The organism is Winogradskyella ouciana (assembly GCF_965284585.1).
GTDB lineage: Bacteria > Bacteroidota > Bacteroidia > Flavobacteriales > Flavobacteriaceae > Winogradskyella > Winogradskyella ouciana.
The window spans coordinates 2,076,173-2,133,843 of the sequence record NZ_OZ260095.1 but is presented as its reverse complement, the minus strand read 5'-3'; the positions used below and the strand labels follow the sequence as shown (position 1 = coordinate 2,133,843).

General features: G+C 34.3%; 59 protein-coding genes and 1 tRNA gene (2 of these 60 running past the window's edge). 29 read left to right on the top strand and 31 right to left on the bottom strand.

The genetic code is table 11. The features are described 5' to 3' along the window. The 6 genes from ACQ65V_RS09430 to ACQ65V_RS09405 all read right to left on the bottom strand — a co-directional run. Nucleotides 1–766: the 5' portion of a DUF6268 family outer membrane beta-barrel protein gene (locus tag ACQ65V_RS09430; protein WP_430467703.1), read on the bottom strand. 122 nt of this gene lie to the left of the window's left edge; only the first 766 of its 888 coding nucleotides appear in the window; it begins with the start codon at nt 764–766; its stop codon lies off the left edge, out of view. Nucleotides 767–772: 6 nt separating this feature from the next. Next, a complete protein-coding gene (locus ACQ65V_RS09425; RefSeq protein ID WP_430467702.1) occupies nt 773–1,648 on the bottom strand; it encodes a mechanosensitive ion channel family protein in 876 nt (291 codons plus the stop codon). Nucleotides 1,649–1,651: 3 nt separating this feature from the next. Continuing rightward, nucleotides 1,652–2,965, bottom strand: a complete 1,314-nt coding sequence (locus ACQ65V_RS09420) for an ABC transporter permease (protein WP_430467701.1) — start codon at nt 2,963–2,965, stop codon at nt 1,652–1,654. A 3-nt stretch (nt 2,966–2,968) separates the two neighbouring features. Next, entirely contained in the window at nt 2,969–3,895 is a 927-nt protein-coding gene (locus ACQ65V_RS09415; protein WP_155090310.1) for an ABC transporter ATP-binding protein, read from the bottom strand. Between the two features lie 271 nt (nt 3,896–4,166). Next, nucleotides 4,167–5,282, bottom strand: coding sequence for a molecular chaperone DnaJ (gene dnaJ, locus ACQ65V_RS09410; RefSeq protein ID WP_273291927.1), 1,116 nt, complete (start codon nt 5,280–5,282; stop codon nt 4,167–4,169). Nucleotides 5,283–5,315: 33 nt separating this feature from the next. Then, entirely contained in the window at nt 5,316–5,867 is a 552-nt protein-coding gene (locus ACQ65V_RS09405; RefSeq protein ID WP_155090309.1) for a nucleotide exchange factor GrpE, read from the bottom strand. A gap of 165 nt (nt 5,868–6,032) precedes the next feature. Here ACQ65V_RS09405 and ACQ65V_RS09400 point away from each other — a divergent pair, with 165 nt between their 5' ends. Then, a complete protein-coding gene (locus ACQ65V_RS09400; protein ID WP_430467700.1) occupies nt 6,033–6,686 on the top strand; it encodes a YceI family protein in 654 nt (217 codons plus the stop codon). Nucleotides 6,687–6,857: 171 nt separating this feature from the next. On the opposite strand, the gene ACQ65V_RS09395 is transcribed toward ACQ65V_RS09400, so the two are convergent. After that, nucleotides 6,858–7,370 (bottom strand): fasciclin domain-containing protein, encoded by a 513-nt coding sequence (locus tag ACQ65V_RS09395; protein ID WP_430467699.1) that lies wholly within the window; start codon nt 7,368–7,370, stop codon nt 6,858–6,860. Nucleotides 7,371–7,499: 129 nt separating this feature from the next. Here ACQ65V_RS09395 and ACQ65V_RS09390 point away from each other — a divergent pair, with 129 nt between their 5' ends. Then, nucleotides 7,500–8,054 (top strand): RNA polymerase sigma factor, encoded by a 555-nt coding sequence (locus ACQ65V_RS09390; RefSeq protein WP_430467698.1) that lies wholly within the window; start codon nt 7,500–7,502, stop codon nt 8,052–8,054. Continuing rightward, a complete protein-coding gene (locus tag ACQ65V_RS09385) occupies nt 8,054–8,839 on the top strand; it encodes an anti-sigma factor (protein ID WP_430467697.1) in 786 nt (261 codons plus the stop codon). Before ACQ65V_RS09390 ends, ACQ65V_RS09385 begins: the two co-directional genes overlap by 1 nt. Nucleotide 8,840: 1 nt before the next feature. Here the strand turns inward: ACQ65V_RS09385 and ACQ65V_RS09380 are convergent, their stop codons facing one another. The 3 genes from ACQ65V_RS09380 to ACQ65V_RS09370 all read right to left on the bottom strand — a co-directional run bounded on the left by ACQ65V_RS09380 (nt 8,841) and on the right by ACQ65V_RS09370 (nt 11,078). Next, nucleotides 8,841–9,746 carry a TIGR01777 family oxidoreductase gene (locus ACQ65V_RS09380; protein WP_430467696.1) on the bottom strand — a complete coding sequence of 302 codons (906 nt, stop codon included), beginning with the start codon at nt 9,744–9,746 and terminating at the stop codon, nt 8,841–8,843. A gap of 123 nt (nt 9,747–9,869) precedes the next feature. Beyond that, on the bottom strand, nt 9,870–10,571 hold the full coding sequence (gene mnmD, locus ACQ65V_RS09375) for a tRNA (5-methylaminomethyl-2-thiouridine)(34)-methyltransferase MnmD (protein WP_430467695.1): 702 nt from the start codon (nt 10,569–10,571) through the stop codon (nt 9,870–9,872). Beyond that, nucleotides 10,572–11,078 carry a DUF4920 domain-containing protein gene (locus ACQ65V_RS09370; protein ID WP_430467694.1) on the bottom strand — a complete coding sequence of 169 codons (507 nt, stop codon included), beginning with the start codon at nt 11,076–11,078 and terminating at the stop codon, nt 10,572–10,574. It lies immediately after the preceding gene. 118 nt (nt 11,079–11,196) lie between these two features. On the opposite strand from ACQ65V_RS09370, the gene ACQ65V_RS09365 reads away from it, so the two are divergent. Next, a complete protein-coding gene (locus tag ACQ65V_RS09365; RefSeq protein ID WP_430467693.1) occupies nt 11,197–12,267 on the top strand; it encodes a branched-chain amino acid aminotransferase in 1,071 nt (356 codons plus the stop codon). Nucleotides 12,268–12,301: 34 nt separating this feature from the next. Here the strand turns inward: ACQ65V_RS09365 and ACQ65V_RS09360 are convergent, their stop codons facing one another. Beyond that, the gene (locus tag ACQ65V_RS09360; protein WP_273291872.1) at nt 12,302–12,688 is read right to left on the bottom strand and encodes a nucleoside triphosphate pyrophosphohydrolase family protein; all 387 of its coding nucleotides are present in this window, start codon (nt 12,686–12,688) and stop codon (nt 12,302–12,304) included. A 109-nt stretch (nt 12,689–12,797) separates the two neighbouring features. On the opposite strand from ACQ65V_RS09360, the gene ACQ65V_RS09355 reads away from it, so the two are divergent. The 8 genes from ACQ65V_RS09355 to ACQ65V_RS09320 all read left to right on the top strand — a co-directional run bounded on the left by ACQ65V_RS09355 (nt 12,798) and on the right by ACQ65V_RS09320 (nt 20,789). After that, complete coding sequence (locus tag ACQ65V_RS09355; protein WP_155090299.1) at nt 12,798–12,983, top strand: hypothetical protein; 186 nt, start codon at nt 12,798–12,800, stop codon at nt 12,981–12,983. A 440-nt stretch (nt 12,984–13,423) separates the two neighbouring features. Further along, nucleotides 13,424–14,041: a hypothetical protein gene (locus ACQ65V_RS09350; protein WP_412561376.1), complete on the top strand. Its 618-nt coding sequence runs from the start codon at nt 13,424–13,426 to the stop codon at nt 14,039–14,041. Nucleotides 14,042–14,049: 8 nt separating this feature from the next. Beyond that, a complete protein-coding gene (locus ACQ65V_RS09345; protein ID WP_430467692.1) occupies nt 14,050–15,885 on the top strand; it encodes a sensor histidine kinase in 1,836 nt (611 codons plus the stop codon). Next, a complete protein-coding gene (locus ACQ65V_RS09340) occupies nt 15,882–16,502 on the top strand; it encodes a response regulator (protein ID WP_430467691.1) in 621 nt (206 codons plus the stop codon). The genes ACQ65V_RS09345 and ACQ65V_RS09340 overlap by 4 nt, the downstream gene beginning before the upstream one ends. A 105-nt stretch (nt 16,503–16,607) precedes the next feature. After that, nucleotides 16,608–18,260 carry a C1 family peptidase gene (locus ACQ65V_RS09335; protein ID WP_430467690.1) on the top strand — a complete coding sequence of 551 codons (1,653 nt, stop codon included), beginning with the start codon at nt 16,608–16,610 and terminating at the stop codon, nt 18,258–18,260. A gap of 4 nt (nt 18,261–18,264) precedes the next feature. Continuing rightward, nucleotides 18,265–19,143, top strand: coding sequence for a hypothetical protein (locus tag ACQ65V_RS09330; protein ID WP_430467689.1), 879 nt, complete (start codon nt 18,265–18,267; stop codon nt 19,141–19,143). Nucleotides 19,144–19,145: 2 nt separating this feature from the next. Continuing rightward, nucleotides 19,146–19,934, top strand: a complete 789-nt coding sequence (locus tag ACQ65V_RS09325; protein WP_430467688.1) for a prolipoprotein diacylglyceryl transferase — start codon at nt 19,146–19,148, stop codon at nt 19,932–19,934. A gap of 60 nt (nt 19,935–19,994) precedes the next feature. Next, nucleotides 19,995–20,789 carry a hypothetical protein gene (locus tag ACQ65V_RS09320; protein ID WP_412561381.1) on the top strand — a complete coding sequence of 265 codons (795 nt, stop codon included), beginning with the start codon at nt 19,995–19,997 and terminating at the stop codon, nt 20,787–20,789. A 74-nt stretch (nt 20,790–20,863) separates the two neighbouring features. Here the strand turns inward: ACQ65V_RS09320 and ACQ65V_RS09315 are convergent, their stop codons facing one another. Continuing rightward, nucleotides 20,864–22,897, bottom strand: coding sequence for a dipeptidyl-peptidase 3 family protein (locus ACQ65V_RS09315; protein ID WP_430467687.1), 2,034 nt, complete (start codon nt 22,895–22,897; stop codon nt 20,864–20,866). Between the two features lie 96 nt (nt 22,898–22,993). Here ACQ65V_RS09315 and ACQ65V_RS09310 point away from each other — a divergent pair, with 96 nt between their 5' ends. Together ACQ65V_RS09310 and crcB are read left to right on the top strand one after the other, a co-directional pair. After that, entirely contained in the window at nt 22,994–24,010 is a 1,017-nt protein-coding gene (locus tag ACQ65V_RS09310) for an SRPBCC family protein (RefSeq protein WP_430467686.1), read from the top strand. Continuing rightward, nucleotides 24,011–24,376 (top strand): fluoride efflux transporter CrcB, encoded by a 366-nt coding sequence (gene crcB / locus ACQ65V_RS09305; RefSeq protein WP_430467685.1) that lies wholly within the window; start codon nt 24,011–24,013, stop codon nt 24,374–24,376. Nucleotides 24,377–24,441: 65 nt separating this feature from the next. On the opposite strand, the gene ACQ65V_RS09300 is transcribed toward crcB, so the two are convergent. Continuing rightward, entirely contained in the window at nt 24,442–25,041 is a 600-nt protein-coding gene (locus tag ACQ65V_RS09300; RefSeq protein ID WP_430467684.1) for a DUF1684 domain-containing protein, read from the bottom strand. Nucleotides 25,042–25,274: 233 nt separating this feature from the next. Between ACQ65V_RS09300 and ACQ65V_RS09295 the strand changes: the two genes are divergently transcribed. The 3 genes from ACQ65V_RS09295 to ACQ65V_RS09285 are packed head-to-tail and all read left to right on the top strand — an operon-like array spanning nt 25,275 to nt 27,653. Then, nucleotides 25,275–26,486, top strand: a complete 1,212-nt coding sequence (locus ACQ65V_RS09295) for an MFS transporter (protein ID WP_430467683.1) — start codon at nt 25,275–25,277, stop codon at nt 26,484–26,486. Then, nucleotides 26,487–26,864: a VOC family protein gene (locus tag ACQ65V_RS09290; protein ID WP_430467682.1), complete on the top strand. Its 378-nt coding sequence runs from the start codon at nt 26,487–26,489 to the stop codon at nt 26,862–26,864. Between the two features lie 42 nt (nt 26,865–26,906). Next, the gene (locus tag ACQ65V_RS09285) at nt 26,907–27,653 is read left to right on the top strand and encodes a DJ-1/PfpI family protein (RefSeq protein WP_430467681.1); all 747 of its coding nucleotides are present in this window, start codon (nt 26,907–26,909) and stop codon (nt 27,651–27,653) included. Nucleotides 27,654–27,671: 18 nt separating this feature from the next. On the opposite strand, the gene ACQ65V_RS09280 is transcribed toward ACQ65V_RS09285, so the two are convergent. Further along, a complete protein-coding gene (locus ACQ65V_RS09280) occupies nt 27,672–28,115 on the bottom strand; it encodes an Lrp/AsnC family transcriptional regulator (protein WP_430467680.1) in 444 nt (147 codons plus the stop codon). Between the two features lie 116 nt (nt 28,116–28,231). Between ACQ65V_RS09280 and ACQ65V_RS09275 the strand changes: the two genes are divergently transcribed. Continuing rightward, a complete protein-coding gene (locus ACQ65V_RS09275; RefSeq protein ID WP_155090289.1) occupies nt 28,232–28,627 on the top strand; it encodes a hypothetical protein in 396 nt (131 codons plus the stop codon). Nucleotides 28,628–28,629: 2 nt separating this feature from the next. Here the strand turns inward: ACQ65V_RS09275 and ACQ65V_RS09270 are convergent, their stop codons facing one another. From ACQ65V_RS09270 to ACQ65V_RS09255, 4 genes are all read right to left on the bottom strand, one after another. Beyond that, nucleotides 28,630–29,241, bottom strand: a complete 612-nt coding sequence (locus ACQ65V_RS09270; protein ID WP_430467679.1) for a DEAD/DEAH box helicase — start codon at nt 29,239–29,241, stop codon at nt 28,630–28,632. 340 nt (nt 29,242–29,581) lie between these two features. Beyond that, nucleotides 29,582–30,124, bottom strand: a complete 543-nt coding sequence (locus ACQ65V_RS09265; RefSeq protein ID WP_430467678.1) for a hypothetical protein — start codon at nt 30,122–30,124, stop codon at nt 29,582–29,584. 3 nt (nt 30,125–30,127) lie between these two features. Next, on the bottom strand, nt 30,128–31,480 hold the full coding sequence (locus ACQ65V_RS09260; RefSeq protein WP_430467677.1) for an AAA family ATPase: 1,353 nt from the start codon (nt 31,478–31,480) through the stop codon (nt 30,128–30,130). A gap of 33 nt (nt 31,481–31,513) precedes the next feature. After that, entirely contained in the window at nt 31,514–34,933 is a 3,420-nt protein-coding gene (locus ACQ65V_RS09255) for a methylmalonyl-CoA mutase family protein (RefSeq protein WP_430467676.1), read from the bottom strand. Between the two features lie 144 nt (nt 34,934–35,077). On the opposite strand from ACQ65V_RS09255, the gene purU reads away from it, so the two are divergent. Beyond that, nucleotides 35,078–35,932 (top strand): formyltetrahydrofolate deformylase, encoded by an 855-nt coding sequence (purU, locus tag ACQ65V_RS09250; RefSeq protein ID WP_273290931.1) that lies wholly within the window; start codon nt 35,078–35,080, stop codon nt 35,930–35,932. A gap of 2 nt (nt 35,933–35,934) precedes the next feature. Here the strand turns inward: purU and ACQ65V_RS09245 are convergent, their stop codons facing one another. Next, nucleotides 35,935–36,903, bottom strand: coding sequence for an MBL fold metallo-hydrolase (locus tag ACQ65V_RS09245; protein WP_430467675.1), 969 nt, complete (start codon nt 36,901–36,903; stop codon nt 35,935–35,937). A gap of 39 nt (nt 36,904–36,942) precedes the next feature. Between ACQ65V_RS09245 and ACQ65V_RS09240 the strand changes: the two genes are divergently transcribed. Further along, on the top strand, nt 36,943–37,647 hold the full coding sequence (locus tag ACQ65V_RS09240) for a DUF4197 domain-containing protein (RefSeq protein WP_430467674.1): 705 nt from the start codon (nt 36,943–36,945) through the stop codon (nt 37,645–37,647). Nucleotides 37,648–37,728: 81 nt separating this feature from the next. Further along, nucleotides 37,729–37,926 (top strand): Lacal_2735 family protein, encoded by a 198-nt coding sequence (locus tag ACQ65V_RS09235; RefSeq protein WP_162306997.1) that lies wholly within the window; start codon nt 37,729–37,731, stop codon nt 37,924–37,926. On the opposite strand, the gene ACQ65V_RS09230 is transcribed toward ACQ65V_RS09235, so the two are convergent. The 9 genes from ACQ65V_RS09230 to ACQ65V_RS09190 form a co-directional block, all read right to left on the bottom strand. Further along, entirely contained in the window at nt 37,923–38,429 is a 507-nt protein-coding gene (locus ACQ65V_RS09230; RefSeq protein WP_430467673.1) for a hypothetical protein, read from the bottom strand. The two genes, ACQ65V_RS09235 and ACQ65V_RS09230, sit on opposite strands and share 4 nt — an antisense overlap. A gap of 174 nt (nt 38,430–38,603) precedes the next feature. Further along, a complete protein-coding gene (locus ACQ65V_RS09225) occupies nt 38,604–39,392 on the bottom strand; it encodes an ABC transporter substrate-binding protein (protein WP_430467672.1) in 789 nt (262 codons plus the stop codon). Between the two features lie 108 nt (nt 39,393–39,500). Continuing rightward, complete coding sequence (pyrF, locus tag ACQ65V_RS09220; RefSeq protein ID WP_430467671.1) at nt 39,501–40,325, bottom strand: orotidine-5'-phosphate decarboxylase; 825 nt, start codon at nt 40,323–40,325, stop codon at nt 39,501–39,503. 32 nt (nt 40,326–40,357) lie between these two features. Further along, the gene (gene prfA, locus ACQ65V_RS09215) at nt 40,358–41,434 is read right to left on the bottom strand and encodes a peptide chain release factor 1 (protein WP_155090279.1); all 1,077 of its coding nucleotides are present in this window, start codon (nt 41,432–41,434) and stop codon (nt 40,358–40,360) included. Between the two features lie 399 nt (nt 41,435–41,833). After that, nucleotides 41,834–42,841 (bottom strand): DUF3078 domain-containing protein, encoded by a 1,008-nt coding sequence (locus tag ACQ65V_RS09210; RefSeq protein WP_430467670.1) that lies wholly within the window; start codon nt 42,839–42,841, stop codon nt 41,834–41,836. A 14-nt stretch (nt 42,842–42,855) separates the two neighbouring features. Beyond that, nucleotides 42,856–44,034, bottom strand: coding sequence for an AIR synthase related protein (locus ACQ65V_RS09205; protein WP_430467669.1), 1,179 nt, complete (start codon nt 44,032–44,034; stop codon nt 42,856–42,858). A gap of 46 nt (nt 44,035–44,080) precedes the next feature. Continuing rightward, complete coding sequence (locus ACQ65V_RS09200) at nt 44,081–44,755, bottom strand: Curli production assembly/transport component CsgG (protein WP_430467668.1); 675 nt, start codon at nt 44,753–44,755, stop codon at nt 44,081–44,083. Nucleotides 44,756–44,941: 186 nt separating this feature from the next. After that, nucleotides 44,942–45,079: a hypothetical protein gene (locus ACQ65V_RS09195; RefSeq protein ID WP_155090275.1), complete on the bottom strand. Its 138-nt coding sequence runs from the start codon at nt 45,077–45,079 to the stop codon at nt 44,942–44,944. A 225-nt stretch (nt 45,080–45,304) separates the two neighbouring features. Continuing rightward, the gene (locus ACQ65V_RS09190) at nt 45,305–47,491 is read right to left on the bottom strand and encodes a glutamine synthetase III (RefSeq protein ID WP_430467667.1); all 2,187 of its coding nucleotides are present in this window, start codon (nt 47,489–47,491) and stop codon (nt 45,305–45,307) included. 175 nt (nt 47,492–47,666) lie between these two features. On the opposite strand from ACQ65V_RS09190, the gene ACQ65V_RS09185 reads away from it, so the two are divergent. Next, nucleotides 47,667–48,683 (top strand): glutamine synthetase beta-grasp domain-containing protein, encoded by a 1,017-nt coding sequence (locus ACQ65V_RS09185; protein WP_155090273.1) that lies wholly within the window; start codon nt 47,667–47,669, stop codon nt 48,681–48,683. Between the two features lie 54 nt (nt 48,684–48,737). Here the strand turns inward: ACQ65V_RS09185 and ACQ65V_RS09180 are convergent, their stop codons facing one another. After that, on the bottom strand, nt 48,738–49,688 hold the full coding sequence (locus tag ACQ65V_RS09180; protein WP_155090272.1) for a calcium/sodium antiporter: 951 nt from the start codon (nt 49,686–49,688) through the stop codon (nt 48,738–48,740). A gap of 165 nt (nt 49,689–49,853) precedes the next feature. Here ACQ65V_RS09180 and ACQ65V_RS09175 point away from each other — a divergent pair, with 165 nt between their 5' ends. Then, nucleotides 49,854–50,213, top strand: a complete 360-nt coding sequence (locus ACQ65V_RS09175) for a BlaI/MecI/CopY family transcriptional regulator (protein ID WP_155090271.1) — start codon at nt 49,854–49,856, stop codon at nt 50,211–50,213. 5 nt (nt 50,214–50,218) lie between these two features. Further along, complete coding sequence (locus ACQ65V_RS09170) at nt 50,219–52,168, top strand: M56 family metallopeptidase (protein WP_162306996.1); 1,950 nt, start codon at nt 50,219–50,221, stop codon at nt 52,166–52,168. 84 nt (nt 52,169–52,252) lie between these two features. Here ACQ65V_RS09170 and ACQ65V_RS09165 read toward each other — a convergent pair whose 3' ends face one another. Beyond that, nucleotides 52,253–54,208 (bottom strand): endonuclease, encoded by a 1,956-nt coding sequence (locus tag ACQ65V_RS09165; protein ID WP_430467666.1) that lies wholly within the window; start codon nt 54,206–54,208, stop codon nt 52,253–52,255. Nucleotides 54,209–54,817: 609 nt separating this feature from the next. On the opposite strand from ACQ65V_RS09165, the gene ACQ65V_RS09160 reads away from it, so the two are divergent. Further along, on the top strand, nt 54,818–54,991 hold the full coding sequence (locus ACQ65V_RS09160; RefSeq protein WP_273290959.1) for an SsrA-binding protein: 174 nt from the start codon (nt 54,818–54,820) through the stop codon (nt 54,989–54,991). Nucleotides 54,992–55,288: 297 nt separating this feature from the next. Here ACQ65V_RS09160 and ACQ65V_RS09155 read toward each other — a convergent pair. Next, nucleotides 55,289–55,362: transfer RNA gene (locus ACQ65V_RS09155), tRNA-Arg, on the bottom strand. A gap of 85 nt (nt 55,363–55,447) precedes the next feature. Here ACQ65V_RS09155 and ACQ65V_RS09150 point away from each other — a divergent pair. The 4 genes in view from ACQ65V_RS09150 to ACQ65V_RS09135 are tightly spaced (at most 57 nt apart) and all read left to right on the top strand, a layout consistent with a single transcriptional unit that may run on beyond the window. Beyond that, nucleotides 55,448–56,083: a Crp/Fnr family transcriptional regulator gene (locus ACQ65V_RS09150; RefSeq protein WP_430467665.1), complete on the top strand. Its 636-nt coding sequence runs from the start codon at nt 55,448–55,450 to the stop codon at nt 56,081–56,083. A gap of 57 nt (nt 56,084–56,140) precedes the next feature. Beyond that, nucleotides 56,141–56,698 carry a YeeE/YedE family protein gene (locus ACQ65V_RS09145; protein WP_430467664.1) on the top strand — a complete coding sequence of 186 codons (558 nt, stop codon included), beginning with the start codon at nt 56,141–56,143 and terminating at the stop codon, nt 56,696–56,698. 1 nt (nt 56,699) lies between these two features. Further along, entirely contained in the window at nt 56,700–57,116 is a 417-nt protein-coding gene (locus tag ACQ65V_RS09140) for a DUF6691 family protein (protein WP_430467663.1), read from the top strand. Continuing rightward, on the top strand, nt 57,117–57,671 hold the 5' portion of the coding sequence (locus tag ACQ65V_RS09135) for a sulfite exporter TauE/SafE family protein (RefSeq protein WP_430467662.1). Its footprint extends 249 nt past the window's final position; 555 of the gene's 804 nt are visible here — the first part of the coding sequence; it begins with the start codon at nt 57,117–57,119; its stop codon lies beyond the right edge, outside the window.

Here is a 57,671-nt window from a genome sequence, read left to right as displayed (position 1 = left end):
CATAAGCTACCAAATGCTTTGTAAATAAATACTCATAACCCGCACCACCAACAATTACGGATAACGATACATTATCAACTTGCTTGCCATTTATAACAGAGGGCTCTTGCAAGTGTGCAAAATAACCATCTAAACTTATAAATGATTGCAAGGTGTTTTTTTGGTCTAAAAACCATTTGATATTGGATTTTGGTACACCAATAGAAAATGACCATTTTTCGCTTGGTTTTCTGTAATAACTTACAAATGGCAAAGGAAACGGTAAACCAGTTGTGGTATTATAGGTAAGGCCTAAAATTAATCTGTAAGGTCGTTTTAGACTTTCATCCTTTGATCGATCTATAATAGCAAAAGCGCCTCCATTTAGAAAAAAGTCATCACCACTAATTTTTTGGGTTAAGGTTGAAGCTATTCTCGGATTTAAACGAAAACCAAGTCTCCATGTTTCACTGGTCTTGAATGTATACCCTAAATTAAGGTCAATAATATTTATAGTTTTTAAAAGCGATCTATCAAAAGGATAGTTATCTTGTAAGTTAAGTATTACCCTATTATACTCACCTCCAACTATGAAATAAGTATCTTCTTTTAATTCTATAGGATAGTTGAGCGACAGCCTTAACCTTGTATATTGATCATCTGAGCCGCTTTTTGGTATAAAAGAATACTCTAAACGCGCTAAATCATCGAGTTGGGCTTGAACAAACTGAGCATAAAACAAAGTTATAATAAGTATTATGCAACATTTTGAAAAGCGTAAAGTCATTTTTTTCTATTTTTCAATAATATGAATATCGCGTTGTGGGAAAGGGATCGTAACATTGTTTTCTCTAAACAATCTATCAATTTCAAAACGAATATCACTCTTAGGAAACTGTGCTTTAAAACTATCTGCTAGTGTAAAAACAAGTTTGAAATTTAAAGAACTATCCCCAAAATTAGTGAACAATACCGTTGGTTCTGGCTCGCTAATAACATCCTCATGAGTACTTGCTGCTTGCAACAATAACTTTTTAACTAGTTGCACATCGCTGCCATAGGCAACGCCTACTTCTACACTTTCTCTGGTTGTAGCTCCGTTCTGTGTCCAATTATATAGCGAGTTAGTTAAATATAAGTGATTTGGAATTACCAAGACTTTATTGTCAATAGTAACCGCTCTCGTCGTTCTTAGTTTTATTTCCTCTACTCTCCCAACCTTATCTTCAATTTCTATGATGTCACCAACATGTACCGATTGATCTATTAAAATAAATACTCCAGATATTATATCCTGAAATAAGGTTTGTAGTGCCAAACCCACACCGATTAGTAAAGCTGCGGAAGCTGCAAATACTGCTGTAACATTTATTCCAACGGAATGTAAAGTGATGAGCAGAATAATAACGTAAATCAACCATCTAAAATAACCATAGACGACATTGAATTTACTTTTATCGTCTTCAGGAAGGTTTCTTGTAATTACTCTTAAAATGATTCTTAATATGATTGTTGTAATGAATATTGCCGTAATGACAATTAAGACATCTAAAATTGAAATACTTATATCTTTCCCAATATCTATATGCCTTCCTAAGAATTCCTTAGTAGATTCCCATGCTGAACTTTCAGTAATCGTCTCTTCTATTTTACTTAAATCCTGAACCATAGATTAATATTTCAACCACTTAAAGAGCTCCTTGTAAGTCGGTTTTTTACCATACATTAGAATACCTACGCGATAAATTTTAGCTGCAAACCATACCGCAAACATAAACGTCCCTATTAAAAGTATTAATGATAATCCCTGTTGCCATAAGGGCACACCAAACGGAATACGCATTAGCATAACAACTGGTGATGTTAATGGAATAAATGAAAATACAGTAGAAACCGTTCCATGCGGATCTTCTATAACCGTAAACACGCCAACATAAACCGCCAAAATCAACGGCATAAGAATTGGCAACATAAACTGCTGAGTATCTGTTTCATTATCTACTGCTGCACCAATGGCTGCATACAAGGAACTATATAATAAGTAACCTCCTACGAAGAAAAATATAAAAGCAAAAACCAAATTTAAAATTGGCAAATTGGTAATTTCAATAAAAATGTTCTCTGCTATTGCTTGTGCTCCCTCAGCTTCCATAGCTTGGGTTACCATTTCTTGCTGTGGTGTTTGCAATTGGGCTAAATCTATTCCTAAAATTGCCGATACCACTACCATTAACACACCTCCTAAAACAACCCAAATGGCGAATTGTGTAATACCTGCCAGTGAAGTACCTATTATTTTACCCAACATCAGTTGTACAGGTTTTACTGAAGATATGATAACCTCTATAATCCTACTGGTTTTTTCTTCAATAACGCTTCGCATGATCATATTACCATAGATAATGATGAACATAAACAATAAATAACCTGCAACACCACCAAAAATCAACTTTACTACGTTACCTTCTTTAGACGTTTTTTCTCCATCAAAACTTTCTTGAGATATATCTAAGTTAATTGTTGAAGCTTCAATTTGGGCAAGGCTCACTCCCTCTTTCTTAAGTTTCATTTCTTGAATGCGTTTCTCTATTTTACGCTCCAAACTAGACATAATTGATAAAGAAGGGGATTCTTCAGAGTAAAATTTCACGTTATTAGAAATAGCATCTATTGAATCTATTTTAGCAATATGTAATAAGCCATAGTCCTCTTTTTCCTTAACTAAAGCAATAGCATCGCCTAGATTTAATTCATTTAAGCTCGTATAGGTTGTGTTTTCAGTATTTTGAAACACATCGTTAAACAATCCTGTTTCATCCAATACCGAAATGGTACGTTGTTTATCATTGTTTAACTGAGATAAATATGCCACAACTGCAATCAGGGCAATCATTATCAATGGGCTTAAAAACGTCATTACAATAAATGATCTGTTCTTAACCTTGGTTAAATATTCGCGCTTTATAATGAGTGGTAAGTGGTTCATTATTTAGTTGTTTTTTACAGTTTGAATAAAAATGTCATTGGCAGATGGAATTACCTCAACAAAATGATGCACTTCTGCCTTTGAGGTTAAAAATGACAACAAATCGTTGGACGATGCCGACTCATTTATTTTTATATTCAACTTAATATCGTCATGCAGATTTTTAAAAGTTGCTGGTAGCACCTCAAACCTATCTTTAATTTCGTTTAAAACAGCAGTGCTGTTGTTGGATTGTAAACCGACTTCAAAAGTGTTGGTTTTATATTGGCCTTTGATGTCATTTAACTTTCCATCCAATATTTTATTTGATTTATGAAGCAGCGCAATGTGGTCACACAGTTCTTCAACGGATTCCATACGATGTGTAGAGAAAATCACCGTTGCACCTTCATCACGCAATTGTAAGATTTCATCTTTAATCAGGTTGGCATTTATAGGATCAAAACCTGAAAATGGTTCATCAAAAATCAACAGTTTTGGTTTATGCAAAACAGTAACAATAAACTGTATTTTTTGGGCTTGACCTTTACTTAATTCTTGAATCTTTTTATTCCACCAATCTCCAATTTCCAATTTTTCAAACCAATATTTCAATCTACTTTTAGCTTCAGCTTTTGACATGCCTTTTAGTTGAGCCAAATACAACGCTTGCTCACCAACCTTCATGGATTTGTACAGCCCGCGTTCTTCTGGCAAATAGCCAATATCCTTAATGTGTTCTGGTTTTAAAGGTTGTCCGTCTAATAGAACAGAGCCTTCATCTGGCATGGTGATTTGATTAATGATACGTATAAGAGTGGTTTTACCTGCTCCGTTTGGGCCAAGTAATCCAAAGATGCTTCCCTTTGGCACAGCAATGGATACCTGATTTAGTGCTTTAAAATTCCCAAAGTTTTTTGACACGGAATCAGCAACTAATAAATCATTCATATAGAACTTAATTTTTTAGATAGGGTTTAAGGCTCGTAAAGATATTAAATGTATGAATTTTTACAGTAATTAAGTAAGACTATTTATATTACAAATAAATATTTCCTTAACTCTAAAGAAAAATAAAACAAGGAAGAAATACTATAAAAAACAAAACCCACCCTTATGGTTAGATAAGGATGGGAAAAAATTGCTATGAAAAAGAAAAATTACCGCTAATTAGTATTAGCGATATATCAAAGATAGTATTTTTTATGAATTATACACTTTTTTATGAAAACATATCTTTAACCTTCTCAAAAAAAGATTTATCAGAGCTCTCTGGCTTAGGTTCAAAATGTTCATCTTCTCGCATGCTTTCAAAAAATTCCTTTTGGGTTTTGCTCAAAGTCTTTGGTGTCCAAACATTTACATGTACCAACAAATCTCCTTTACCGTAACCATTTATACTTGGAATCCCTTTCCCTCTCAATCTTAGAATTTTTCCAGACTGCACTCCTGCTTCTATCTTAATTCTTACTTTACCTGTTACGGTATCTATTTCTTTTGAAGTTCCTAATACTGCATCTGGTAAACTTACATACATATCATAATGTAAATTGTCTCCTTCACGCTTTAAGGTAGGATGTTCCTCTTCTTGTATTACCACCAACATATCACCAGCAATTCCATTTCCTGGCGCATCATTTCCCTTTCCCGTTACTTTTAATTGCATACCATCCACAACACCTGCAGGTATTTTTACCGAAACGGTTTCTTCTGCAACTTTTAACCCTTGGGCATCAGCATCAGATGGTTTTTTATCAATAGTTTGCCCTGCACCACCACATGTTTGACATGTTGAAGCGGTTTGCATTCTACCTAAAATAGTATTCGTTACACGTGTTACTTGGCCAGAACCATTACAAGTTCCACAAGTTTTATATGTGGTTCCTTCAGCTTGTACTTTACGCTTTACTTTTATTTTTTTCTCAACGCCATTAGCCACTTCTTCTAAAGACAACTTTACTCTAATTCTTAGGTTGCTTCCTTTAACAACACGCTGCCTTCCGCCTCCGCCGAAGCCACTAAATCCGCCTCCGCCAAAAGCACCACCAAAAATATCACCAAATTGGCTGAAGATGTCATCCATATTCATACCACCTCCACCAAAGCCACCATTATTATCAAATGCTTGGTGACCGAATTGGTCGTAACGTGCTCTTTTATCAGCATTGCTCAAAACCTCATAGGCTTCAGCTGCTTTTTTAAATTTATCTTCCGCTTCAGTATCCCCTGGATTTTTATCTGGATGATACTTTAAAGCCATCTTACGATAGGCTTTTTTAATTTCAGCGTCAGATGCATTTTTACTTATTCCTAAAACGTCGTAATAATCTTCTTTCATGTGTATTGCCCGAGACATCGGGAATTTTTTTTATTATTGTCCAATAACCACTTTTGGAAAACGAATAACCTTATCTCCCAGTTTATATCCTCGTTCTACTACATCAATTATTTTACCTTTTAAATCATCACTTGGTGCAGGTATTTGTGTTACTGCCTCGTGGTCATCGGCATTAAAGACGTCGCCTTTATTCACTTCGATTTTAGATAAGCCTTTTTGCTCTAATGTTGTCAAAAGCTTATTGTAGATTAACAACACGCCCTTGCGCAATTCCTCAGCTTCCTTATCTTCCTCAATATGCAATAAAGCACGTTCAAAATCATCTAATATAGGAAGCATAGACAGCATTACGCTTTCACTCGCTGTTTTAAATAGCTCAATTCGTTCCTTGTTTGTGCGTTTTTTATAATTTTCGAACTCAGCAAAGAGACGCATAAACTTGTCTTTCTCAGTTGCTAATTGATCTTGAAGTTGTTCCTCTACAGATACTTTTTCTTTTTCCTCTTTTATGGCTTCAGCGGTTGCTGTTGCTGCATCCTCTACTTGAGGCTCGTCAGCCTTTTTATTTTTATCTTTTTTACTCATTTTGAGTTTAAATTTTTTAATCTGAATTAAATCTTCGATTTAGGTCTGCAAAAGTACTGCCATTATTATGATAATGTCAAAATGTCATTAACATTTTTTTATAAGTACATAGCCTATCTATTTTGTAATTTTACATTCTTAAAACAAAAACAAAAAAACACTAACATGAAAACAAACTTTTTAAAAATTATTACCGTAATAGCATTAGTAGCATTTTCAAGCTGTAAAGACAAAGCGAAAGAAGCAGAAACTACAGAAGCAGAAGACGCAGCTGTAGCCGAAGCATCTGCTGTAACTTATAAAGCTATTGCTGATGAATCGACCATAGAATGGAAAGGGTTTAAGCCAACTGGCACACATACAGGAACAATCTCAATTGCTGAAGGTTCTGTAAGCGTAAATGATGGTAATATTGAAAGCGGTAGTTTTGCTATTGACATGAATAGCATTACAGTTACAGATATCCCAGTAGAGAAAGAAGGTAATGCAAAATTGACAGGTCATCTTAAGAGTGCCGATTTCTTTGACGTAGAAGCCTATCCGAAAGCAAAATTTGAAGTTACAGGTTTAGAAACTGTGGACGGTAAAACAATGCTTTCTGGTAATTTAACTATGAAAGAAACTACGAACAATATTAGCATTCCAGTTACCACTTCTATGGATGGTGACACGATGAAGTTAACAAGTGAAACTTTTACAATTGATCGTTCTAAGTGGAATGTAAAATATGGATCAAAATCTTTTTTTGATGATCTAGGCGATAGCTTCATTAATGATGATATTGAGTTAAAAGTTAACTTAGTAGCTAAGAAGGCTTAAGTAAAAGAAAAAGTTAGAATAAAAAAAAAGCACTTACAAAATGTAAGTGCTTTTCCTTTTCATAGCAATTTTATCTCTAAAATTGCGTCGCTATTAATCAATTATAACCAACCAAATAGTGATTAATAACCTTTTAAGTAGTAATGCCTAACTAACATTAACACTAAACCATTATTCTGGCATTACCACAGTGTCAATTACGTGAATCACGCCATTACTTCCCTCTACATCTGTCGCTGTGATTTCACTGTAATTCCCGTTTTGATCTTTTAACCAGATCTTACCGTCTTTTTGCATTACGGTTAATTTTTGCCCAGCTAAAGTTTCTATTTCAACTTTCCCGTTTCCTTTTTTTAATGCAGCAACAACATCACTAGCCATTAATTTTCCTGATACAACATGGTACGTTAAAATCTTAGATAACATTTCCTTGTTCTCTGACTTAAGTAAACTTTTTAATGTTGCTTCGTCTATTTTAGCGAAAGCATCATTTGTTGGTGCGAATACTGTAAAAGGACCATCGCCTTGTAATGCTTCCACTAAATCTGCCGCTTTTAATGCTGTTACTAAGGTTGAGAAATTTTCATTACCCACTGCTGCATCTACAATTGTTTTTTGGGCTGTAGCCGTTTGTGAGAATGCTAATGCTACTACTGTTGATAATACAAATACTAATTTTTTCATGTTTTTTAATTTTTTGGTTAAACTATTTAATGCACTTATTTTATTTTTGAAGTGCTTTCATTTATATTTACACAGGCTTCTTGGTCATAGATGAGCAAGACCTCACTTTTGTGAAATCTTTAACATTAAATGCAAAACGACACTAGACTTATTCAACAATTAAAAAATAAGGATGAAGGTGCGTTATCATTACTCTACGACAAATATTCTGGTGCTATTTACAGTATTATTCTAAAAATGATACGAGATGAGGGTAAAGCTCAAAATTTATTACAAGACACTTTTATGACGGTTTGGGACAAGGCCGAAAACTATGACGCTACCAAGGGTCGTTTTTACACTTGGGTATATCGTATTGCCAAAAACAAAACGTTAAATGTTCTAAGAAAGAATGATCCGCTCATCCAAACTGATGATTTTAGTGTATATAAAAATAAAGAAGAAGCTATTAGTATAGATAGTGAGTATTTAGAACTCAAGGGTGCGATTACCAGTCTCGAAGCTCATCATAAGGAGGCAATAGAATTAGTCTACTTTAAAGGACTGACTCATAGAGAGGCTCACAAAGAAATGAATGTGCCTTTGGGCACCTTTAAATCTTATGTTAGGCAAGCCTTAAAAGAGCTGAGAACCACTTATTCCAAGGCAATAATTGTTCTTTTACTAATACTAAATGTGTTGTGATGATGGATAAGAAAACGATATTAGAAAATGGATTACTAGAGCAATATTTGCTCGGAGAACTCGATGTTAAAGAAAGCGAACAGATTGAGCGTATCTTATCTTCAGATACTGAATTAAAAGTATATTTTGATCAACTCGAGGAAGACTTTGAAACCCTCGGTTTGGAAAATACTATTACGCCACCTGCCTTGATAAAATCTAATCTTCTAAATGCTATAAATTCAGCCTCAAATGACACTAAGATTGTTGAATTGAAACCTAATAGTAGCTCAAAATTTTATTTGGGAATTGCCGCAAGCATTGCCGCGTTATTTATGATTGGAAGTTTTTGGATGTATAATCAGCTAAATACAGTGAAACAGCAATTACAAACAGTTGAAAAGGAGAAAACCGAATTAAATACCACCATTGAAAGCCTTAATGAGGAACTTAAAAATAAGAACTCACTATACGCGGCTATAGCACATCCGGAAACAGAAAAGTATGTTTTAACCGGAAATGACATATCACCGGATACTAAGGTAATTAGTTATGTTAATCACAGTACAAAATCTGTAGTGATAAATACTGAGCGATTACCAGATTTAGATGCTGATCACGACTACCAAATGTGGGCCGACGTTGAAGGAGAAATGATTAATATGGGTGTTATTTCTAAGGATAAAAAATTAATGGCCATGAACTACATAGATCATTCCGAATCATTAAATATAACAATAGAACCTGCTGGTGGCAATGACCATCCGACTGTTGAACGATTAGTGACTAACGTGTATTTGAAGTGATTTATTCTAACAAATCCTCTAAAGCTGGCCTTAAATTGGCATATTTGAAATAAAAACCTTTGTTTTCAATTTTTTGAGAGCTGACGCGCTGACTTTCAAATAGTAAGATATGCATTTCGCCTAAAGCTAAATTCATTGCAAACTTTGGAATATTAGGTAAAATCAATGGTCGGTTAAGAACGTTAGCTATCACCTTTGTTAGGTCATTGTTAGTTACAGGATTTGGTGCCACACCATTGTAAAGACCTATTAATTGATATTGCAAAGCATATATAAAAAGTCTGGCTAAATCCTCTACATGTATCCAACTTTGCCATTGTTTACCACTACCAAAAGGAGAACCAACACCATATTTTATCGGTTTTGCCATTTTAGGAAGTGCTCCATCATTTTCTGCCAAGACCAAACCAATTCTAATCTTTGCCACTTTACAACCAAGAGATTTAAAATTATCCACAGCACTCTCCCAAGCGGCAACGACTTCACCTAAAAATGTCTCAGAAATTTCAGTATTCTCTTCATCATAAAAGTTAACAAAACTAGATGGGTAAATACCAATAGCACTTGCAGACACCACATAATCTATTTTATAGTTGTGCTTCTTAATAGTATCTTGTAAGAGTTCTGCAGTTTTGGTACGGCTCTCAAGAATAATTTTTTTGTAATCTTCTGTCCAACGTTTTGATATTGTTGCGCCGACCAGGTTTATTATTGAAGATACTCCTTCAAAGCATTTATGGTCGATTTCATTTTTATTTGGGTTCCAATAGAAGCCTTTGTAATTATCTTCTGTAGTCAGTTTAGATTTTGAGGTAGTTAAATAATGAACACTAATCCCCTCTGCATGACAAAGTTTTACAATCTTTTGCCCTATTAATCCTGTCGCTCCTGTTATTAAAACTGTCATTATTCTTTTTATACAAAGATACTAAAGGTAAAATGCCTTGTGAAGAACTTTAGTTTGGATTTAACGTTTCCAGTAAACAAAGAATTTAACATTAAAAATTCTGCTTTCTATAGATAGTTATGATCACAGTTTGATTGCACGCAACATCTCTCTCTTTCCAGGTGGACCAGGAAGGCGCTCAACGGTGAAGCCAACACCTTGCATGGCACGTCTTACACTACCTTTAGCTGAATATGTAACTAAAACGCCTTCTTCTTTTAACGCTTTATACATGATGGTGAAGATGTCTTCTGTCCAAAGTTCTGGTTGTACACGAGCTCCGAAAGCATCAAAATATATGATATCAAATTCGTTGTGAGCATCGATAGACTTAAAGAATTTTTCCTGTTTTTCTAATCTGAAATTTGGTGTGATGCCATGTTGTTCTTCCCAAGGAACATGATGCATTTTCTCGAATTGCGTTTTATGATTTTCAGAAACTAACTCAACATAATTCAACTGGTCAATTTCATTTTGCTTCACAGGGTATGCCTCTACTCCTACGTAGTTGATGTGCTGTTTTAACTTTTCCGCTTCTAATAACGTTAGGAAAGCGTTAAGGCCTGTACCGAAACCGATTTCTAGAATGTTAAGAGCACCATACCCACTTACACTTCGACTCCGTTCATTGTGACAATTCGATTCAAAAAAGAAAAGCAAACCATGCTTAATGAATACATGATTTGCTTCTTGTATGGCACCATGAATGGAATGGTATTGTTCATTCCAATCTTCTATCTGAATGGTCTTGGAGCCATCAGACGTGGTGATGATTTTTCTCTTCAATTACTCTGTTTTTAGCAATACTCCATCAGCTTCAAAACGGTACTCTAACTGAGGTTCGGTAATCGCTTCGATTTCTTCTTTAGATTTTCCTGCATCTTCAGCGTAATGTCTTAATTCATCCACTGGAGTTTCCGTAACAAAAGCTTTTCCGTTTACCACTACTTCTCCTTCTGCATCCAATGGCATAAAGAATCCGTAATCCTTAAACTTTACCATCACTTCATTTTCTCCGTCCATATCCAAAGTCATCCAACAGCCTTTTTTAGAGCAGACCTCAACAATCTTTGCTTTTATTTTTGCAGGAACCGTATCACCAGCTTTCATGCCTTTGTAATGTTCCATCATACGCTTAGATGATAAAGCATCTGCATCGTTAATTTCCATCCCAATTGACGTGTATGCCATTTCCTTTTTTACATCTTCAACTTTCTCTTCGGTAGTTTCTTTTTCATTTTTGCATGACACTGCAAATAAGCCAATTGCAAGGAATAAGAGTATTTTTTTCATTATTAATATCTTTAATATTATTTGTTTATTGAATTGCGAATTTACAAAATTTAAGCTAACATAGCCTTTTATTAACGGCATTGATTGTGTACTTTTGCGGAATAAATGACACGTGCTTATGGCTATTAACTACACAGAGGACATTCAAATTGAAAAATCTAAAACTTCAAAAATTGCTAATGTTGATTTTAACAATTTAGCTTTTGGTCGTGTATTCTCAGATCATATGCTTGTATGCGATTTTAGGAATGGCGAATGGCAAAATCCGAGTATTGTGCCTTATCAGCCTGTGACACTTGAGCCTTCTGCAAAGATTTTTCATTATGGACAGTCTATTTTTGAAGGCATGAAAGCTTACAAGGACTCAGATAATAATGTGTTTTTATTTAGGCCAGTTGACAATTTTAATCGCTTGAATATTTCCGCTAAGCGTTTGGCAATGCCAGAACTGCCTGAAGCTTGTTTTATGAATGGTCTTAAAGAACTTATAAAGCTGGAAAAAGACTGGATTCCCACCTCTGAAGGTAGTTCGTTATATATCCGACCTTTTATGTTTGCTACAGGACAAGGTTTTCATGCGTCGCCAGCAAATGCCTATAAATTCATCATCGCATGTGCTCCGTCAGGATCTTATTTTTCTGGAAAAGTAAAAGTACTTATTGAAGAAAAGTATTCACGTTCTGCCAATGGTGGTGTAGGTTTTGCGAAAGCTGGTGGTAATTATGCTGGTCAATTTTATCCTACTCAACTTGCCAATAACAGAGGCTATCAGCAAGTTATTTGGACAGATGACAATACACACGAGTATATTGAAGAAGCAGGTGCTATGAATATCTTTGTAAGAATAAATGACACGTTGCTTACAGTACCTACAAGTGATAGAATATTGGATGGCATCACAAGAAAAAGTATTTTAACCATAGCTGAAGCTGAAGGTATTGATGTTGAAGTTCGTAAGATAAAAGTGGCTGAACTTATTGAAGCCTCCGAAAACGGAAGCCTTAAAGAACTTTTTGGTGCAGGTACGGCAGCAGTGGTATCGCCAATATCTGGATTTGGCTTTAAAGGCAAGAATTACGAATTACCAGAACTTGAAAACACTTACGGAGCGTTACTTAAAAAGCGTATTACAGATATACAGACCAATAAATCGGATGATCCTTATGGATGGCGAGTTAAGGTGTGTTAGTTGAGCTGATAAACCAAGCAAAACAACAACTTCATTATTTTTCTAAAATTTCTTTAATTTTTGGTTTAAAGTAACTTGGCCCTTTGAGTACTTTGCCATCTTCTCTATAAATTGGTTCTCCATCTTCACCGAGCTTGCTCATGTTGCTACGTTGAATTTCTTCAAAAACCTCCTCGATTTTATATTGTAAACCATGCTCAATAATGGTTCCGCATAATATATAAAGCATATCACCAAGAGCATCTGCTACTTCAACCAAGTCATTATCGTTTGCAGCCTCTAGATATTCTTCGTTTTCCTCGCGCATAAGTTTGTAGCGGAGCATATTCTTTTCTATGCCTAAATCGGCTTTTGGTGTTTCTCTATGGCCTATTTTAAAAGCGGTGTGAAATGCTTTTACAGCATTGATTTTATCTTGCATATTTATAGTTTAAATCTAAGGTTATTATTTTTTCGTATATATAAATGTAGAGGCTGTTAATATTAAGTTTTTAGTCTCGTTTTGCTTATTTTTGCATAAAATTAAACTAATGTTTTCTACTGGTCAATGGATTTTCGGAATATTATTCTTTATAGCATTCGTTATTGCGATTGCCTATCAATACCGTAAGGATATAAAAACCCATAGGACGCATTACAAAGGTACCATCTGGATATTAATTGCCTTTATCGGTTTTATTGGTATGATTGCCGCTATTAAGTTTATTTTTATATAACTCACTTCCCTAGTTACAGTTCTTATTTTTAAAAGTGACTTGTTAAAAAACAGGTATTATTACCTATAAATTTTATGCCTTTAATTCTTATTATTGGAAAATGACATGCATCTGCATTTTTAACATGGATGACACTTTGAAAAATGCACGATGCTATAAAAAAACCAACAAACGATGATACTTTTATTTGTTCTTTTAGCTATTAACTTTCTCTTATTAAGTTTTAGCATAAATAAAACTGAATAGGTTAAAAAAAGATTTCTAATTATATCTAAACTGGCTTAATTAACTTTTTTTTCAGGTCATTTGTCTTAATTTTCCTATTAATTCACATTTATTTTATAACTTATTCACGGAAATATACCCTTTATTGGGTATGTTTTGATGTATTCCAACTTTGCATCTTTGTTTTTGTAACTAACCATTAAAACCCTATACAAATGAAAAGTAAATCAATCCAGGTTTATGCTATTATCTTATGCCTTTCTTTATTTGCATCTTGTGACCAATCTGAAAAACTAGATCAGATTTCAGAGAGTGTTGATAACATAGAAAATTCTCTAACGCGAGTTACTGAGGCTAGACAAGAAATAATAAAAGATTTAATCATGTCTGATGGCGAAGAAAAATTTCCAGAGATTTATTTAAATGCAGATTTCTCTAAAGAAATTAAACAGCATATTCACATCGATCTTGTAAAGCAATTTGGAATAATTGCACACTCGAAAATAAAATCTGACGGCACCTATGAAATGAAAGTTATACTTAGGGAAATAAATGGAGAAAATGATGATCAAAGAAATACCTATGATTTAACAGGTGCAAGATATAAGGAAGAATTACTGAAGGATGGAAAAACTTTACATCACATTTATTTAGATATAATCGAATCTGAATCGGATGAAGATGAAACTTATGTAATTGTTGAAAATATAACCAACTTCAAACCAAAAAAGGGTGAAATTATTGATATCCACGCAGGGGAGAAATTTAAAAATTTAAACTTTTGGACGGATTATGGTCAACAATTTTGCAAAAGTATAGTTACTGCACCTTAAATTGGACGTTGAAACATTATTTACTATTAAATACAATCTTATTTCTGGGCATCAATACTATTGGTGCTCAGAACTTTGTTAAACAAATTCAAAAAATAAAGTATGATCAGCTAGACGGAGTTGAAACTAGCAATGGTAAAATAACTGATGTTGAAATTTACTATCTCAAGAAACAAATAGAACTCATAAAGAATAATGTAGTTGACAATACAGTATTCAAGTATCCAACAACAAATCTAACCTTTAGAGATACAATTTTATATGATATCCTAAAAGGAGACTTCAATCTTTTTAAGCAGACTCCCGATGATTCGCTTGCCTTCGATTATTATTCCAAAGCGTTAACAAAAGCACTTAACAAATCAGATACAATTCTGGTAACAGAATCCTCTAAGAAAATATTGTTTCAACTATTCAAAAGTCGACAATCCTTAGAAGCTTATCCTAATTATCTGGCTATATATAAAGACTATCTTTATGATAATAACGAATTAGCAACTTATAGATTTCATAAATATAATTACCAAGGGAGTGCGCATAGATTAGAACAAATTGATTCATTAAAAATTGCATTGAAAATCGCAAATCAGACCTCAAATAATTTTTTAAAAGGCAAGATTAACCAGATGATTGGTGTTCAATATGATTTTTTTAGAAAAGAAAGAGACTCATCTCTAAAATATTATAACGAAGCCAAAACTTGGTTAGAAAGTAAGCCTTACAAAAAATTTCAGAATGAACTTTTTGGAATTTATGGAAATCTCGGCTTGATTTACCAAGTAGACAAGGATTATAATACTGCAAAATATTACTTTTTAAAAGCAGATTCTCTGGATATTCCCAAATATCGATACGTAGAAAAAGTAAAAATTAATGAAGTTTTATCGGATAATGCAAAATTCAGAAATAATTGGGAAGAAGCATTACATTATTTAGCCTTAAGCAATAAATATTCAGACACTTTAAATGAATATAATAAAGCTGAAAAAATCAATGAAATTAATGTCAAATATCAAACTGCTGAAAAAGAAAAGCAAAACCTAGTTTTAGAAAAACAGAAAACAAAAAACCAAAACATAGCCATAGGTCTAGGAGGTAGCCTAGCCTTAGGAAGTATTATCGCCTTCCTATTATTCAAAAACACCAAACGCAAACAAAAACTCGCCGAGCAACAAAAAGAAATAGAATCCCAAAAGTTAGCCACTGTTTTAAAAGAGCAAGAGTTAACAGCTATTGATGCCATGATAGAAGGCCAGGAAAAAGAACGCCAACGCATTGCCAATGATTTGCATGACGATTTGGGTGGGCTTATGGCTACCGTAAAATTGCATTTTAATGCACTAAAAGATAAAGATTCACCAGAACTATTTGATAAAACCAATTCACTAATTGAAGAAGCGTATCAAAAAGTGCGTTCTGTGGCACATGCAAAAAACTCAGGAGTTATTGCTAAACAAGGCCTTTTAAAAGCTGTACAGAATATGGCTGATAAAATTTCTGCCTCCAATAAAATACAAATTGAGGTCCTTGATCATGGTCTCGATAATCGCTTAGAAAACAGTTTAGAGCTCACCATATTCAGGGTTATACAAGAATTGATTACCAATGTTATAAAACATGCAGATGCTACAGAAGCAACTGTACATTTGACCAATCACGAAGACAGTATCAACATTATGGTAGAGGATAATGGTAAAGGCTTTAATCCAAGCCAAATTACCAAAACCAATAAAGGCATGGGCATTAGTAGTATTGACAAGCGTATTGAACATTTAGATGGTAAACTGACTATTGAGTCAGAGAAAAATAAAGGAACAACCGTAATAATAGACATACCATTATGATACGATTAGTCATAGCAGAAGATCACCAATCCCTTATCGATGGTATTAAATTATTATTGGAATATGAAGAAGATATTGAAATCATCGGTACTGCAAATGATGGTGAGGCACTGATAGATTTGGTGAGGTTAAAGCAACCCAATGTTGTTATTACGGATATAAGAATGCCCAAAGTTGACGGTATTTCGGCCACAAGGCAGATTATAAATGAGTTTCCACATACAAAAGTCCTAGGCTTCACTATGTTTGACCAAACAGACGCAATACAGCAAATGTTAGATGCAGGTGCCTCTGGTTACCTCTTAAAAAATTCGCCTTTGGAAGAAGTATTAAAAGCAGTACGCTCAGTTTATAAAGGCAATACCTATTTTGATTCAAATATTAAAGTAGAAGCAGAAAACAACAGCAACGAAAAGGGGAAAGGCGTTCTTACCAAAAGACAAATTGAAATTTTAGGCCTTATAGCCCAAGGTAAAACATCGCGTGAAATTGCTGACGAACTTTTTATTGGAGTTCATACAGTAGATACACATCGTAAGAATATGATTCGAATTCTAGGATTGCATGGCAAAGGTGAGTTGATGCGTTATGCCTTGGAAAAGAAGTATAAGTTCTAATTCACCTACTATTTGATAAATTTTCTTGAAAAATCCCCAGTATTGGGGATTTTTTTATGTCTACCTATAAAATATATTTGATCATAATATTTAATATCAATAATTATGAGAACTGCAAAACACTTTACCAAACCTCTAGTAATTACATTATTCAGTTTAGTTTTATTTACCAGTTGTTGCACTGATTGCCCAGATGATGAAGTAAATAATGAAAATACGGACTCCGAATACTTTTTGGGATACAACGGTGAGGATAACCTCAGCACAACACCAACAACTCCAAATTATGGTTTTGGAAACGGTAATTTACCTAATGCTGCAGATATTACTGATAAATTTCCACCTATAGGAAATCAAGGTAACTACGGTACTTGTGTGGCATGGGCAGTTGGCTACAATTTAAAAACAGCTTTAAATGCCATTGATAATAACCTCTCTTTCTCTGACTTAAATCAGGATTTCAATCAATTTAGCGCCAAGGATTTATTCACTGCTATTCCTAATTCTCAAAAAGGTTCTAATTGTAATGGCACAAATTTCGATTCTGCTTTTGATGTTTTGCAACAGCGAGGTGTCGCAACTGCACAAACCGTTCCTTACTATGCTTTAAACGGTTGTTCTCAATCTAATCTTCAATCGAGTTGGACCAATGAAGCCAACAACAATAGAATTAAATACTGGAGAAAAATAGATCCAAGTATTACCGCTATAAAACAAAATATCGCAAATAATATACCTGTGGTCTTTGGGGCTAAACTTTCCGATAATTTTATAACCTGGAACAGCAGTGCTGTACTATCGTCCAATACATCTTATAATAATGTTGGTCAGCACGCATACCATGCCATGGTAGTCTCTGGTTATGATAACTCAAAAGGTGCAAATGGCGCGTTTAAAGTCATTAATTCTTGGGGAAATGGCTGGGGGAACGGTGGCTATATTTGGATAGACTATAATTTCTTTATTTCAGAATTTGTTACAACACCAGGTGATCAAAAACCACTATTTATAGCAGTCAATGAAGATGGCAATACCAGCCCACCAGATGATAGTAATACTGGTGATACTGGTGTGGATTTGGCCTCATGGGTGTTTCAAGACAATTATGTTTCAGGTAATTATAGAGAGCTCTATTTCAATATATATAATATCGGAAATTCTACTGCTAATCCATCAACAAATTGGTCTAATGCTTACATATATTTTAATGCGTATAACGCAAATGACTATGGTATTTTATTCTATGACGAGTTTAATACCAGTGTAGGTTCCAATAGTTTTAATTGCCCAACTACAGATAACTGTATTTTCAACTATTCCATACCACCAGGTGGCAACTTTACACAAACCGTATTTGGTCAACCTGATATTAATAGACAGTACATAATACCAAATTTAAATGGATATTATTATTTGCTATTAATTACAGATGCTAATGACATGTTTCAGGAGATAGATGAGTCTAACAATTTCTTTTACCCATCACTAACACCAGTACTTTTTATAAATGGGCAAGTGTCTAGAGACTCAGAAAATGACACTTCTAGCTTTTCATTTCAGAATTCTGAAACTGTGTCAGAATCTAAACTAAAAGAAGGCTATAGAAGTAGGATTGCTACCAAAGATTTTAACAATGCTTATACACAAGATGAAATTTCAAATTTATTGAAAGTAGAATTTAATAGTGGAGCATTTCAGAATAAATTAAACAGCTACTTGTCTGAAAATAATACGAAGCTATTTGGTAATAAAAATTAGTGCTATGAAACTCAGTAAATATTCTTTAATACTACTTATTGCCATGACTGCATCTTGTAAATCCAATCCCTCAAGTTCTAATAAGGCTGGCAATTTTGAAACCTTATCAGAAAACAAAACCTCAATATCTATTGAAGGTAAAACTTTTGACAATGAGCTGGATTTTACAAGCTTCGCAGATAAAATACTAATTGGCAAAGCACTTTACAACACAAGTATAAAATATGATATCACCTTTATCAACTGTGTTTTCAAAAAACCTGTATTAGCATATAAAAACTCTGTTGATAATGCACATAACATTACAAGTTTTTGGGGTCATGTCAGCTTTATTGAATGTAAGTTTATGGATACCGTAAGCTTTAGGGCAAGTAAATTTTTAGGGCAATGTAATTTTACTAAATCCGAATTCTTCAGTACAGTTAATTTTGAAGAATCATCATTTAATTTAAACGCATTTTTTAATTGGAGTTCTTTTGAAAAACAAGTGCGCTTTCAAAATAGCTTCTTCAATCAGAAAGCCAATTTTATGGATACTACGTTCTCTGAAAATGTAAGTTTTCAAAGTAGTATTTTTAACTCTGATGCCCAGTTTAGCTCCAGTAAATTTTATAAGTATGCTGATTTTTCCTTGACTCAACATCGTGGAAATTCATTTTATGATTTCTCAGAATTTTTCGGCACTCTAGACCTCAGTCATTCATCTTTCAGCAATTCTTTTTCCATCAACAATAACAAGCATAAAGACATCTTGTTTAACAATACAAAGTTTATGGGAAAAACAAGTTTTATTGAATTGGACTTCAGTAAAGATTTAAACTTTGACGGCAGTTTTTTTCTATTAAAAAGACCTAAAACTAATAGTATAGCTCAAGAAAATTAGATATGTACCCAGAATTGTTTCAGCTAAATTTACCAGAGTTTATTAATAGTTTATTTTCTATTAATACTATAACAATTTATAGTTATCCGTTCTGCATATTAATTGGAAGTATAGTAGCGTATCGCTATTTTATTTATGCTCAAAGCAAATATATTGGTTCTATTAATTTAAAGCTGAATTTTGTATTGCTTATCATCGTAATGGCATATTTAGGAGGGAAAACATTTTTAGTTTTAGATGATACTTCTAGTTACTTGGATAAGGTTTTATCTATAGAATTCTATAGTTCTAGTGGTTTTGTATTCTATGGATCGTTTTTATTCTGCCTATTCACAGTAGTATTGGTGCTTAAGAAGAAAAAACTACCTGTATTGAAGTATTTAGATTTAATAGCTATTGTAACAGCAATTGTGCATTCGGCCGGAAGACTTGGCTGTTTTTTGGCAGGCTGTTGTTATGGAAAACCTACGGATTCTATCTTTGGGGTTCAATTTCCTGAAAATTCTATCGCAACGGTTCATCCAACACAACTCTATGAATCCATTTTTATCGTCTTATTACTTGTTTTACTCTTAAAGCTGTTAAAAAGTAAAAATGATGGAACAGTCTTTACATTTTACGTATTGTCCTATGCTGTCTGGCGCTTTTTACTAGAATATCTTAGGGGAGATCAGCGTGGTTATGTTTTCAATGGTTTTCTTTCTCATTCTCAACTCATAGCGTTGTCACTAATTTTTCTGTCAGCTACTTTACTTTTGATTAATTCAAAACGTCTAAAATTTACCCGTTAATGGGTATAGTATCACCTTGAGATTTCCAATAGTTTAGCATTAAATGTAAATAAATATATTATGAAAACTCTAGCAACTTTAAAGAAGACCGCCCTAATTATCATTATCTCAATCTTATCAGTTTTTGGCACAACAACAAGTCTTTCTTGTCATCCGGATCCTTGTCATTTATTAGAACTTGCAGATCTAACCATACCACGCATAGCTGAGGCATTTGACCAAAACGGAAGCCCGATTATTGATGCAAGTACAGGACAAGCCATACAAGCTGTAAACGAATTATTTTTCAATCAACGCACCGGAGAATATTTTAATTATGAAAATCCTCCGAGTCAAGGACTCTTGGTAGGTGATGTTATACAGATGGCTACCAAGGTTTACAATCAATTTGCTGAAACCGAATGCGATCTTGGCGCGAGTGCGCCACCAACTGCTACTGATGCAAAATTAAATGTTTCTGGTTCTCCATATCCTGAACTTAATGGGACATTTCAACTCAATAGTATGCCCACACCAACTATACCTATGAACTCTAATGGTTTTACAGCTACAATCTTTCAGCTTGCTACTCCAGGTTATTATTCAGTTAATATGAATGCTAACAAAGGAAGAACAATCCCAGAGCATAGCTATAACAATAACTTTTATGCTGGAGATCAAGGCAATTATAGTAGAGGTTCATTTATATTTTTTGTTGAAGAAAATACTGAAAACAGAAACAGTAGCACATTTAGCGGATTTAAAGTTGAAAGTTTGGCTCCACAAACTATTGAAGATGTAAAAGCTATGGACATTTATAAGTTTGTGCATTCTGAAGCTTATACAGAATGGATTCTCAATAAATATAAGCGTTAGAATATCTCGAAATTTAATAGACAAAAAAAAAGAGCAGTTAATTAACTGCTCTTTTTTTAATTGCTTTCTTCTTATTAATTCACTTCTGGCAAATGACTGTACTTTTTACTGTACTCTAACATTTGCTCAGGGAAACCTGTAGGTTGTTCAATTTTAAATGCTGTAATATTACCATCAGCATCCTTAGCTGGCATAATCATCGGATTTACAAACCCGCTATATGGAGCAGATGTAAATTGCTTGTTACGCTCTAAAACTTCAGCATGTATTGCCTGGTCTACCTTAACACCATAACCTTCTACCAAAGCTTCTACAGCAGCATAGTCACCTTCAGACTTTATACGCTGGGTCTCTCTTAACAACTCACCAAAAATTTCTCTTAGCTTATCGTAATCATTGATGTTAAAATACGTCTTACCATCTCTAGTTACTTTTTCAATCACATTATCGGCTTTTCCTCTTTCGTAAGCCCAAGCACTTACCCATTGACGATTACGCATATGTGCTTCTTCAACATCGTCACCAAGATTTAAACGAATTAATTGTGTCATCAATCCATTTCTAATATAACCATCAAAAGCAGCTTTACCCACAGATTTCCAATCTTCAACTAAACCGAGTTCCTCTAATTTTGGACTGTATAAATAGTATAAGCCAACTAAATCAGCTCTACCTTCTTCTAACGTAGAAGCATAATTTTTTAAGGTCTCTTTGGTCTCACCAACTCCAGGATTTAATTGACCAGATGCATGACCAATAACCTCATGTAAAGCCGTATGCAACTTATCTGCAAGTTGACCATGTTCTTCTTCTAGTTTTAACTCTTCATCATCATGAACGAACTCTTTTAATCGTCCTCCACTACCAGCATTATTGTATGCATTAATGATGTTTCCAAGCGAAACAGATTTACTTCCTACTTCTTTTCTTATCCAGTTAGAATTTGGTAAGTTAACACCTATTGGAGTACTTGGAGACGCATCACCAGCTTCAGCTGCAACAGTGACAACTTTATAAGTTACACCAACAACACTATCTTTTTTGTGCGCATCCATAAGTGGTGAGTTATCTTCAAACCATTGTGCATTGTCTGATAACACCTTCATTTTTTGAGACATATCAAAATCATTAATCTGAACGATAGTTTCATAAGAACCTGTATAGCCTAATGGATCGTTATAAACCTCAATAAAACTATTGATGTAATCCACATTTCCTGCAGTAGCTTTAGTCCAAGCTACGTTATAATCATCCCAAGTTTGTAAATCGCCTGTTTTGTAATATTGAATTAACAAACCAATAGCATCACCTTGGGCTTTGTTCTCAGCAACTCCTTGGGCTTTCTCCAACCATTTTACAATTTCATCAATCGCTGAGCCATATAATCCTCCAGACTTATAAACCAATTCTTTTACTTCTCCGTTTTCCTTTACCAATTTGGTATTTATACCATATGCCAATGGTCTATCTGGGTCTGGGGATTTTTTATTCTTATAAAATTTTTCTACATCTGCATTAGTGACATTAGGCCCATAGAAATTAACTGCAGATAGTGCTACATTATCCACACCTTTGGCCTGGTTCACTTTTTTCATGTCCTTATCATTGAAGATAACATCGAAAGCCTCACCATCTAATTTTGTGTTGGTCGCTAAAAACAACTCATTAAGATAATCCCTATCAAATTCTGGCTTTAGCTTATCGTTAGAATAGTGATGATGAATACCGTTACTAAACCAAACGCGTTTTAGATAAGTTTCAAAGGCTTTCCAATCCTTTGCAGATTTATCGCCTTTGTAATTTGTATATACATTCTCTAAAGCCTTTCTAATCTTAAGGTTGTGTCTGTAGTTTTGGTCCCACATAATATCGCGACCAGCCAAACCTGCTTCAGATAAATAATACACTAATTTTTGTTGGTCTAGGCTAAGGTTTTCCCATCCTGGTATCTGATAACGAAGAATTTTAATGTCAGCAAACTGCTCTACATTATAATTGAATTTAGCCTCGGCATTCTCCTTGGCTCCATCCTTTTCTTTAGCATCATCTTTACAAGACAATGTAAACACTGCAATTAAACAAATTGCAAATATTGATTTTAGATTCATTTATAGTTAGTTTTTAGTGAATTCTCACAAATGTAATATATATATCACATATCATAAAATTAGTATCTTTGGGAAACTACTAAATCAAACTAAAAAATGAAGGCACTCAAATACGTCTTATTACTATTGCTCGTCTTAATTATTGGGTTTTCAATTTATATTGCTGTGCAACCTAATTCCTTTGAAGTTTCTAGATCCAAAACAATAAACGCTCCTCAAGCTGTTGTGTATAATAATATCATTGATTTTAAGAATTGGGAATCTTGGAATTCTTGGGTTGAAGAAAATCCTGAAACAAAAATTATGCTCTCAGAACAAACCAAAGGTGTTGGTGGCTCTTACTCTTGGGAAGATGAAGACGGCATTGGCACTATGAAAACTTTAGAAGCAACACCACACTCTTCCATAACTCAAGAGATGCAATTTGGTGATTTTCCGAAAAATGATGTTACTTGGAATTTAAAGCAAAATGATGATGGTACAACTGACGTTACTTGGACCATTTCAGGAAAAGATTTACCATTTGGGTTTAAGGCTTTTTCTACATTAATGGGAGGAATGGAAAACCAAATCGGACCGCATTACGAGCGAGGTTTAACAATGCTAGATAGTGTTATCCAAGAAGATATGAAACGTTTTAATATAGAAATCAATGGCGTTACCGAATACGGCGGAGGCTTCTATCTCTATAAAACTACAAATGCCAATTCGCAAAATATAAGCGTAAAAATGGGTCAAAATTTTGGAGCTATTTTGCAATTTATGGGTCTGAACGGACTCACACAATCTGGAATGCCTTTAACGGTTTACAATGATATGACTTCAGAAAATGTCATTATGAGCAATGGTATTCCTGTAAAAGAGCGCATCAATATTCCTGCAGATTCTGATGTTTCTATTGATTTTATTCCAAAAATGAAAGTACTTAAAACTACTTTAACAGGAAACTACACCAACCTGCCAAAGGCTTGGGAAGCGACCATGAAACATTTGGCAGAAAATAACTTAGAGCAGTCAGAGCACAAGCCTTTTGAAATCTATACGACAGATCCTGGAAATTATCCTAATCCTGCGGATTGGGAAACCGTAATTTATATTCCATTAAAAGAATAGATGAAGCAACTGGTTTTAGTTTTTATCGGTGGCGGTTTTGGCAGTGTGTTGCGTTATGTTGTTGGCAAATGGCTAAATAATCCCGATTCTGGTTTGCCTTATGGTACATTTGCAGCAAATATTGTTGGTAGTTTACTCATTGGAATTATTCTAGGACTGGCTGCCAAAAATGACACACTGACTTCTAATCAAACCTTATTATTGGCAACTGGATTTTGTGGTGGCTTTACCACCTTTTCTACTTTTGCTTACGAAAACCATGTACTATTAAAATCTGGTGACTTTACCAGTTTTGCGATGTATACCATAGCGAGTTTTGTCGTTGGGTTTTTGGCTGTATTTGCTGGGTTGTATGTGGTTAAGTAATTACTGGAATGGATAAGGAAATTCCTCGGATAAACGCATAAACCCCTAAATAACACATCAAAAAGCTACTTTTTAAACGCCTTAACACCAGCTTTAACCTCTGTGGCTAGATAATTTTCCCTGGGTACAATAGGGCAAGAATATTTTTCATTATAAGCGCAATAAGGATTATAGGATGTATTAAAGTCAATTATTATTGTATCTCCATCAGGAATCCTTAAATCAATATATCTTCCACCTGGATAACTAGAATTTCCATTGGTATCATCTAAAAATGGTAAGAATAAATAGTCTCTATATGCATCTTTCTGCATTAACTCCTTACCTTGGTACACATTCAGCTGAAATGTCTCACCTTCAATTTCAAAGGTTATTATTCCAAAAACGCGTTCTTTAGAAACTCTATCCGTTGTTGTTTTCATATTAAACCATTCGGAATCAGGAGTGCGTTTTAGTTTGGCTGTTACCACATAAGTAGAATCAAATTTATAAAAATCAAGACCTGTAAATTTCTTTCTGTCCTTATCTTTAAGAGGTGATTTTGAAGCATCCTTAAAATCGGCATTCATTTTTTTCTGCCAATCGGTTTCTTCATTTAGCATGTGTTTGTCTTGTGCACAACCAACAGAAAACACCATTAAAAAAAGTAAAAGAAAATTCTTCATCTGTAATTATTTTAAAGTTCAAAAATACAACTTATAGAATTTTATTGTAGCTTTGAGTTACTAAACAAAGTAAAACAATGTTACGCGTCAATAGATATACAAAACAGAGAACCATGATTTCTTCGGAAAACATTCGGATGCATTATCTATTGTAGCTATATTTATATACTATTAAACAATATTTAAAAGTCCGACGATACCGTCGGACTTTTTACATTTATACAACGACCAAAATGAAAAAGCTTTATTTTAATTATATAGAATCTTTTAGGGATCTCTCAAAAGAGATTTGGTATCTATCGCTTATAAGCCTTGTTAATAGGGCTGGTACTATGGTGATACCGTTTCTTTCGCTCTACCTTAAAAATGATTTAGGTTTTACCAATATTGAAATCAGTTGGATATTTGTTTTCTTCGGAATTGGCTCTGTAATTGGTTCGTGGCTTGGTGGAAAACTAACGGATATCATCGGTTTCTATAAAGTGATGGTATATAGTTTGTTCATTACAGGCCTGAGCTTTATAGGGTTGCAATTCATATCCTCATTTTGGGGCTTGTGCTTTGGTATATTGGTGACAATGTCTATTGCAGATAGTTTTAGACCAGCGGTTTTTGTTGCTATAAAAGCATACAGTAAACCAGAAAATCAAACTAGGTCTGTTGGGTTAATAAGATTGGCAATAAACGCTGGTATGGGAATTGGTCCTACACTGGCAGGTTTGTTAATTGTTTTAAAGGGTTATAACCTTATATTTTGGATTGATGGTTTAACCTGTATTATTGCAATACTGCTATTCAATTACTTGGTAAAAGAGACAACTATAAAACCATCAGAAACACAAGAGATACATCAAAACTTGGACAACAACGCCGTATATAAAGATGTATCATTTTGGATACATTCTGTTATTTGTTTTCTATTTGGGATGGCGTTTTTTCAGCTTTTTACAGCATTACCATTGTATTATAATGAAGTATTTCATCTCGATGAATTTAAAATTGGAATCCTCTTGTTTTTAAACGTAGCCATAATTGTAATTTTTGAAATGCCATTACTCAATTATCTAGAGAAGCGATTAATTCCGGTGACAAAACATATCATAATGTCGTGTTTATTATTAACATTGAGCTTTTTAGTACTGTATCAAAATTTTTGGATAGGAATATTGATTATCAGTATTGTATTAATGACCTTGAGCGAAATGCTAGGATTCCCTTATACCAATAAATTTGCACTGCAACGTGCAAAAGATGGTTTAGAAGGTAGCTATATGGCGATGTATGCCATGTCATTTTCCATTGCGCATATTTTTAGTCCAAAAATAGGGTTGACCGTTATAGATTACTATGGCTATCAGATCAATTGGTTGGTCACAGCGGGTTATGGTATATTGGCAATAGCATTATCTTATTGGCTGCATAATAGAATAAAACATAATAAATAGATGAACTTAAATCAAATCACAATTCCGTCATTGGATGTAATTAGGGCGACCGAATTTTACAAAAAACTAGGACTGCATTTAATCGTTGATGCCTTACCAAGGTATGTAAGGTTTGAATGCCCTGAAGGAGATAGCACATTTTCGATTCATAAGGTTGAAAAACTGCCTGTAGGAGAAGGTATTACCATTTATTTTGAAGTAAATGATTTATCACAAACCGTCTCTCAACTTAAAGAAAAAGGTGTTATTTTTAATACTGAAATTACGGAACAACCTTGGCTTTGGACAGATATAAATTTGAATGATCCAGATGGGAATCGATTAACAATTTTCAATGCTGGTGAGCATCGGAAGAATCCGCCTTGGAGAGTTGATTAATTTTGTCATGCTGAACTAGTTTCAGCATCTAAAATTTATAAAATGAAAAATATAATATTCTTTTTCACCTTTTTTATAGTTGTAAGTTGTAATGATTCCAATAAAGTAAGCCCTTTCGACAACAATAGAAATGAAAGTAAAACTAAGGAATTCCCGAAGTTAGATCCCAATCGTTACAATGTCGCTTTTCTAATCATGGATGGCGTTTATAACACAGAACTCACGGCACCTTTTGATATCTTTCAACATACCATATTTAGAGACAGTATTAAAGCCATGAATGTCTTTACCGTTGCCAATACAGATGAGCCCATTACATCTTTTGAAGGCATGAGAATACTTCCAGATTTTAATTATACAAAAGATTCACTTCCAAAAATTGATATTCTGGTTGTGCCAAGTGCAGAACATCATTTAGATACCGATTTGGAAGATGAAGTAATGCTCGATTTTATTAGAAAAGTTGACAGAGAAGCACAATTTATAACTTCGCATTGCGATGGGGCTTTTGTACTCGCCAAAGCAGGATTATTAGATAATGTAGTTTCTACGACTTTTCCAAGTGATATTGACCAAATGCGAGACATGTTTCCTAAATTAGATATTAGAAAGGATGTACTATTTGTTCATGATGGCAAATATATCACCTCAGCAGGAGGGGCAAAATCGTTTGAAGCCGCATTGTATTTAAGCGAACACCTTTACGGAAAGGATATTGCTGAGTCATTAGCAAAAGGATTGGTTATTGATTGGGATTTAAAGAACGTACCACATCTAATAATCGAATAGTCTAATTATCAAATCCATTTATTTTAACGGTTTTACCTCACTGTGTTTAACAACGTGCGATAACACAATTTGAGTTTTGGTTTCACCATAAGAAATCAGTTGGTCTATAAAAGTCTCAAGATGCTTTTGGTTTTTAAGGACCACTTCCATGACTATGTTTTCGTTGCCTGTAATCCGATAGCAATTGACGACTTCATCATAGGTTTTTACTTTTTCCAGAAACGGTTTTAGCATTCCCATAAATGCACGTAGCGTAATAAGCGCCTTTAATTGATAACCAGCTTCAAAAGGCGAAACAAAGGTGGTGTATCCTTGTATAATTTCGGCATCCTCCATCTTTTTAATACGCTCACTTACAGCTGGTGAGCTTATCCCAACACGTCTTCCAATCTCTGCATTAGACATACGCGCATTCTGCTGAAGACACTTTAATATCTTCCAATTTAAGCTATCTATACTCATTTAAAGAAATTAACCAATAATTAACTAAATTTTAAAGTAAATATACTATTTTACTTTAAATATTAAATTAAAATATCAATTCTACTCCGTAAATTCGTAACAATTGCTATTGAAAAATGAATTATAACCTACCATCACATCTTTCGGATTTGCCTATATATAAAAAGGCGATGGACATTATTATGTTGTCTCGAAGTATTTCTACCTATTTAAATCAGGATTTATGCTATTTAAATGAAGATGGTACTGAGGATAATGATATTTATTTCTCTGGTGATATTGTTCAGCAATCGACCAATCTAGCTCCGGAAATTATCAATGCGGAGCGCGAACGCTATTCTGATAAAAAACACAAACATTTAGAAAGCTTAGATCGTTTGACTTCAAAATTATACAGTAATTGTAGACGCTTAGAGCGTTCTAAAAGTAACGGAAAAGATTATTTACCAATTCTTAAAGGTGAACTTAAAACGTTTAGAAAACTACAGCGTAGTTGGATGTTGACACTTTAAGACTATGGCTTAACCTGTTGTGCGTTATGCATAAACGCATTCTGGTAATTCTTAATACGAGAATTCATTTCATCTGCAATAATTACATACTGACATTTACTCAGACTTTCTGATAGTCTTAAAATATGATTATAGGCATTGTTTCTCCCTAAGAAATCCGCATCCTCAATAGCAAATAATTGTATTTCTCCTAAATGAATGCCATTTAAGAAATAGAGTTTACTTAATCGCGCTGGAGTTGCAATTACAATATCTTGCCCTGGATAAATTTCTGTTTTTTGCTTTTCTATATCATACTCATCATAAAGGGTATAAATTCTTAGATCAGTATTTTTTGTAAATCTTTCGAATTCTTCTTTTAACATTAATGCCTTAACCTTATCCTCTACAACAATAATCGCTCTTGGTGAGTCCTCAAAAGCTGTGGCTTTCAATTTATGGATTGTAGCAATAATAAGTGCTGTGGTTTTACCACTTCCTTTTGGCGCAATGATGTATGCGTCAGTACCACCTTTTAATGTAGGCAATACTTTTTTTTGAAACGGATTTGAAGTTTCTAAACCAACATTTTGCAATGCTTCTTTTAATAATGGATGAAGTTTCTTGAAAGACATAAGTGCAATAATACAATAGCAAATAGTTTATTTACTAGATTATGCAAAGATATTATTATTGGCACACCTTACAGTCTTCTTTTTCTTGAAGTTCGCCAACAAGATGGCCTTCGTCATTCATTGTATAGCTAAAACAATCCATAATCCCTTGTGCTGTTTTAACTATTAGCAATTGCAATTTGCACAAGTGCATTTGTTACATGTACAGTCCATACACCTTCCATTATTACATGGTTCACAATTACATTGACATTCTTTATTGGCTTTCATAATTTTTAAATTTTAAGGTTCACCTAATAGACGATAGAATTACGAAAAAGATGCAAACTGAGTTAAAAAACTAAGACAAAACGATTTGACTCCCTTCTTGAAGTTCAATGTTATATTTTGACTTAAAAATTGCCCTTTGAGTATTCTTGCTTGGTTGAACTACATACGGCCGAAGAGTTTTAAAACCAATAACTGCAAATAACTGTAAATTAGTAAAATCTATTTTATCTAGAAATAATTCAATTGTGGATGTTAATTGTGCAATAGCTTCTTTTCTAGCAATTTTCCTCTGCTTTGTTTTAACATCCTTAATCTCAATAAAAATGAAGTTATCTTGATTAATTATTGCACAGTCACACTTTCGAATTTTGTTATCAATTATTAGACATTGATCTATCTTTATAAAAATAATATCTTTTTCTTCTTCATTAACCAACTTTATTTGATTATAACTATCTGAATTCACCATACTTGAGGGGAGTTCCTTACCAATAGTGTCCTCATCGTATATGAATATCTCAGACTCGGAAGTTGATTCGTAGAATAAATTTATATTACATTCACAATTTGCATTTTTACATATACCAAAAGCTTCCGTTAATTGATCTATCATATCTTAAAGTGACATTATTCTATCAAAATCGTCATTCATATAATCAGTTACATCATCGATAATGTTATCATCTATAAGACCAACTTTTCTATTAAAAATTTTTACAGCTTTACCGTTCTTCAAACTGTATGCATTAAAATTTTCTGGATTTAGCCAATTGCTCTTAGGCATAATTTTACTTAATTCATGATTCTTACTTTCGCCTAACTCTTTATGTCTTTTATAAGCATAAAGCATATTATTAAAAGAGGCCAAAACATAAGGACTATGAGTCGTGTAAGTATGGATATAAGTAGTATCTAAGGAACCATCTTTCCTTTTACTTTCTAAATACTTGATTAATTCATATTGGGCTTTTGGGTATAAACTAATCTCTGGTTCTTCGATTACAAATGAAGGATTCGAGTATCCATATTTATCACTATGGCTTAAGACAGTAAGAATTAATGGCACAATACTTTGAAATCCAGTCGCTGCCTCACTTAGAAGAAGACTTTTTCTTTTAGAAAGATATATCTTGTCAATTCCATTAACATTTTTATATCTAGAATCTACACCTAAAAAACTCAAATCTAATACATCAATTTGAGCATTCTCATATTCAGCAGCGAAATTCAAAATATGACTTGGAATAGGGACTTTATTCTTTTGCAGATTTAAAGAAGCACCTTTAATTATTGGAGCTATTATTCTCTCTGCGGGTATATATAAAGTTTTATCTAATAATTTAAGCTCACAATATCTAAAATTAGATCTGATAGTCTTCTTTAAAAAATCAAAATCTAATTTATTTTTTTTTATATACTTTAAAAGGTCATGTTCATTAACCAATCTAATAGCCTCAGATACGTGATCATTATTTTTTGACGACTTATCTGGGTTAATTTTTTCATAAACATCCAGTGCCATCATATAATTGAAGAAAGTATTTAGCTTACCATACTCACTTATAAAATTATATAGATCATCAATAGTATTTATTTCGCTTCTATCAAAACTTAATTTCCAGTTAAATGATATTTTTCCATTACTATATTTAAAATAATGAATACTAGAGTCATATTCAATATATGATTTAGAATTAAGAAAAGAAAGAATATTCAATTCTTTCAAGGCTTCTTTGAACCTTATTGATTCTATATTTTTAATCTCATTACGCTCATAATAGAGTCTAAATTCTTGATATTCTCTACTATCATCCGTTATAAAACTAGAAGGTGATTTACAAAGAGCGTAAAGTTTGGCTAATGTACTTTTTCCACTAGCCTGAGATCCAATTATAACATTTACGTTTCTTAAATCTAAATTTACTTCGGCTATTGGTCCGAAATTTTTAACTCTAAGTTTTGCTTTCATACAAAGTTTATGAATTCAAATATAATCAACATTCTACATATTCCTACGATACTGTCCTCCAACTTCAAATAATGCAGATGTAATCTGACCCAGAGAACAGACTTTACAAACTTCCATCAAAGTTTCAAAAATATTTTTGTTATTGATGGCTTTATGTTGTAATTCTCTTAGCAACTCATCTGTGTCATGAGCCTTGTGTAAATGCTCTAAAGTCTTGATCTGAAACTCTTTTTCTTCTTCAGTTGCTCTAATCACCTCAGCCGGCTGAACTGTTGGAGACCCCTTACTACTTAAGAAAGTATTTACACCAATAATCGGAAATTCACCATTGTGCTTCAAAGTTTCGTAATACAAACTCTCTTCCTGTATTTTAGATCGTTGGTACATGGTCTCCATGGCTCCTAATACACCACCACGTTCTGTAATTCTATCGAATTCTGCCAGTACGGCCTCCTCTACCAAATCGGTTAATTCTTCAATAATAAACGAGCCTTGAATTGGATTTTCGTTCTTAGCTAAGCCCAATTCTTTATTAATGATTAATTGTATTGCCATTGCTCTACGAACCGATTCTTCAGTTGGTGTAGTAATAGCTTCGTCATAAGCATTGGTATGCAATGAATTACAGTTATCGTATATCGCATATAGTGCCTGAAGCGTTGTTCTTATGTCGTTAAAATCAATTTCCTGAGCATGTAAACTACGTCCGGAAGTCTGAATGTGATATTTCAACATCTGAGCTCTAGGATTGGCACCATACTTATGTTTAAGTGCTTTCGCCCAAATCTTACGCGCTACACGACCAATAACAGCATATTCTGGATCGATACCATTTGAAAAGAAGAAGGATAAGTTGGGTCCAAACTTATTAATATCCATGCCTCTACTTAAGTAATACTCCACATAAGTAAATCCATTCGCGAGTGTAAATGCCAGTTGCGAAATCGGATTAGCACCAGCTTCAGCAATATGATACCCTGAAATAGATACCGAATAAAAATTTCGGACTCCATTCTCAATAAAATATTCTTGAACGTCTCCCATTAAACGCAAGGCAAATTCCGTAGAGAAAATACAGGTATTTTGTGCCTGATCTTCTTTTAAGATATCTGCTTGAACCGTTCCTCTTACTTGAGCAATGGTTTTCGTTTTAATGTCTTCATAAACATCTTTTGGCAACACTTGGTCACCTGTAACACCTAAAAGCATTAACCCTAATCCATCGTTACCTTCAGGAATTTCACCATTATAACTTGGTCTCGTTTTGCCTTTATAGAGTTTTTCGATCTTTTGTTCTACCTCTTTTTCAAGACCGTTTTCTTTGATGTAAATCTCGCATTGTTGGTCAATAGCGGCATTCATAAAGAAACCTAACAACATTGGCGCTGGTCCATTAATCGTCATACTTACTGACGTCATGGCATCAGCTAAATTAAAACCTGAATATAGTTTCTTAGCATCATCTAAACAGCAAATACTTACACCTGCATTACCAATCTTTCCATAGATATCTGGTCTGTAATCTGGATCGTTTCCATAAAGGGTTACAGAATCAAAAGCCGTGGATAGTCGTTTTGCTGGCAATCCCATACTTACGTAATGGAAACGTCTGTTAGTACGTTCTGGTCCACCTTCACCTGCAAACATTCTGGTTGGATCTTCACCTGTTCTTTTAAATGGATATAATCCTGCAGTATAAGGAAATTCACCTGGAACATTTTCCTGTAAACACCATCGTAGAATATCTCCCCAAGCTTCATATTTAGGCAACGCTACTTTTGGAATATCGGAATGTGATAAGGATTTGGTATGTGTTTCTATCTTTATTTCTTTGTCTCTTACTTTAAAAGTATAGACAGGATCTTTATACCGATTGACTTTTTCGTCCCAACCGGTAATGATTTCCCAGTTGTATGGGTCTAGATTCAACTTAACGCGGTCAAATTCGGCCAATAAAAGCTTTACAAAATCTTGGTTATTGTCAGTCTGAGGCTGTTGAAGGCTCTCACCTTCTAAACCATGCTTCGACAAGCTCAGCATGACACCTGTTACAGATTCTAAAGTTTTATAAATACCATACAATTTCTGAGCAACCTCAACCTGAGCATCAGCAGTTTTATCATAAGCCCGATTATTCTCAGCTATTTCAGATAAGTAACGTGTACGTGCAGGTGGAATGACAAAAATCTTTTCGCTCATTTCCTTAGAAATCTCAAACGTCGATTTTAAATCTGCTTCTGTTTTTTCTACCAGCTTATCCATTATCGCTTTATAAAGCGTATTCATTCCTGGATCATTAAACTGGGAAGCAATGGTTCCAAAAACCGGCATAGTATCAGGATCTGCGTGCCACATGTTATGGTTACGCATGTATTGTTTCTTCACATCACGAAGCGCATCCAAAGCACCGCGCTTGTCGAATTTGTTAATGGCCACCAAATCAGCAAAATCGAGCATATCAATTTTTTCAAGTTGCGTCGCTGCACCAAATTCTGGAGTCATAACATAAAGCGATACATCACTGTGTTCTAAAATTTCGGTGTCTGATTGCCCGATACCAGAAGTTTCTAAGATTATTAAATCGTATTCAGCAGCTTTTAAAACCTCAACAGCTTCGTTGACATACTTAGATAGTGCCAAGTTAGATTGACGTGTTGCCAAACTGCGCATATAAACCCTTGGTGAGTTAATCGCATTCATACGGATTCTATCTCCCAATAATGCTCCACCTGTTTTTCGTTTTGAAGGATCCACAGACACCAATCCAACTGTTTTCTCTGGAAAATCTATAAGAAAACGTCTTACTAATTCGTCAACTAATGACGACTTCCCTGCTCCTCCTGTTCCCGTGATTCCTAAAACTGGTGTTTTGGAATTCTTGTTTTTAGCATGAATAGTTTCAAGAGCGTTTTTTGCAACATCAGGGAAATTTTCAGCCGAAGAAATTACACGTGCAATGTCTTTTGGATTTTTCTTATGTAAAACTTTCACTTCTCCATTGAGCTGATCACCTATGGCGAAATCAGATTGTTTTACCAAATCATTAATCATGCCTTGTAAGCCCATTTCTCTACCGTCATCTGGAGAATAGATTCTGGTGATTCCATAATCCATTAACTCTTTGATTTCCTCAGGAAGAATCACTCCACCTCCTCCACCGAAGATTTTTATATGACCCGCTCCTTTTTCCTGAAGCAAATCGTACATATATTTAAAGTATTCATTATGCCCACCTTGGTAAGATGTCATGGCTATAGCATTAGCATCTTCTTGAATGGCCGTATTAACGACCTCCTCTACACTTCTATCATGACCTAAGTGTATCACCTCCACACCTGTAGACTGGATTATACGGCGCATTATATTAATTGCAGCATCGTGTCCATCAAAAAGTGATGCGGCGGTAACTATTCTAACTTTATGTTTTGGCTTATATGGCGTGACTTGTTCCATTCGTAAAAATCTAGCTTATTTGAGGTGCAAATTTACGGAATATTCAAAAAATCTAAGCATTAATTGGTAATTATCTAAATCTTAAAAAGCATCAACAAAACTTAGTATTTTACCCTAATTTACAAACATATTAAGTTAGAGGATATGCATAAAATTACTTTATTAATTCACTGTAAGGATCAACCAGGCATCATAGCTTCTGTCACTAATTTCATGGCATTGAACAATGGCAACATTGTATATATAGATCAACACGTAGATAGAGAGCAGAATATATTTTTTATGCGTCTTGAATGTGAGTTTAATTCCAGTTCTTTTTCTATTGAAAGTTTTAAAGAATTATTTAAGAATGCTCTAGTAGATAAATTCAACTTAAAATGGCGCATGTATTTAGCGGACAGAAAGCCAAGAATGGCATTGTTTGTATCCAAGTATGACCATTGCTTGTATGATATCTTAGGCAGATACAATTCTGGTGAGCTTAATCTGGAGATTCCCTTTATTTTAAGTAATCATAATGACTTAGAGCCTATTGCTAAAAGTTTCAAAATTCCTTTTTTCCATGTCCCAGTTACAAAAGCCACCAAACAAAAGGCTGAATTTAAGCAACTAGAATTGCTAGAATCCCATAAGGTGGATTTTATCGTTTTGGCCCGATATATGCAAATAGTTTCAAATCTTTTAATTGATAAATTTCCAAATAAGATAATCAATATTCATCATTCGTTTTTACCAGCTTTTGTAGGCGCCAAGCCCTACCATTCAGCATATAAAAGGGGTGTGAAAATTATTGGAGCCACTAGCCATTACATCACTGAAGAATTAGACGCTGGCCCAATTATAGAACAAGATGTTGCTCACGTATCTCATTCGTACTCCATAAAAGATTTAATTGCAAAAGGGCGTGATTTGGAAAAGATTGTGCTTTCTAATGCGATAAAGCTTCATGCCAACAGGAAAGTAATGGTGTTTAATAACAAAACTGTTATTTTTTCTTGAGTCTATAAATCAAAATTATCTCCGCGTTTTGCGAATCTAAAGCCCAAATTCCGAATACTATCCTTTAATCTATTTTGGTCTTTTAATGCTGGATTAGTATGATTAAAGTGGATGAAATGTACTTTCTGCTTAGTTTCCATTGTCTCGTCCTCAAACAATGTCGTTGTTTCGGTGATAAATGGATGTGGAATTTCGCTCATATCTCTTTCTAATTCACCATTGTTAAAAAATGAAGCGTCCAAAAAAGCATAATCCACTTTCTTAACTTCTTCTACAATGTTTTTATTCCACTTATGCCATTTGTCAATATCTGGAATGAACAATGCGGATTTGTTTTTACCCTCTATTTTATAACCTACCGTTTCGGAGTATTCATCTCGATGTGGCACTTGTATAGGCGTAACTTTTAATTTGCTGTTCAGGTTTACAGTCGAGTCAGCTTTTAAGGGCTTCAACTCAATATTATTTAGTTTTACCAACTGGTTCCAAGGTCCATTGGTTTCTAAATAGGTTTTCATTTTAGTCATGGTATAGATAGGGATATTTTTAGCTCCCATAGCTTCACGGCCAAACTGCATTAGCCCTGTATAATGGCCAATATGTGCATGGGTTAGAAAAATGCCGTCAATTAATTTGCCATTATCTAAATGCTTTTCTTTTAAAATCTGGGTTTGTTCTGTAATATCTGGAGTTGCATCAAATAGCCATTTTTTATTGAACTCTATATCCACTAGACCCAAACACGATACAAGTTTCTTTGATTCTTTACCACTAGAAAAGGCCATACAGCATTTTTTTTCACAATTAATCTGAGGAAAACCTGCATCTTGGGCTACACCCAAAACAGTAATGTACTGTTGTGATTTTATCTTTATGGCCTTACTCCCAACCTCAATGTTTTCTTCCGGTTTTTGGTGGCACGCAAATACCAAAAGAAATAATATTAGGCTTGAATATTGAAACGTTTTCATGTGTAACATATATCTTTGTTAAAGATAAAACTTAAAGCCATGATAAAAAGGATTTTTGCTCTTCTTATAATTTTTAACTTGACTGCTTGTGCAGAACTACAGGATGTTATAAATAAACTACCAGAAAGTGGTGAAATTAGCAATGCCGATATGGCTGCAGGATTACGACAAGCACTGGATTTTGGAATCGATAAACAAGTCACAAAATTGATTCAAAAAGATGGTTTCTATAAAAATGAACTCGTTAAGATTTTATTGCCAGAAGAATTGCAGAAAGTTGATGATGCATTACGCGCAGTTGGGCTGAGCAGTTTAGCAGATAGCGGTATAAAAGCACTTAACAGAGCTGCTGAAGATGCCGTTATGGAAGCAACTCCTATATTTGTAAATGCAGTAAAGGACATTACATTCAATGATGCAAAAAATATTCTTTTAGGAGAAGATGATGCCGCAACAGAATACTTAACATTAAAAACACAAACTCAACTCTACAACAAATTTAAACCAGTAATCAATAATTCGTTCAGCAAAGTTGGTGCTGATCAAATCTGGACAAATCTCATTACTAAGTACAATAACCTTCCGTTAACCAATGATGTTAATCCAGATCTTACCGATTACGTAACGTCAGAAGCCCTAGAAGGTGTATATACCATGATCGCGGTTGAAGAGAAAGAAATTAGAAACAAAGTGTCTTCGAGAACAACGGATTTGTTGAAGAAAGTTTTTGCTCTACAAGATTAATTTGTTGCTCTTTTGATTAAAATTATGGTTTCGTGTTATTTTATTTATTAATTTAAAGACTTAATTAATAAACCAATCGAAGTGGCCAATTTAGATCGATTGCTCCAAAAAAAGACAAAACTAAAGCAGCAATACAAGCAGCTAATTGAAGATGCCTATAATCTTAGGCAAACCGACCATGCTTTAAGTGATTTTTCTGAATACCAAGCCACTAAAGTCCTCAACAAAATCAATAAGCTTAAATTTATGCTTAGAGATTCTAAACTAAAAGCCAATTAGTCTTTTCTTTTATACAAGCCGTCAAATGCAATTGTGGTTTCAGATCCTTCGGTAATGGTTTCCCATAATTGCCTTACGGTTCCATCTTTATTATCTGTCCAAGTCACACGGTGAAAAAAAGTTTTTCCTTCAGCATTGGTCTCATCATTAGTTCTCATTATCATTTGATTTCCGACCTTATTACCTTTTAGGTGTAAACTTTGTCCTTTGTTGTCCACCCAAATTTGTTCCCATTGCTTGGTCTTGTAATTATAGAAGTTGTTGCTTGTGCCTGTATAACCAGGTGATGCACTCGTCCAGTTTTCTTGTAATACACATTTATCCTGAACTTTCTCAATTACATTTTCACCAGCTTTGGTTCCATCTGGATTTGTTACCTCCCAAGTGCCAATCCAAAAATCGAATTCTGAATGTTTATCAGTACAACAAACACAAGGCGTATTTTGAGCAATCATTACTAGTGAAAACACTAGTGCAGTAGTTAGGGTTATGAGCTTTTTCATGTTAATATTATTTCAACTAAGTTATTAAACTACATTTAATTATAAGCTAATATTAACATAACATTGATTACAAAGAATGTCAGCATCTTTGTAACGCAAAAGAGAGTAAGTCTTAAAAGAGATTACACAAGTTAGTTAGGTAAAGGTCGGTATTTTAGTTAGGTACCGACTTTTTTATATCGTAATATGTAGGGATTCAAAATATTTGAAAGCATGTTGCAACCGACTTCCATACCAGGAAAACATCTCACCATCTACAATTTTTATTGTCTGTTGAGGAAAACGAGATTGTAGTTCAATAATATGTTCATCTTTAAAAGGAAAAGGCTCACTCGAAAGAAAAATAATATCAGCTTCTTTTAATTTTGAGTTGCTCAGTTCTATTTCTGGATAGCGCTGATCATTTTCAAAAACATTCTTAAAACCCGCCTCACAAAGCATATTGTCAATAAATGTATTTGAAGCTGAAACCATCCAAGGGTTCTTCCAGATAAAGTATGCAACTTTGGGTCGCTGTTTAACCGTTATTTTTTCTTGAAATTGCTTACGGTCGTTTTTAATCTTGGTAATAATTTCAGATGCTTTAGCCTCTACTTTAAATATACTACCATACATTTCAATGAGCTCAAAACAGTCTTCAAGATTATAGATATCACTAATATGTATTGGTGCTATAGGCGCTAACTCATCAATTATTTCTTTAGTATTCTCTTCTTTATTACAAAGAATAATATCTGGCTTGAGCGCTTTTATTTTTTCGATATTGATTTGCTTTGTACCACCTACAACTGTTTTGGTTTTTTTGAGGTGTTCTGGGTGAACACAAAACTTGGTAATACCGACGATTGAAGCTTCTAAACCTAAATCGACCAACAATTCTGTTTGGGAAGGCACTAACGAGATGATTCGTTTTGGTGTTTCAGTTATTTGAAGTTTTCTATTGAGTTGGTCGATATATGGCATTGCGAAAAAAATGAAGCAATCTGCCTATTGGTAGACAGGCCTTTTAATTATAGTTATATTTTACGAGATTGCCACGTCGCTTCGCTTCTCGCGATGACAGTCTAATTATCATTTGGAATGATGTTTCAATTCGGCTTCCATCTGTGATTGTAATTCTTTAGCTTTTTTCGCAGCCGCTAATGCAAAGTCTTCTTCATGGGAGGCGTAAATAATACCGCGTGAAGAGTTTATCAATAACCCAATGGAATCATTCATTCCATATTTACAGACGTCTTGAAGATTTCCTCCTTGTGCTCCAACACCTGGCACCAATAAAAAACTATCTGGAACAATTTTACGAATATTGGCTAAATACTCTGCCTTGGTCGCGCCAACAACATACATTAAGTTTTCTGAACTCTTCCAAGTTTTTGAGGTTTCTAAAACTTGTTTGTATAATTCTATTCCGTCCACGGACTTAGTCTGAAAATCGAATGCTCCTTGATTAGAAGTCAATGCTAAAAGTATGGTATGTTTATCTTCAAAAGCTAAAAAAGGTTCTACTGAATCTTTACCCATATATGGTGCTACGGTGACGCTATCAAATCCTAAATCCTCAAAAAAGGCTTTGGCGTACATAGTACTTGTATTACCAATATCGCCTCGTTTTGCATCTGCAATGGTGTATATTTCTGGATGATTTTCATTAAGATAGTTAATCGTCTTTTCTAAGGCTTTCCAGCCTTTAAGTCCATAAGCCTCATAAAATGCTGTATTGGGCTTGTAAGCCACACAGAGGTGATGTGTTGCATCAATAATGGCTTTATTAAAAGCGAAGATTGGATCTTCTACTTTTAGTAAGTATTTAGGGATTTTATTTAAGTCGACATCCAATCCTATACAGAGGAAGGATTGCTTTTTTTTGATTTGATTTGTTAGTTGTTGTGTAGTCATTTATAAAAAAAGCCTCATAAAGAGGCTTGTATTTAAATTACATCATCACTAGCTTTTAACAACTCTGTGTTTTCAGCCAGCATTAATTCGTCTATTATTTTCTGAATATCGCCATCAATGATATTTGATAAATCATAAAGAGTTAATCCGATTCTATGGTCCGTAACACGTCCTTGAGCATAATTATAAGTTCTAATTTTAGCACTTCTATCTCCAGAACTCACCATACTTTTTCGTTTAGCAGAATCTTCTTCCCGTTGCTTTTCGAGCTCTCTTTCGTACAAACGCGATCGTAAAACCTTTAAAGCTTTCTCTAAATTTTTATGTGATGATTTTTGATCTTGGCAGCTCACAATCATACCTGTTGGCTCGTGGTGCAACTTAATTGCTGAATATGTAGTATTTACCGACTGACCTCCTGGACCTGTTGATGTTGTACGCTCTATACGTACTTCGGTCATATCGAGTTCAAAATCAATTTCTTCTGCTTCTGGTAATACCATAACGGTTGCTGCACTAGTATGCACACGACCTTGAGTTTCGGTTTGCGGTACACGTTGTACGCGATGAACACCCGCTTCAAACTTTAAAGTTCCATACACATCTTCACCAGAAACTTCAAATATAATTTCTTTAAATCCGCCAGAGGTACCATCGCTTTGAGATACTACATCGACCTTCCAGCCTTTATCACTACAGTATTTTGAATACATTCTAAACAAATCACCTGCAAAAATACTGGCTTCGTCTCCACCTGTTCCTGCACGTACTTCTACCACCACATTTTTAGCATCATCTGGGTCTTTTGGTATTAGCATAAAACGAATCTCTTCTTCTAATTTCTCTATAGATTCCTTGGCTTCTTCGAGTTGCATTTTTGCCATTTCTACCATTTCATCATCAGAACCATCAGCAATAATTTCTTCGGCTTCTGAAAGATTTTCCAAAGCTTCTTTATAAGCTTCTCCTTTATCTACAATGAGCTTAAGATCTTTATATTCTTTCATCAGCTTAGTATAACGCTGTTGATCTGATATAATATCAGGTTGAATAATAAGGTCATTGACCTCATCGAATCGCTGTTTTACAATCTGTATTTTCTCTAACATCTATCTTCAAAAAATTGAATTTCAAAAGTACGATTTTTTATGGATTTTATTGGAACTGTATTTTGTACAGATTTAAGAAAATATTTTTAATTGTTTTAGCGTTGTATAATATATGCTTAGGCAGTTAAGGTCCATACTAAACTATTACAAGCCGCTTGCTTTATGGTCATTTTTAGTGACCTTGGCTATTACTATTATTAATCCTGAATTAATATTAGCGCTCTGCACTAAATTGTTTTTGGTTTTTTTATTGTGGATAATGATCAGTGACAGAAAGCTAAGGCAACGTTTAAAGTTCTATAGAATTAGAGGCGTTTCTAATCTGAAGTTTTTTGGCACTATTTTTATTTTGGATAGTGTCATCACCTGCACTTTTTTACTTCTTATAAAAGGATTTATCTAAGACTTACTGACTACACCAATAATATTGTCTAAATCCACAACAACACCTACACCAAGAATTTGTTTCCATTGTAGCCTTGGCCCTTCAATTAAAATTTCCTCATTGGTCATTTCGTTGATCTCAACTTTATTTTTAATGTCATTGTCATATCGTAGATGGGACCCAAATGTAGCTTTAACATATTGATTTACTTTCATATCTACGTTCAGTTCCCAATCAATATCAATATTTCCGAAACTGTTAAGGTAATCCGTATAGAGTCGTAATAAGCTATTCACTTTTATATTTTCGAACAATTCTTCCTCAAACTGATTGGTCAGTAATATGCCCAACTCCCTTCTTATCTTTTGTCCATTTTGAAGAATATTACCCTCCATATCATAGATTGCAGGATCTACACCAAATGCTCCTCTGTTGGCCAAATCGTCATCTAATACAAATGTCGTTTTTAACGTAAATGGTGAGGCGTAAAAGGACATACGCTCAATATGCCTTCCATATTCCATACCTAAACCAAGAAACATATAGCCTGGTGCCATAAATCTTGAAATTGGCTCATCTCTATTCGGATAGTTAAATCCATTTGAGAATTGTGTATTAAAACTAAACCTAGCTGAATAAAACCAATTGCTTTGAGGGTCTTTTTCGAGTCCGAAGTTGGAAATGACCTCAATGACATCCTCAGTTTTAAAAACGGATTCGCCTTCTTGCTTGTTTAAACCATAGCGCATATTGATAGACGAATTCCAAAAATATTTTTCTTGTTTGTATTTTGCTGATGCCTTTCCGCTTATGATTCCGGAAATGGAATTGGTACCACCAGCATTCCAGTTGGTAAAAGAAACTTGGTTAAGGTAAAGTCCGGCTTCTTTTTTAGTACGCCAACCCAATTGTATGTCTGCATTCGTTTTCTTTTTAAAGAATAAGGAATCTGGTTGTGCCGATACTATAGTTGAAACAAAGATGATGCATACCGTTAGTAGGTATTTAAAATAACTATGCATGCCAAAAATTTATTTTAATAGGAAAACGTACCGTATTCGCTTTTAATGGTAAGTTGTTTTGTTTTTGAAGTTTCTACTCTACCAATGACCTTTGCATTGACATTAAAGGATTTTGAAATAGCGATGATGTCCTCAGCTATATCTGGTTTTACATAGAGCTCCATACGATGACCACAATTAAATACTTGATACATTTCTTTCCAGTCGGTTTTTGATTGTTCTTGTATTAGTTTGAACAACGGAGGAATACTGAACATATTATCTTTTACAATATGAAGATTGTCTATAAAATGAAGAATCTTTGTCTGTGCACCACCGCTACAGTGAATCATTCCGTGAATGGAATCACTTTTATATTTATTTAATATAGCCTTTATGATAGGTGCATAAGTCCTTGTTGGTGATAATACCAATTTGCCTGCATCAATTGGGGAATCCTCAACTGAGTCTGTAAGTTTTGTATTTCCTGAATACACTAAGTCTTCTGGTACGGCTGCATCAAAGCTTTCAGGATATTTTTTGGCCAAGTATTTTGAAAACACATCATGTCTTGCAGACGTTAAGCCATTGCTCCCCATACCTCCATTATATTCGGTTTCGTATGTGGCTTGTCCGAAAGATTCTAATCCTACGATAACATCACCTTCAGAAATATTAGCATTATCAATAACATCACTACGCTTCATACGCGCAGTCACAGTAGAATCTACAATTATTGTTCTTACCAAATCACCAACATCTGCAGTTTCACCACCAGTAGAATGAATTGTAACTCCGAAGTTTTTTAAATCTTCAATTAATTCCTCTGTACCGTTTATAATCGCAGAAATAACCTCTCCTGGAATTAAATTTTTATTTCTTCCTATGGTTGATGACAACATAATATTATCAACTGCACCAACACAAAGTAAATCATCAATATTCATAATCAAGGCGTCTTGGGCAATACCTTTCCATACGGAAATATCTCTGGTTTCTTTCCAATACATATACGCCAACGAAGACTTTGTACCAGCACCATCAGCGTGCATTATAAGACAATACTTGTCGTCATTGGTTAAATAATCTGGAACTATTTTACAAAAGGCTTTAGGAAATAAGCCCTTGTCTATATTTTTTATGGCATTGTGCACATCTTCTTTAGAGGCTGAAACGCCTCTCTGTGCATATCTTTTGCTTACCGAATTACCCATTGAAGAATTTTATACTTGGTACTGCAAAAGTAAGAATTGATATTTATTATTTGATATAATTTGATTTAATAACTGTATCCACTTCTTCGAGAAGCTTTTCTTTCTTCTTTCCACCACCAAAATAAAGATTTACTCCTATTCCAGCTCTAAAAAAACTAATGTTACTTTCTTCCATTATAATAGGATTGGCTTCGTTGGACATTACGTAGTTGTATTCCCCAAATAATTTTATACCAACTTTTTCAAATGGCACAAACTCAATACCCAAACCGCCTTGTACTTTAGCACCAGTAGTCTCAAAATCATTGTCGGCATTATAACCATAGCCACCATAAATAAAAGGACTGATACTAGTATATGGGCTTATTAAATATTCGAGATTTAAATCAAAAGACATAAACCCTTGATGGAAGGTATCGTTAAATGCCAGATTGTATTTATTGTAAGTAAAGCTAATTCCTATTTGCTCAGTGATGAAGCGTTTGTAGCCTATTTTGAAGTAAATATCAACTTCTGGTTGAGGGAAATCACCAGTGATAAGGGATGCGCCAACAGCCATATCAACCGCATTAGTGCCTCTTAAGTTAAAAAACTCTAGTTGCCTATATAATTTCTCATTGTCTTTCTTCCCTTCCTCCTTTTGTTCTTGGGCGTTCGTAAAATCGAGTCCAAAAACAGCCAAAACTACTATCAGAAAAACGTATTTATATTTTGTAATCATATAACCTTAGTTAGTAAATAAGCCTACGTCATTTAAGATTATGGGGCTGCGCAATATAGAAAATTATTAGTCAAAACATAAAAAAATCTAATATTTAGCTAATAAAATAGGATAAAACCAAACAAGCTGGTTTTATCCTATTATATTCTAAATTGGCAATTTTGCCTTTTAGTATTATCTTAAATTTTAAGATTCCGTCTGTAGCTCTGGCTGAACATTTACAACCTCATCTTTGACAACATCTTTTATGTTTTCAGAATTATCCTGAGAAAGAATTAATGTCGCGCCCACAAGAATAGCTACACTGAGTAGTAACTTCTTCATTTTTACAAATATTGATTAATAGCACTACAAACATACTAAATTTACTCTTTGTAAAGATGCAGAATCACTGTTTTTTAACAACAATACATAGGCTTTTCGACAATTAGGCAGATGCAATCGACGAACTGCACAAAACCTATAATTTAAAACTTATTCAACTACGTATTATTACGTATGTGTTAAGATATAATTATGACTTCATTAACACTTTATAGCAATAATCTGCTATTTGGTAAACAAGAGCTCTCTATATTTTGTCAATGGCCACAGCTCATCATCAATCATAAGTTCTAATTTATCACTATGATATCTAATTTCATCAAATAAGGATTTCACCTTTAAACTATAGCCATTGGCTTTCTTTTCAATATTGGTTTGCTTATTCAATGATCTTCTTTCATCTGTCATTTTGGTTACCAATGAATTTATAGCTTCAATATGCTCCGAAATTTGTTCAATCAATGCGAGTTGCTCCTTTGCAAAGTCCTTAAATTTAGAGCCATAAATGGTCTTAAGCCCTGTGACGTTTTCAATCAATATGTTTTGATATCTGACGGCAGTCGGCACCACATGATTTCTGGCAATATCACCAAGAACCCTACTTTCAATTTGAATGTGAAGAATATATTCTTCCATTTCAATCTCGTAACGTGCCTGCGCCTCAACCTTATTCATAACTCCCATGTTCTCAAAAAGTTCAAGAGATGGTTTAGCCACCTTTACTTTTAGAGCTTCAGGAGTGGTTTTATTATTACTCAAACCACGCTTTTTAGCTTCCTTTTCCCATTCTTCACTATACCCATTACCTTCAAAAAGAATGCTCTTTGATGTTTTAATATACTCTCTCAGCACGTTAAAAATAGCGTCATCCTTTTTCATGGTCTTTTTATCAATCAAGGCATCGACTTCAGCTTTAAAATCTATCAATTGTTTTGCAACAATTGTATTTAAAACAGTCATAGGATTAGCACAGTTAGCCGTTGAGCCAACAGCTCTAAATTCGAATTTATTACCAGTAAAGGCAAAAGGTGAGGTTCTATTTCTATCGGTATTATCTAACAATATCTCAGGAATTTTACCAACCACGTTCAGTTTTAAATCCGTTTTCTCTTGTGGAGATAATTTACCTTTGGTAACGGTTTTCAGTTCCTCGAGAACTTTTGTCAATTGTGCGCCTATGAATACAGATATAATAGCAGGTGGAGCTTCATTTGCACCCAACCTATGGTCGTTACTTGCAGACGCAATTGCTGCCCTCAACAATTCTTCATGAGTTTGAACTGCCTTAATGGTATTAATGAAAAAAGTCAAAAACTGAAGATTACTCATTGGTGTTTTCCCTGGTGATAACAGGTTTACTCCAGTATCTGTACTCAGACTCCAATTATTATGTTTACCAGACCCATTGACACCTGCAAAAGGCTTTTCGTGCATCAATACCTTTAGACTATGACGTTCGGCAACTTTGTGCATTACATCCATTAACAACGAGTTATGGTCTACCGCTAAATTCGCTTCCTCATATATAGGAGCGAGTTCAAATTGATTTGGAGCCACTTCATTATGTCTTGTCTTTACAGGAATGCCCAGAAGCATACATTCGTTTTCCAAATCGCGCATATACGACATGGCCCTATTTGGTATGGTACTAAAATAATGGTCATCGAGCTGTTGACCTTTCGCTGGCGAATGGCCCAAAAGTGTTCTACCTGTCAGTACAATATCTGGTCGTGATGCTGCAAGTGCATTATCTATTAAGAAGTATTCTTGTTCCCAACCTAGAGACGCATTTACCTTTTTTACATTCTTATCAAAGTACTTACAAACATCAACCGCTGCATTATCCACGGCCTGAAGTGCTCGTAACAATGGTGTTTTATAATCCAAGGCTTCACCTGTATAAGCCACAAAAACTGTTGGGATACATAATGTTGTACCATATATAAAAGCAGGTGATGTTGGGTCCCAAGCTGTATATCCTCTAGCTTCAAACGTATTTCTTATGCCACCATGTGGAAAACTGGATGCGTCAGGTTCTTGTTGTACCAATTGCCCTCCACCAAATTTTTCAATCGCCATACCATCTCCGATAGTTTCAAAGAAAGCATCGTGTTTTTCTGCCGTTGCTCCGGTTAAAGGTTGAAACCAATGTGTGTAGTGTGTTGCACCTTTTGAGATTGCCCATTCTTTCATTCCTGTGGAAATATGATCAGCTACTACACGATCTATCTTCTTACCTTTCTCAACAGCCTCTAGAATTCCAGATAAAGCATCTTTGGTCAAATATTGACGCATTGCTGTCTCATTAAAAACATTAGAGCCGAAGACCTCTGAACGACGTTTGTATTCCTTTACCTTAAGAGGTTTTCTTTTTAAGGATTCTTTTACTGCATTAAATCTTAGTGTTGACATATTCTTATTTATTTGATGCAAAAATAAGAATTATTAAATATTTAAGAAATATACCCTACTAAAAATAGGGTTGTCAACAATTATTAATAACATTTCATCTAAAAACCCCTATTTTTTTTGACCTATTGAAAAAAAACACAATATTTGCAGTGTCAATTTGTTAAATATTATTACGATGAGTAAATCTAAATTAGAGTATATCTGGCTTGATGGTTATAAGCCTACTCAAAACATGAGAAGTAAAACTAAAGTAGTAGAAGACTTTAGTGGAAAACTAGAAGATTGCGAAATCTGGTCTTTTGATGGGAGTTCAACGAGACAAGCTGAAGGTGGATCTTCAGATTGCTTATTAAAGCCTGTTGCTATTTATCCTGATCCTGCAAGAAAAAATGGTTATTTAGTAATGACTGAAGTTCTAAATGCAGACGGAACACCACATGAGTCTAACGGTAGAGCAACCATTGATGATAATGATAATGATTTCTGGTTCGGCTTTGAGCAAGAGTACTTTATTATGGACACTCAGACACAATTACCTTTAGGCTTTCCTATTGGAGGCTATCCTGCACCTCAAGGAATGTACTATTGCTCTGTTGGTGGGAAAAACACTCACGGAAGAGATTTAGTTGAGGAGCATGCAGACCTTTGTATTGCTGCAGGACTAAACTTTGAAGGTATCAATCAAGAGGTTGCTTCTGGTCAATGGGAATTTCAATTATTTGCAAAAGGTGCCAAAAAAGCAGGTGACGAAATCTGGGTTGCCAGATATTTGTTAGACAGACTAACTGAACAATATGGCTACTATATAGAATACCACCCTAAACCTTTAGGTAAGGATATGGACTGGAATGGCTCAGGTATGCACGCTAATTTCTCTAACACAACGTTAAGAACTTGCGGAAGTCAAGAAGTTTATGAAAAAATCTGTGAAGCTTTTAGACCTGTCGTAAAAGAGCATATTGAAGTTTACGGTGAGTTTAACGACCAACGTTTAACTGGTTTACATGAAACGGCATCTATTCACGATTTTAGTTATGGCATCTCAGACAGAGGAGCTTCTATCCGTATTCCAATTATTACAGTTGAAAAAGGCTGGAAAGGTTGGTTAGAAGACAGAAGGCCTGCTTCTAATGGCGATCCGTATAAAATTGCAGGTAGAATTATCAAAACTGTAAAAAGTGCTGATGTTTAAGTCTTGTCAATTCAATATATAATTAAGAAGCCTGCTTTTTAGCAGGCTTTTTTTTTATTGCAGTGTTATATATATAAAAACAAGATAAGCCCCAAACAACAACATCCCTTTATATCGGCTAATTATAAATTGCTTTGGAATCAGCATCAAAGGCACCAGGACAGCCGCAAATGCGATCATCCAAAAAATATTTGTTGATAATATTTCTGGCGTTTGAGGATTAACAACGATAGGTTTTACAATAGCCGTTAAACCTAAGACCGAAGCGATATTGAAAATATTAGATCCGATTAAATTCCCTAACGAAATAGCTTTTTCCTTCTTTAAAGCCGCAATAACAGATGCTGCTAATTCCGGTACGCTCGTACCTATTGCTATTACCGTTACAGATATAGCATAATCACTAATTCCTACAGCTGCCGCTAATCGTTTAGCGCCTTCTACCAGCCATTCAGAGCCATAGTACAAGCCAGTTGCACCAATTATAAGCCACATTACGATTTTAAAATTTGACACAACGGCAAGCCCATCATCGATTTCATCTAATTTGGCTTTAGTTAATTTTCTCGAGCTTCTAATTAAAAGAAAAAGAAACATAATCAACGAAGTAAACATTATAGCACCTTCAATTGCCGTTAACACTTGGTCATTCTTCAAAAAGTAATACAGCACAAAGGAAGCCAGCATCATCATAGGCCAATTGTACTTGTAAAAGTCCCTATCCACTGTCAACGGTGAAATGATTGCTGTAATCCCTAAAACCAAACCAATATTAGCAATATTAGAACCGATAACATTACCCAAGGCAATATCAGAAATACCATCAAAGGCCGCTTGTAAACTCACCAAAAGTTCTGGTGCAGACGTGGCAAAAGACACAACTGTCATACCAATAACGAGTTTTGAAATCTTTAGCTTAAAAGACAAGCCAACCGAAGCCCTTACCAAAAAATCACCACCAATGACCAACAATGCTAAACCAGCTATAACAAGGAATACGCTCATGTATCAATTAATTATTTAATCACCTCTTTTATTAGAGTCGCGAAGATAACATTTCATTATTAAAGCAAGAAAAAACTAAAAATTTCGTTAAATAACTACTATTTTAGTTACATAACTACAAAAATAGTTATATTTGAATTCACTACAATGAAATTTAATTAGTCAATGCAAAAACTAACAAATAAGGAAGAGGAGATTATGCACATTCTGTGGAGGTTAGAAAAAGCCTTTGTAAAGGATGTACTTTCAGAAATTAAAGACGATAAACCTCACTACAACACCCTATCCACGATTATTAGAAATCTAGAGGACAAAGGATATGTGAGCTACAATGCATTTGGAAAAACACATCAGTACTACCCAATTGTATCTAAGGAAGATTACAAAAAAAGATTTATGAACACTGCGATTGACCATTATTTTAATAGCTCATATAAAAATGTGGTTTCTTTCTTTGCTAAAGAAGAGAAAATAAGTGTTGACGAGCTTAAGGAAATTATAGAATTAATTGAAAATAAAAAATAATGACTATGGAATATTTATTAAAAGCATCGGCCGTAGTTTTCATATTTTACCTTTTTTATAAATTAATGCTACAGCGAGAGACCTTCTTTCAAACCAATCGTCTCTATCTTATAACAGGTTTAGTTACTGCTATTGCCCTTCCGCTCGTTATCATACCTATTTATATAGAATATACTCCTGTGCTTGTCGAAGCTTCAGCAACTTTTGATATTGGGACTGAAGAACAAGGCATATCCAAAAACGCAACTACATTTGATTGGTTACAACTTTCATTTATAATCTATGGTATAGGCGTTGCATTTTTTCTTAGCAAACTGTTGATGGAACTGGCTTCGCTTAAATTACTTTTTAACAGGCATAGCTATTTTAAAAATGGCTCATATATATTGATAGAAACTGATAACGACATTCCGCCTTTTTCATTTTTTAATTGGATAGTTTATAACCCAAACAAATACTCTAATGAAGAGTTAGAGCACATATTAAATCATGAAAAAGCCCACGCCAAAGAACTGCACTCTGTTGATATTATGCTAACGCAATTGGCTTGTGTAGTATTTTGGTTCAACCCATTTATTTGGCTTTACAAAAAAGAAATAGAGCAAAATTTAGAATTTATCGCAGATGATAAAGCACAAAATTTTTCGGAATGCGAAAAAAGCTATCAACTCGTATTATTAAAATCAAGTGTTCCAAAAAACAAACTCTTGATTACCAATACTTTTTATAATTCACAAATCAAAAAAAGAATAATTATGTTACACAAATCAAAATCAAACAGATTAAATGCCTGGAAATATGCATTGATACTTCCAGCATTAGCACTTTTCCTAATGAGTTTTAATACTAAGGAAATTTTAATAGAAGTTGAAGACCCAGCAAATCTGAGCAATACTGCACAGAATGAAGCCTCTTCTCAGTTAAATGATTTCTACAACAACATCAGCTTTGACAATAGCAACAAAGCTATTGCTTCCAATAAAGCTAATGTACCAAAGAAGAATCAAAATAGATTAACAGCACCAACTACAACGAAAGCTGTTAAAAACAAATCGAAAACACTAGGTGATATATCTATTACTATTATTGACAAAAACACAACGGATTCTGAATTAGATAAAATAAAAGAGACTCTAAAAAAAGAAGGCTTAACTATTAAATTCAAAGGTGTAAAACGCAATAATAAGGGAGAAATAACAGCTATAAAGATTGATGCCAAGTCTAAAAAATCAAGTACTAATTATCAGATTAGCTCAGATGATGAAGCTATTGAACCTATTAAGATTGTATTTGACGAAGAGAATAATAGCATTTCAATAGGTAATGGCCACGCTAAACATGGTCACAACACTTATGTTTATGAAACTAAATCCGATGGGAAGCATAAAATCCACAAAACCGGAAGTGGAAACAATGTTTTTGTAATATCTGACGACGAACACGAAGAGCACGTACACGAAGACCCTAAACATGATGAAGATCATGAGCACGAAGCAAAAGTCATTGTTAAAAAACGTGGTAAAAAAGGTAAGCTAAAGAAAATAAAGCAGTCTAAAGATGTACGAGTAATATCTGGTGACGAAGATGGCGAAATCATCGAAATTATTGTAGATGAAGATGGAGACGATAAAAAGGAAACTATTATTGTTAATGGTGAAAAAATAAATACTGCCAATGGGAAAAAGAAAAATGTTTGGGTTACCAAGACCGATGGCACAGAAGATACTTTTGTTATCGAATTAGATGACAGCGATAACAATGTTTTTATTTCTGGCGATAACGGCAAGAGCCCTTTATTTATTGTCGATGGTAAAGAGGTTTCAAGAGAAAAGTTTAAAGACTTAAATGCTAAGGAAATTGAATCCGTTACAGTCTTAAAGGACAAAAATGCTCTAGAAAAATATGGCGATAAAGGAAAAGACGGCGTGATAATAGTAAAAACCAAAAAGAACTAAACATAATTTCATCAATCAATCAAAACTGAAAAAGCCAAACTGTTATATGCAGTTTGGCTTTTTCTATTAAAACAATGTTTCGTTTTATTCTTTAATTACTTTCTTAATTACAGAGCGGTTATTGCTAATCAGTTTTACTAGATATAAACCAGATGCTATGTCTATGTCTATATAATTAGTTACTGTGTTGAAATACATTAAACGTTTTCCTTCAACAGAAAACACCTCTACTCTATCAACATTATGCAATCCCGATATATAAAGCCTTCCATTTGTAGGGTTAGGATATACAGATATTTTAGAGCGTTCGTTATCATCAATACTTAATGACTGATCCCACGTATCACCGACATTAGTTCCCCAAATATATTCCACCAAAAGCGGTTGATCTATAAACGGATTTCTATTTTTTTGCCAATTAAAAACAATGTTATTTCTGTTCATTTCAAAATCGTCTGGAGGATCGTTTCTGTGCCAGTCCAATAGTGTTGCCAAGTCACCTAATTGCCCTGTCGTATTTGGGAAGCCATTCACCACTTCCAATCCATTGTATCGAATTTCCATGTACAACACACTTCTTGCCACATCTCCTCTAAAACTACCCAAAGTTCCCGATGGCCCAACGTATTCTCCATAGTGCTGATTACCACGTGTACTATTCTCCGCAGCATCTGCAGCTCTCAAAGCATGTGCATCTGAATTGCCATGACGAAGCGAGTCGGCTTCAGTTGTCCAAAAAACATCAATACCATCAGCTATTTCATCTTCTTCTATATCAAAAAAACCGCCTCTCGATCTTGGAAAAGTATGTTCCCTATTCCATTTACCTGCGTTGCTACTACTGGTTTGCAAATCCAATTTGGCTCTGCCTTCTTCCGTATAAAGCAACCAAACCTGATTACTGTTTTCTGGATTCTGATCAGCCTCCAATAATATATCTATAACATCTGCATAGGTCTGCGCCCTTACTGTAGTAGGGTCTGCAATAATATCTTGCAAGGCTTGTCTTAGAGCTGCATCAGCCAATCCGTCCAAACTATCGTAATAACCTTCTGGCTGTGTACTTTGTACAATTCCTGTTGTAGGGTTCACAGGAGTTCCCCAAGCAGCCATGGTAAAATCGTTATCCACTACCCTAACCTCAACAAAATTATTCGACGCCACAATCGGCTCCACCAAATCCACAAATTGAATTTGGATAACTTCGTCACCTTCATCATCTGCATCATCTATTAAATTAATTGTGGTGCTTGTCGAATTTCCTCCATTAGGAATGGTAAGAATTGTATTTCCTGTATAATCAGAAGTATTAAAACCAAAATTGTTTAAGCTCATGGTAAAATCTAAATCTGAAGTGACATTGGTCTCTGAAGTGAACGTGATATCAAAACTTGCACCTTCATCATACTGGGTCTGTTCCACAGAGATTGCAACTGGATTAATAGGAATCCCTGAACCATCATTTTCGCGCCTTGGTGTTGGTGTCGCCGTAGAATAGGTTTCCATTCCCATACCATCAACAAAACGCTGAATAGATCTTGGGTTAGCATTTGTACCATTGTCATTATACTGCATAGTTTCACCCATAAGCATCATTAAGTCATTATCATCAGCATCGTTAGTATCATAAACCAAAGCATCAATTAGGTTTGTTTGTGTCGCCAATGTACCTTCAGGAAAATCATTAACAGAAGCCTGGTAAATACCTATAGCATCCGCGCCATTTTGAATTACGTTTTCAGCAATCAGAACTTGTGGAAAAGGTGATACACCTTCACTTCCTATTACCAACAACCCATTATTGTCTGTTGTATAACCATTCAAATCTATGACCATATAACTAGAATCTCCTCCACTACTCGAGCCGTTAAAAAATACTAGAATATAACTATCAGTAGAAAAATTTGGTGTTTGCGACTTTAATTCAATAAACTCTTTATCATCTGTGCTTGGGGAATCCGGATCTAGCTCGTTTATTACCAAAACTTGAGACCATCCGAAAAGTGGTAACAGCAGAGATAAAAGAAAAAACCTTTTCATATTTCAAATTTTTGACAAAGATAGCAGTTATATGTTGCCTAAATGTTAAAACCCAAAATAGTAAAAAGTAAATACAAAATTATGTTCAGAAATACTATGACATCTGTCAGTTCAATTAAACCAACAAAACATGAAAAGTTAAAAAAAGAGTGTTTTTAAGATGAAATGCCTCTACGTTTTAAAAATTCATTCAAAAAACACCCTTCAAATATTATATTTTATAATACAAATAACATTTTTTAATTATAAGTTATAACTTAATTGAAGGTAAGTCACAATTAATTATAATAAATACAATCATTTAACTTATAAATATAAATGCAATTTCATCGATTTTTATGAAAACATTTGGAGAATTATTTGTTGCCTATATATATTGAAAACTCAATCAAAAAAATGAAAACAATTATTAACCTCTAAACCCAAAAATTATGATGACATTAGCAAAATTGATTATTGACATTATTTTTTCAGTATTCTAAATTAAAACCAACCAAACCAACAACCAATTAAAAAGTAGAACTTAGTTCTAGAATAAGTTTTACTATTTTTGTCAGTAATTGACAACTCGCAAAAGCATCAAGCGGCTTTTGCAATCCAATCGACAACATGAGAAAATCTTTCTTTAAGCTTATCGCAAAAGCCAATAAGGCGATTCTTCCAAGTTACACCAAAAAGCAATTAGACCTTAGCAAAGCAACTAAACTACAGCTTGCTATTATAGGCTGGCGTGCATATGTTACTATGAATGCGCTAGATGAAAAAAAGACTACCGATTGGTGAGCCTTGAAAAAATATTTTTGACATTTTCTTTAGTTAATTCAAATCGTTGATTTATTGAATTGATAATATCTCAACTGAACACCTTGTATCCGGCAATAGTATCTACCGATACTTCCGCATTGAAAACCTTGAACAAACAAAAAAACGCTCAAGCGAGCTTGGCGTTCAATGAATCTTTCTTATGCAAATCGAAACAAAAGGATTGCTGGCGCATCCTTTGTGTTCCGCTTTGAAAATACTACAAACAAAAAAACGCTCAAGCGAGCTTGGCGTTTTTTTGTTTGTAGTATTTATTCGTGACCTCGACAGGATTCAAACCTGTAACCTTCTGAGCCGTAATCAGATGCGCTATTCAGTTGCGCCACGAGGCCGTTTTTAAGTGGGTGCAAATATAAGACATTTATTAAAAAACAACCAAACTATTTATTTCAAAATTGTAATCCTTATTTTTGAATCATGGTTACCAAAGAATTACTCCAACCCTTTCATTACTTATTCGATGCACATATTCTCGAGCAAATTGCAAGTGTTGCAGTGCTCAAAACTTTTAAGAAACATGATATCATTATAGATATTGGCCAAAACCTCAACTATATACCACTTTTAATAGATGGCAACATAAAGGTACTACGCGAAGATAGAGATGGAAATGAATTGCTACTCTACGTTCTCGAAAGTGGTGACACATGCGCTATGTCATTGACTTGCTGCATGGCTAAAGCCAAAAGTAAGATTAGAGCCGTTGCAGATGAAGATGTCTCGGTATTAATGATACCTATTGATAATATGAAATTGTGGTTTAACACCAATGAAAGCTGGCGTAACTTTATTTTGATGAGCTATCAGATTCGATTTGATGAAATGCTTGAGACCATTGATACTTTAGCTTTCATGAAAATGGATAAACGCGTTCATAAATACCTCAAAGATCAAGTTAAGTTGACGGCTTCCAAAACTTTAAAAGTAACACATCAAGAAATTGCTGAAGATTTGCATACTTCTAGAGTAGTAATTTCTAGGCTTTTGAAACAATTGGAAAAGGAAAAAAGAATTGAACTCGGTAGAAATAGAATTACGGTTTTAGACTTTTAGTAACTTTTGTAACATTGACTAAGCTACAGAACTCTATTTTTGCTTCAAAATAATACTATGGAATATATATTACAACCTTGGCCTTGGTACGTATCTGGGCCCTTAATAGCCCTTGTTATGTTTCTTCTCCTCTACTTCGGAAGAACATTCGGCATGTCATCTAACCTCAGAACGCTCTGTGCCATTGGTGGAGCTGGTAAAAAAGTAGAGTTCTTTAAGTTTGATTGGAAAAGCCAACGTTGGAATTTAGTCGTGGTGCTTGGTGCTATTCTTGGCGGTTTTATTGCACATTTTTTATTGTCCAACACAACCAACATTGATTTGAGCCAAAATACAATTCAAGATTTAGAAGCACTTGGTTTTGAAAATGCAGGAAAAAGTCTGTTACCACCAGAATTATTCAGTTGGGATGCGGTCTTTACCATTAAAGGCTTTTTGATACTTATCATTGGCGGTTTTCTAGTTGGGTTTGGCACGCGTTATGCAGGTGGCTGCACCTCTGGCCATGCCATTACAGGCCTAAGCAGTTTACAGTTACCCTCGCTTATTGCTGTGGTTGGCTTTTTCATAGGAGGTTTAATTATGATTCATTTCATCTATCCAATACTATTTTAAAATGAGAAATTATATAAAGTTTTTTTTAGTCGGCATTTTATTCGGAATTGTACTGGTAAAGTCTGAAGCCGTTTCATGGTACCGCATTTTTGAAATGTTTAAGTTTCAGTCTTTTCATATGTACGGCATCATTGGCACTGCGGTTGCAACTGGTGTTATATTACTATTGGTTTCAAAATATAAAAGGATAAAAACAATAGAGGGTTCAACTTTAAAAGTCCCCTTAAAACAGAAAGGGTTTTCAAGATATATTATAGGAGGCACCATTTTTGGGTTAGGATGGGCTTTAGCTGGTGCATGCCCAGGACCAATGTATATCCTAATTGGTACAGGTGTATTTTCAATATTAATCGTTATAGCCGCTGCAATATTAGGTACTTATGTTTACGGCTTACTAAAAGACAAACTACCACACTAAATGGAACTTATTGAAATATTAGGATATTTTGGTGCATTGGTGGTTGGGCTTGTATTGGGCTTAATTGGTGGTGGAGGATCTATTTTGACTGTACCTATTTTAGTATACCTTATTGGGCTGAACCCTATTGTAGCTACAGCTTATTCCCTTTTTGTGGTAGGAGTAACGTCTATAATTGGGGCATTTCAAAATTTTAAAAAGGGATTGGTGGATGTAAAAACGGCGGTCATTTTTGCCGTACCAGCTTTTATAGCTGTATATCTTACCAGACGCTATTTAGTACAGATGATTCCAGAGGAAGTACTTAGTATCGGAGATTTTGTTGTTACCAATTCTATATTTATTATGGTTTTGTTTGCAGTGATAATGTTACTTGCAAGCTTTTCCATGATAAGAAACAAGCGTAAAGAATTAACCGATACTGTTAACGATACACAATCATTTAATTATCCACTCATTGCCGCAGAAGGACTTGTAGTAGGTATACTTACAGGCTTGGTTGGTGCTGGTGGTGGTTTTTTAATCATTCCTGCATTAGTACTTTTAGCTAAGTTG

What these genes read in the sequence shown, in the direction of transcription:
- ACQ65V_RS09420 (WP_430467701.1), bottom strand. Translation starts at nt 2,965, where the DNA reads ATGAACCACTTACCACTCATTATAAAGCGCGAATATTTAACCAAGGTT.
- purU (WP_273290931.1), top strand. Translation starts at nt 35,078, where the DNA reads ATGCATAAAATTACTTTATTAATTCACTGTAAGGATCAACCAGGCATC.
- ACQ65V_RS09350 (WP_412561376.1), top strand. Translation starts at nt 13,424, where the DNA reads ATGAAAAGTAAATCAATCCAGGTTTATGCTATTATCTTATGCCTTTCT.
- ACQ65V_RS09370 (WP_430467694.1), bottom strand. Translation starts at nt 11,078, where the DNA reads ATGAAAAAAATACTCTTATTCCTTGCAATTGGCTTATTTGCAGTGTCA.
- ACQ65V_RS09140 (WP_430467663.1), top strand. Translation starts at nt 56,700, where the DNA reads ATGAGAAATTATATAAAGTTTTTTTTAGTCGGCATTTTATTCGGAATT.
- ACQ65V_RS09185 (WP_155090273.1), top strand. Translation starts at nt 47,667, where the DNA reads ATGAGTAAATCTAAATTAGAGTATATCTGGCTTGATGGTTATAAGCCT.
- ACQ65V_RS09210 (WP_430467670.1), bottom strand. Translation starts at nt 42,841, where the DNA reads ATGCATAGTTATTTTAAATACCTACTAACGGTATGCATCATCTTTGTT.
- ACQ65V_RS09385 (WP_430467697.1), top strand. Translation starts at nt 8,054, where the DNA reads ATGATGGATAAGAAAACGATATTAGAAAATGGATTACTAGAGCAATAT.
- ACQ65V_RS09290 (WP_430467682.1), top strand. Translation starts at nt 26,487, where the DNA reads ATGAACTTAAATCAAATCACAATTCCGTCATTGGATGTAATTAGGGCG.
- ACQ65V_RS09360 (WP_273291872.1), bottom strand. Translation starts at nt 12,688, where the DNA reads ATGCAAGATAAAATCAATGCTGTAAAAGCATTTCACACCGCTTTTAAA.
- ACQ65V_RS09225 (WP_430467672.1), bottom strand. Translation starts at nt 39,392, where the DNA reads ATGCCATATATCGACCAACTCAATAGAAAACTTCAAATAACTGAAACA.
- ACQ65V_RS09285 (WP_430467681.1), top strand. Translation starts at nt 26,907, where the DNA reads ATGAAAAATATAATATTCTTTTTCACCTTTTTTATAGTTGTAAGTTGT.
- ACQ65V_RS09395 (WP_430467699.1), bottom strand. Translation starts at nt 7,370, where the DNA reads ATGAAAAAATTAGTATTTGTATTATCAACAGTAGTAGCATTAGCATTC.
- ACQ65V_RS09170 (WP_162306996.1), top strand. Translation starts at nt 50,219, where the DNA reads ATGGAATATTTATTAAAAGCATCGGCCGTAGTTTTCATATTTTACCTT.
- pyrF (WP_430467671.1), bottom strand. Translation starts at nt 40,325, where the DNA reads ATGACTACACAACAACTAACAAATCAAATCAAAAAAAAGCAATCCTTC.
- ACQ65V_RS09320 (WP_412561381.1), top strand. Translation starts at nt 19,995, where the DNA reads ATGAAAACTCTAGCAACTTTAAAGAAGACCGCCCTAATTATCATTATC.
- ACQ65V_RS09380 (WP_430467696.1), bottom strand. Translation starts at nt 9,746, where the DNA reads ATGACAGTTTTAATAACAGGAGCGACAGGATTAATAGGGCAAAAGATT.
- ACQ65V_RS09195 (WP_155090275.1), bottom strand. Translation starts at nt 45,079, where the DNA reads ATGAAGAAGTTACTACTCAGTGTAGCTATTCTTGTGGGCGCGACATTA.
- ACQ65V_RS09160 (WP_273290959.1), top strand. Translation starts at nt 54,818, where the DNA reads ATGAGAAAATCTTTCTTTAAGCTTATCGCAAAAGCCAATAAGGCGATT.
- ACQ65V_RS09300 (WP_430467684.1), bottom strand. Translation starts at nt 25,041, where the DNA reads ATGAAGAATTTTCTTTTACTTTTTTTAATGGTGTTTTCTGTTGGTTGT.
- ACQ65V_RS09150 (WP_430467665.1), top strand. Translation starts at nt 55,448, where the DNA reads ATGGTTACCAAAGAATTACTCCAACCCTTTCATTACTTATTCGATGCA.
- ACQ65V_RS09330 (WP_430467689.1), top strand. Translation starts at nt 18,265, where the DNA reads ATGAAACTCAGTAAATATTCTTTAATACTACTTATTGCCATGACTGCA.
- ACQ65V_RS09340 (WP_430467691.1), top strand. Translation starts at nt 15,882, where the DNA reads ATGATACGATTAGTCATAGCAGAAGATCACCAATCCCTTATCGATGGT.
- ACQ65V_RS09295 (WP_430467683.1), top strand. Translation starts at nt 25,275, where the DNA reads ATGAAAAAGCTTTATTTTAATTATATAGAATCTTTTAGGGATCTCTCA.
- ACQ65V_RS09425 (WP_430467702.1), bottom strand. Translation starts at nt 1,648, where the DNA reads ATGGTTCAGGATTTAAGTAAAATAGAAGAGACGATTACTGAAAGTTCA.
- ACQ65V_RS09270 (WP_430467679.1), bottom strand. Translation starts at nt 29,241, where the DNA reads ATGTCTTTCAAGAAACTTCATCCATTATTAAAAGAAGCATTGCAAAAT.
- ACQ65V_RS09265 (WP_430467678.1), bottom strand. Translation starts at nt 30,124, where the DNA reads ATGATAGATCAATTAACGGAAGCTTTTGGTATATGTAAAAATGCAAAT.
- ACQ65V_RS09205 (WP_430467669.1), bottom strand. Translation starts at nt 44,034, where the DNA reads ATGGGTAATTCGGTAAGCAAAAGATATGCACAGAGAGGCGTTTCAGCC.
- ACQ65V_RS09335 (WP_430467690.1), top strand. Translation starts at nt 16,608, where the DNA reads ATGAGAACTGCAAAACACTTTACCAAACCTCTAGTAATTACATTATTC.
- ACQ65V_RS09180 (WP_155090272.1), bottom strand. Translation starts at nt 49,688, where the DNA reads ATGAGCGTATTCCTTGTTATAGCTGGTTTAGCATTGTTGGTCATTGGT.
- ACQ65V_RS09355 (WP_155090299.1), top strand. Translation starts at nt 12,798, where the DNA reads ATGTTTTCTACTGGTCAATGGATTTTCGGAATATTATTCTTTATAGCA.
- ACQ65V_RS09325 (WP_430467688.1), top strand. Translation starts at nt 19,146, where the DNA reads ATGTACCCAGAATTGTTTCAGCTAAATTTACCAGAGTTTATTAATAGT.
- ACQ65V_RS09260 (WP_430467677.1), bottom strand. Translation starts at nt 31,480, where the DNA reads ATGAAAGCAAAACTTAGAGTTAAAAATTTCGGACCAATAGCCGAAGTA.
- ACQ65V_RS09165 (WP_430467666.1), bottom strand. Translation starts at nt 54,208, where the DNA reads ATGAAAAGGTTTTTTCTTTTATCTCTGCTGTTACCACTTTTCGGATGG.
- ACQ65V_RS09245 (WP_430467675.1), bottom strand. Translation starts at nt 36,903, where the DNA reads ATGAAAACGTTTCAATATTCAAGCCTAATATTATTTCTTTTGGTATTT.
- ACQ65V_RS09415 (WP_155090310.1), bottom strand. Translation starts at nt 3,895, where the DNA reads ATGAATGATTTATTAGTTGCTGATTCCGTGTCAAAAAACTTTGGGAAT.
- ACQ65V_RS09275 (WP_155090289.1), top strand. Translation starts at nt 28,232, where the DNA reads ATGAATTATAACCTACCATCACATCTTTCGGATTTGCCTATATATAAA.
- ACQ65V_RS09405 (WP_155090309.1), bottom strand. Translation starts at nt 5,867, where the DNA reads ATGAGTAAAAAAGATAAAAATAAAAAGGCTGACGAGCCTCAAGTAGAG.
- ACQ65V_RS09175 (WP_155090271.1), top strand. Translation starts at nt 49,854, where the DNA reads ATGCAAAAACTAACAAATAAGGAAGAGGAGATTATGCACATTCTGTGG.
- ACQ65V_RS09200 (WP_430467668.1), bottom strand. Translation starts at nt 44,755, where the DNA reads ATGATTACAAAATATAAATACGTTTTTCTGATAGTAGTTTTGGCTGTT.
- ACQ65V_RS09365 (WP_430467693.1), top strand. Translation starts at nt 11,197, where the DNA reads ATGGCTATTAACTACACAGAGGACATTCAAATTGAAAAATCTAAAACT.
- crcB (WP_430467685.1), top strand. Translation starts at nt 24,011, where the DNA reads ATGAAGCAACTGGTTTTAGTTTTTATCGGTGGCGGTTTTGGCAGTGTG.
- ACQ65V_RS09255 (WP_430467676.1), bottom strand. Translation starts at nt 34,933, where the DNA reads ATGGAACAAGTCACGCCATATAAGCCAAAACATAAAGTTAGAATAGTT.
- ACQ65V_RS09230 (WP_430467673.1), bottom strand. Translation starts at nt 38,429, where the DNA reads ATGAAAAAGCTCATAACCCTAACTACTGCACTAGTGTTTTCACTAGTA.
- ACQ65V_RS09145 (WP_430467664.1), top strand. Translation starts at nt 56,141, where the DNA reads ATGGAATATATATTACAACCTTGGCCTTGGTACGTATCTGGGCCCTTA.
- ACQ65V_RS09400 (WP_430467700.1), top strand. Translation starts at nt 6,033, where the DNA reads ATGAAAACAAACTTTTTAAAAATTATTACCGTAATAGCATTAGTAGCA.
- prfA (WP_155090279.1), bottom strand. Translation starts at nt 41,434, where the DNA reads ATGTTAGAGAAAATACAGATTGTAAAACAGCGATTCGATGAGGTCAAT.
- ACQ65V_RS09280 (WP_430467680.1), bottom strand. Translation starts at nt 28,115, where the DNA reads ATGAGTATAGATAGCTTAAATTGGAAGATATTAAAGTGTCTTCAGCAG.
- ACQ65V_RS09315 (WP_430467687.1), bottom strand. Translation starts at nt 22,897, where the DNA reads ATGAATCTAAAATCAATATTTGCAATTTGTTTAATTGCAGTGTTTACA.
- ACQ65V_RS09190 (WP_430467667.1), bottom strand. Translation starts at nt 47,491, where the DNA reads ATGTCAACACTAAGATTTAATGCAGTAAAAGAATCCTTAAAAAGAAAA.
- ACQ65V_RS09390 (WP_430467698.1), top strand. Translation starts at nt 7,500, where the DNA reads ATGCAAAACGACACTAGACTTATTCAACAATTAAAAAATAAGGATGAA.
- ACQ65V_RS09240 (WP_430467674.1), top strand. Translation starts at nt 36,943, where the DNA reads ATGATAAAAAGGATTTTTGCTCTTCTTATAATTTTTAACTTGACTGCT.
- ACQ65V_RS09310 (WP_430467686.1), top strand. Translation starts at nt 22,994, where the DNA reads ATGAAGGCACTCAAATACGTCTTATTACTATTGCTCGTCTTAATTATT.
- dnaJ (WP_273291927.1), bottom strand. Translation starts at nt 5,282, where the DNA reads ATGAAAGAAGATTATTACGACGTTTTAGGAATAAGTAAAAATGCATCT.